Origin of the sequence: Streptomyces sp. ISL-87 (assembly GCF_018614095.1) — a bacterium.
Taxonomy (GTDB): Bacteria; Actinomycetota; Actinomycetes; order Streptomycetales; family Streptomycetaceae; genus Streptomyces.
The window spans coordinates 1-57,671 of sequence record NZ_JAGGOY010000083.1; the positions used below are offsets into that span (position 1 = coordinate 1).

A 57,671-nucleotide genomic window follows, 5' to 3' on the forward strand; every position below is an offset into this window, starting at 1 on the left:
GCCCCCGTGCCGGCCCCGGGCGCCCGTGCCGGCCCCGGTGCCCGGTGCGGCGCCGTGGCCGGGGCCCGGGGCCCGGGACCCCGCGCCTCGAACGCCGGCGAGGCCGGAACTTCCAGGTGCGGTGAGGTCCTGCCCGGGGGCCACGGGGAACGGGGTTGGGCAACCCTCGCTACCATGGTTTATCCGGACCTGACCGGGGCACCGGATCCGCTTGAGGAGCGCTCTTGCCAGACGAGGTCCAGCCACTCTCCGCCGCGCAGCCCGACCCGCAGGCCGAGCAGGCCACGGCGGCCGCCGCCACGCCCCCGCCGGCGCCGCCGGTCAAGCCCGTGCCGCCGGTCAAGCCCGCGCCGCTGAAGTCGGCCGGGTCCTCCAATCGGGTGCGCGCCCGTCTCGCCCGTCTCGGGGTCCAGCGTTCCAACCCGTACAACCCGGTACTGGAGCCCCTGCTCCGCATAGTCCGCAGCAATGACCCGAAGATCGAGACGGCCACGCTGCGCCAGATCGAGCAGGCGTACCAGGTCGCGGAGCGCTGGCACCGCGGCCAGAAGCGCAAGAGCGGCGACCCGTACATCACCCACCCGCTCGCCGTGACGACCATCCTCGCCGAGCTGGGTATGGACCCCGCGACGCTGATGGCGGGCCTGCTGCACGACACCGTCGAGGACACCGAGTACGGGCTTGAGCAGCTGAGACGTGATTTCGGCGACGCCGTGGCGCTGCTCGTCGACGGCGTCACCAAGCTCGACCGGGTCAAGTTCGGCGAGGCCGCGCAGGCCGAGACCGTCCGCAAGATGGTCGTCGCCATGGCCAAGGATCCCCGGGTCCTCGTCATCAAGCTCGCCGACCGCCTGCACAACATGCGCACCATGCGCTACCTCAAGCGGGAGAAGCAGGAGAAGAAGGCCCGCGAGACCCTTGAGATCTACGCCCCGCTGGCGCACCGGCTGGGCATGAACACGATCAAGTGGGAGCTTGAGGATCTCTCCTTCGCGATCCTCTACCCGAAGATGTACGACGAGATCGTCCGGCTCGTCGCCGAGCGGGCGCCGAAGCGGGACGAGTACCTCGCCGTCGTCACGGACGAGGTGCAGGCCGACCTCAGGGCGGCCCGGATCAAGGCCACCGTCACCGGCCGGCCCAAGCACTACTACAGCGTGTACCAGAAGATGATCGTGCGAGGGCGCGACTTCGCGGAGATCTACGACCTGGTGGGCATCCGGGTCCTCGTCGACACCGTCCGGGACTGCTACGCGGCCCTCGGTACGGTGCACGCGCGGTGGAATCCGGTCCCCGGCCGGTTCAAGGACTACATCGCGATGCCCAAGTTCAACATGTACCAGTCGCTGCACACGACGGTCATCGGGCCCAGCGGCAAGCCGGTCGAGCTCCAGATCCGCACCTTCGACATGCACCGTCGCGCGGAATACGGCATCGCCGCGCACTGGAAGTACAAGCAGCAGACCGTCGCGGGCACCTCGAAGGTCCGTACCGACGTCCCGCAGGCCGCCAAGGGCAGCGCGGGCCAGGACACGGTCAACGACATGGCCTGGCTGCGGCAGTTGCTGGACTGGCAGAAGGAGACCGAGGACCCGGGCGAGTTCCTCGACTCGCTGCGCTTCGACCTGTCGCGCAACGAGGTCTTCGTCTTCACGCCGAAGGGCGACGTCATAGCGCTGCCCGCCGGCGCCACCTCGGTGGACTTCGCGTACGCCGTCCACACCGAGGTCGGCCACCGCACCATAGGGGCGCGGGTCAACGGGCGGCTCGTACCGCTCGAATCGACCCTCGACAACGGCGACCTGGTCGAGGTCTTCACCTCCAAGGCCGAGGGCGCCGGCCCGTCCCGCGACTGGCTCGGGTTCGTCAAGTCCCCGCGGGCCCGCAACAAGATCCGCGCCTGGTTCTCGAAGGAGCGCCGCGACGAGGCCATCGAGCACGGCAAGGACGCCATCGCGCGGGCCATGCGCAAGCAGAACCTGCCGATCCAGCGCATCCTGACCGGCGACTCGCTCGTCACCCTCGCGCACGAGATGCGCTACCCCGACATCTCCTCCCTGTACGCGGCGATCGGCGAGGGCCACGTGGCCGCGCAGGGCGTCGTACAGAAGCTGGTGCAGGCCCTCGGCGGCGAGGAAGCGGCCAACGAGGACATCGAGGAGAGCGTCTCGCCGTCGCGCGGCCGCAACAAGCGGCGCAGCAACGCCGACCCGGGTGTGGTCGTCAAGGGCGTCGACGACGTCTGGGTCAAGCTGGCCCGCTGCTGCACCCCGGTGCCGGGCGACCCGATCATCGGGTTCGTCACGCGCGGCAGTGGCGTATCGGTTCACCGCGCGGACTGCGTCAACGTGGACTCGCTCTCCCAGCAGCCCGAGCGGATGCTGGAGGTCGAGTGGGCGCCCACCCAGTCCTCCGTCTTCCTGGTCGCCATCCAGGTCGAGGCGCTGGACCGGTCCCGGCTGCTGTCGGATGTCACCCGGGTCCTCTCGGACCAGCACGTGAACATCCTCTCGGCGGCCGTGCAGACCTCCCGCGACCGGGTGGCCACCTCCCGGTTCACCTTCGAGATGGGCGACCCGAAGCACCTGGGGCACGTCCTGAAGGCCGTACGGGGCGTCGAGGGCGTGTACGACGTCTACCGCGTGACCTCGGCCCGCAGGCCGTAGGGCCGGCTCGATGTGACGGCGGGCGTGACCCCTCGGGGGTCGCGCCCACCGTCACATCCGGGGCCGGTCAGGGGCAGCCCCACCAGACGAAGTTGAGGTTGCCCCCGAACAGGGACGACAGGGCGGTGGCGGAGCCGACGATCCACAGCACCGTGCTCCGGCGGGCCCGGGCGAGGGCCAGGGCGAACGGGAAGAGCAGCGGGAACGCCGGGAGGATGAAGCGCATCTTGGAGAAGTAGAAGCCCGCGCCGCCCAGCGCGATGAGCATGATCACCGCGGTGAAGATCCACACGACGGCCGGGGGCCGCCGCCTGCGCGTCATGATCACGAAGAGGACCGCCGCCGTGACGACCGTGACCGAGACCGTCACGTGGTTCAAGGTGGTGTGCACCTCGGTGAAGGTCCTCCACAGGTTGGCCACGGTGTCGAAGCCGCCGTCGAAGACCGAACCCCACCGGCGCTGGAGCTCGAAGTAGCCGTCCCAGCGCCCGAAGTGGTATCCGACGAACCCCACGTACCCCAGCCAGCCCAGCGGGGCGATGGCGGCGGCCGCCACCATCCGGCCCACGCGCGGGCGTTTGGCGCGGCGCCCGCGGCGCCACTGGAGGAACTCCCAGAGCGCGGACAGCGCCACGGCGGCGACGATGGACAGGCCCGACGGACGGGTGGCGCCGGCGACCAGCGCCAGTACGCCGGCGGTGAGCCACGCCCTCGACATCACCGCGTACATCGCCCAGACCGACAGCGCGAGGAACAAGGGCTCGGTGTACGCCATCGACTGCACCAGCGCGGCGGGCACGATCGCGAACAGGGCGCAGGTGAAGAAGGCGACCCGGCGGCCGTAGATCTTGTCGGTGACCGCGAAGATCCCCCATGCCGCCACGACCGAGGCGACGAGCCCGAGCCCCACCGCCGCCCAGACCACGGGTAAGCCGGTGAGGTACGAGAGGTACCGGACCGCCATCGGGAAGACGGGGAAGAACGCCAGCTGGCAGCCCGGGCCCGCCTGAGCGCACGGCGACGGCGATGCCATCGCCGTGGTGAGGCCGCTCTCCGCGATGTGCACGTAATACACCGCGTCCCAGCGCCCGCCGAGGATCTCGAGCGGCCGTACACCCTTGGCATGGGCCCAGACCGCCATCACCGCGAGCCCGACGGCGCGCAGGGCGACGTGGATCAGGAGTGCCTTGCGGGCCCGCTTCAGATGGGCGAGAACGCCACGCCCTACGTCCCGAAGACCGGAGCCCCTCGTGGTGGAGACCGGCGGGCGGCCGGCGAGAAGGGTGTCTGGAGCATCGGCTCGTATGTGGGTATGCGTCACATTCAATCCTGGTCGTCGCCCGGCAGAAGGCCGCCAGCCGTACCCGCGGCACCGAACCACGGTACACAGACGCCAGTTGCTCCCCACGTGCACCATGTGTGCAAACCACGTAACAAAAAAGACGGGCACCACCGGAGACCCCGGTGATGCCCGCCCTACGGTGTACGGGGCGTCAGCCGCCGAACTCCTCAAGCCCCTTGAGCGCCTGGTCCAGCAGAGCCTGACGGCCCTCCAGCTCCCGGGCCAGCTTGTCGGCCTTCGCGTTGTTGCCCGATGCGCGGGCCGCGTCGATCTGACCGCGCAGCTTGTCGACCGCCGCCTGGAGCTGACCGGTCAGACCGGCCGCACGGGCCCGCGCCTCCGGGTTCGTACGGCGCCACTCGCCTTCCTCGGCCTCCTGGATGGCCCGCTCCACGGTCTGCATCCGGCCCTCGACCTTGGGCCGGGCGTCGCGCGGCACGTGGCCGATGGCCTCCCAGCGCTCGTTGAGGGACCGGAACGCGGCACGGGCCGCCTTCAGGTCCGTCACCGGGACGAGCTTCTCGGCCTCGTCGGCCAGCTCCTCCTTCAGCTTCAGGTTCTCCACCTGCTCGGCGTCGCGCTCCGCGAAGACCTCGCTGCGCGCCGCGAAGAACACGTCCTGGGCGCCGCGGAAACGGTTCCACAGGTCGTCCTCGGACTCGCGCTGCGCCCGGCCCGCCGCCTTCCAGTCCGCCATCAGCTCGCGGTAGCGGGCGGCCGTCGGACCCCAGTCCGTCGACTTCGACAGCGACTCGGCCTCCGCGACCAGCTTCTCCTTGGCCTTGCGGGCGTCCTCGCGCTGGGCGTCCAGCGAGGCGAAGTGCGCCTTGCGGCGCTTGGAGAAAGCGGAACGGGCATGCGAGAAGCGGTGCCACAGCTCGTCGTCCGACTTGCGGTCCAGACGCGGCAGACCCTTCCAGATGTCCACCAGGGCGCGCAGCCGCTCGCCGGCGCTGCGCCACTGGTCGCTCTGGGCCAGGCCCTCGGCCTCGACGACCAGCGCGTCCTTGGCCGCGCGGGCCTCGTCCGTCTGCTTGGCCTTCTGGATCTTGCGCTCCTCGCGCCGCGAGTCCACCGTCGCGACCAGCTTGTCCAGCCGGACGCGCAGCGCCGCGAGGTCGCCCACGGCGTGGTGCTCGTCCACCTGCGTCCGCAGGTGGTCGATCGCGGTCTGGGCGTCCTTGGCGGACAGATCGGTGGTCCGCACCCGCCGCTCAAGGAGGCCGATCTCGACTACCAGGCCCTCGTACTTGCGCTCGAAGTAGGCCAGAGCCTCCTCAGGGGTGCCCGCCTGCCACGAGCCGACGACCTGTTCGCCCTCGGCAGTACGCACGTACACGGTGCCCGTCTCGTCGACACGGCCCCACGGGTCGCTGCTCACAGCGCCTCCTCCACCTGATGCCTGTGAGGGGTTCACCCCCGGGCATCGTCCACAGTTTCCTGGGGCGGGCAGCGCCCGCCCTGCACAACGCCAACATAGGCGACCGCCGGGCCGGCTGTCCGCATCCCGCACGACGGAATATCGACGTACGGGCCGGAGGCCGGCCGGGCCCAGGGCCGCCGAAACCCGTCAGTTCTTGGTGACGACGCCCTTCTCGATGATCACGGCCTTCTTCGGGGCCCCGTCCTGGGCCCCGTCGGCCGTGCCCGTCTTCGCGATCTCCTCCAGGGCCTTCAGGCCCGCCGCGTCGATCTTGCCGAAGGGGGTGTACGTGGGGGCCAGCGGGCTGTCCTTGTAGACGAGGAAGAACTGGCTGCCGCCGGAGCCGGGCTGGCCGGTATTGGCCATCGCCACCGTGCCCGCCGGGTAGATCACCTGGCCCTGCTCGTTGGCCTTGCCCAGGGCGTCGAGGTTCTCGTCCGGGATGGTGTAGCCGGGGCCGCCCGAGCCGGTGCCCTGGGGGTCGCCGCACTGGAGCACGAAGATCCCGCTGGTCGTCAGGCGGTGGCACTTGGTCTTGTCGAAGAAGCCCTTGTCGGCGAGGGACTTGAACGAGTTGACCGTCTGCGGCGTCTTCGCCGCGTCCATCTCGAACTTGATCTCGCCCGCGCTCGTCTTCAGGTCGAAGGTGTACTTCGCCTTCTCGTCGATCGCCATCGCCGGCGGGGACTGCTTGGGCGTGGGCGTGGCCGACGGGGTCGCCGCGCTGTCCTTGGTGTCCTTGTCCTTGTCCTTGTCCGTGTCGAACACGCCGCCCACGACGAGGCCGACCAGTGTCGCGACCACCACGGCCACCGCCGCGCCGATCACCGCGGTGCGCTGCCGCGCCTTCTGCCGGGCCTCGGCCCGGCGCTTCTGCTGGCGCTCGTACTTCTCCCTGGCGAGCTGTCGCCGCCGCTGATCGCTTGTGACCACCGGGTCGTCTCCTTGTACGTGTCTGGTACCGCTGTCCGGGCTGGGTTAGGCCGTACCGTATATGGGTTCGCTGTGTAATGAGCGGCGCCGGTAGGCTCTGATCAGCGGCATTCCGATACGGGGCCGCTGCTGAAGCTCCCGCCGGACGACGATTGAGGACGAACGTGCTGATTGCCGGGTTCCCCGCCGGGGCCTGGGGGACCAACTGCTACATGGTCGCCCCCGCCGCCGGTGAGGAGTGCGTCATCATCGACCCGGGCCACCAGGCCACCCGGGGTGTCGAGGAGACGCTGAAGAAGCATCGGCTCAAGCCCGTCGCGGTCATCCTCACCCATGGCCACATCGATCATGTGGCCTCCGTGGTCCCGGTGTGCGGAGCACACGACGTACCGGCCTGGATCCACCCCGAGGACCGCTACATGATGAGCGACCCGGAGAAGGCCCTCGGCCGGTCCTTCGGGATGCCGCTCATGGGCGAGCTGACCGTGGGCGAGCCGGACGACGTCCGCGAGCTGACGGACGGCGCCCGGCTGAAGCTGGCCGGTCTGGACTTCACGGTCGCGCACGCGCCCGGCCATACCAAGGGGTCGGTGACCTTCCAGATGCCCGAGCTGGCCGACGTCCCGTCGGTCTTCTTCTCGGGCGACCTGCTCTTCGCCGGCTCCATCGGACGCACCGACCTGCCGGGCGGCTCCCACGCCGACATGCTTCAGTCGCTGGCCCGCGTGTGCCTGCCGCTGGACGACTCGACCGTGGTGCTGTCCGGCCACGGTGAACAGACCACCATCGGCCGCGAGCGCGCGACCAACCCGTATCTGCGGGAGGTCGCCGCCGGCCTGGAAGCGGGCGGGACCGCCGCTCCACGACGAGGAATGTGACGAGACTTTCCGTGAGTACCTTCAAGGCCCCCAAGGGCACGTACGACCTGATCCCGCCGTACTCGGCGAAGTACCTGGCCGTCCGGGACGCCATCTCCGGCCCCCTGCGGCTGTCCGGCTACGGGTACGTCGAGACGCCCGGCTTCGAGGACGTCGACCTGTTCTCCCGCGGTGTCGGCGAGTCCACCGACATCGTGTCCAAGGAGATGTACACCCTCACGACGAAGGGCGGGGCCAACCTCGCACTGCGTCCCGAGGGCACCGCTTCCGTGCTGCGCGCGGCGCTGGAGGCCAACCTGCACAAGGCCGGCGGCCTGCCGGTCAAGCTCTGGTACTCGGGCTCGTACTACCGCTACGAGCGTCCGCAGAAGGGCCGCTACAGGCACTTCTCGCAGGTCGGCGCCGAGGCTATCGGTGCCGAGGACCCGGCTCTCGACGCCGAACTGATCATCCTGGCCGACCAGGCGTACCGCGCGCTCGGGCTGCGCAACTTCCGGATCCTGCTGAACTCGCTGGGCGACAAGGAGTGCCGTCCGGTGTACCGGGAGGCGCTGCAGTCGTTCCTGCGCGGGCTGGACCTGGACGAGGAGACCGTCCGCCGGGCCGAGATCAACCCGCTGCGCGTCCTCGACGACAAGCGGGCCGAGGTGCAGAAGCAGCTGGCCGGCGCGCCGATGCTGCGGGATTACCTGTGCGACGCGTGCAAGGCGTACCACGAGGAGGTGCGGGCCCTGGTGACGGCGGCCGGGGTCGCCTTCGAGGACGACGAGAAGCTGGTGCGCGGGCTGGACTACTACACCCGGACCACGTTCGAGTTCGTGCACGACGGTCTGGGCTCGCAGTCGGCGGTGGGCGGCGGCGGCCGCTACGACGGCCTGTCCGAGATGATCGGCGGACCGGCGCTGCCGTCGGTGGGCTGGGCGCTGGGCGTGGACCGTACGGTGCTGGCGCTGGAGGCGGAGGGCGTCGAGCTGGACATTCCGCCGGCGACGTCGGTGTTCGCGGTGGCGCTGGGTGAGGCGAAGCCGGTGCTGTTCGGGCTGGTCACGGAGCTGCGGCGGGCCGGTGTCGCGGCGGACATCTCGTACGGGGGCAAGGGCCTCAAGGGTGCGATGAAGGACGCCAACCGCAGCGGTGCCCGTTTCGCGGTGGTCGCGGGGGACCGTGACCTGGCGGAGGGTGTCGTCCAGCTGAAGGACATGGAGACCGGGGAGCAGTCCCCGGTGGCCCTGGCCGAGGTGGTCGAGGTGCTGCGGGCCAAGCTGGCCTGACCGTAGCCGCCTGCGCTGTGGGGCGGGGCCGGGGTTGTTCCGCTGCGCGGAGCATTCCCCGCCCCGCCCTTTCTCCGTTTCTCCCCCAGACTCCGTCCGGGGGGACCCCCCAGGGACTCCGCCGGGGCGGAGCTCCAGGGTGCTCTTGACCGCTGGTCGCGCTTGCGCTCGAGACCGACCAGAGGAATCGCCTCGGACGGGTCGCGCGGCGCCGCATCTCCACCTCCGTGCGTACGTACTTATGTCCATCGAACGGTGGACGCACAGCTCGGTACGGCACAATGGCCGGTGCTTGATGACCTTGCAGATGTGGAGCGGGCGGTATGACGACGACGAGTGCTGGCGCAGACACCGCCCCGCGGACGGTCGGGGGCAGCCGGGCCCTGGCGCTGCTGCTGGTGATCACGGGGGCGGCGGGTCTGCTGGCCGCCTGGGTGATCACGATCGACAAGTTCAAGCTGCTGGAGGACCCGAACTTCACGCCGGGGTGCAGCCTCAACCCGATCGTCTCCTGCGGCAACATCATGAAGAGCGACCAGGCCTCCGCCTTCGGCTTCCCGAACCCGATGCTGGGGCTGGTCGCCTACGGGATCGTGATCTGCGTCGGGATGAGCATGCTGGCCGGTGCCCGGTTCCGCGGCTGGTACTGGCTGACGCTGAACGCGGGCACGCTCTTCGGCGTCGTCTTCTGCGCCTGGCTGATGTACCAGTCGCTGTACAACATCAACTCGCTGTGCCTGTGGTGCAGCCTGGCGTGGGTCGCCACGATCTTCATGTTCTGGTACGTCACCTCGCACAACGTGCGGGAGGGGCTGCTGCCGGCCCCGGGCTGGCTGCGGGGCTTCCTCGACGAGTTCACCTGGGTCCTGCCCGTGCTGCACGTCGGGATCATCGGGATGCTGATCCTGACCCGCTGGTGGGACTTCTGGACCTCCTGAGCCCGGGCGGTCCGGGCGGGCCGTGCGGTCCGGGCGGGCCGTGCGGTTCGGGTGGCCCGGGCCGGCCTGGGTGATCCAGCCCGTCCTGTCAGTGGCCTCGCTTAGGCTTCCGGTGTGGAACCAGATCTCTTCACCGCCGCTGCCGAGGACCGCCAGGAGAAGGACCCCTCGAGTTCTCCGCTCGCCGTCCGGATGCGCCCGCGCACCCTGGACGAGGTCGTCGGCCAGCAGCATCTGCTGAAGCCCGGCTCACCGCTGCGGCGGCTGGTCGGGGACGGGGCGGGCGGTCCGGCCGGTGCCTCGTCGGTCATCCTGTGGGGTCCGCCCGGCACCGGGAAGACCACGCTGGCGTATGTGGTGAGCCAGGCGACGCAGAAGCGGTTCGTGGAGCTGTCCGCCATCACGGCGGGCGTGAAAGAGGTACGGGCCGTCATCGAGGGCGCCCGGCGGGCGGCCGGCGGGTACGGCAAGGAGACCGTCCTCTTCCTGGACGAGATCCACCGCTTCAGCAAGGCCCAGCAGGACTCGCTGCTGCCGGCCGTGGAGAACCGCTGGGTGACGCTGATCGCGGCGACGACGGAGAACCCGTACTTCTCGATCATCTCCCCGCTGCTCTCGCGCTCCCTGCTGCTGACGCTGGAACCGCTGACGGACGAGGACCTGAGCGCGCTGATGCGGCGGGCGCTGACCGAGGAGCGGGGGCTGGGCGGGGCGGTGTCCCTGCCGGCCGACGCGGAGGCGCACCTGCTGCGGATCGCGGGAGGCGATGCCCGCCGGGCGCTGACCGCTCTGGAGGCGGGCGCCGGCTCGGCGATCGCCAAGGGGGAGCCGGAGATCACCCTCCAGACGGTGGAGGAGGCGGTCGACCGTGCGGCCGTCAAGTACGACCGGGACGGCGACCAGCACTACGACGTGGCGAGCGCGCTGATCAAGTCGATCCGGGGCTCGGACGTGGACGCGGCGCTGCACTATCTGGCGCGGATGATCGAGGCGGGGGAGGACCCGCGGTTCATCGCCCGCCGCCTGATGATCTCGGCGAGCGAGGACATCGGGCTGGCGGACCCGACGGCCCTGCCGATCGCCGTGGCGGCGGCGCAGGCGGTGGCGATGATCGGCTTCCCGGAGGCGGCGCTGACGCTGTCGCACGCGACGATCGCGCTTGCGCTGGCGCCGAAGTCCAACACCGCGACGACCGCGATCGGCGCTGCGCTGGCGGATGTCCGGGCGGGGCTGGCCGGGTCCGTACCGGCGCATCTGCGGGACGGCCATTACAAGGGCGCGGCGAAGCTGGGGCACGCGGTGGGGTACGTGTACCCGCACGACGTACCGGGGGGCATCGCCGCCCAGCAGTACGCGCCGGATGCGGTGCACGGCAAGCGGTACTACGAACCCACGCGGTACGGGGCGGAGGCGCGGTACGCGGACGTGGTGGAAAAGGTCCGCAAACGCCTCCGCGGCGACGCCGCCCCTGGCCGAGCCTGACGTTTCCTTCCCCGCCCCGACCTTTCACCGCTTCCGGGATTCCGCCCCGGCCCCGTCCGGGGGTACCCCGGGCTCTGCCCCAGCCCCCGTGCCGGTGCGGCGCCGTTGCCGGGGGCCAGCAGCCCCCGGATCCCCGCGCCTCAAACGCCGGCGAGGCTGGATGGCCCCTGCGCGGCAACCAGCCGGCGTGCGGGGACGACACCGGGCTGCTGATGTCCTTGGTCGCGCGCCGGCGCACCCTTTCCCGACTTCTTGACCCCGCCGCCCACGAGCTTCGCGCCCACCTTCGAGGAACAGCTGGCCGTCGTCCGGCAGGCGTCCCCGGCACGGGTCCGCCATGACCTGCGGACCGCGCACGCACCGGACCCGCTGCCCGCGGCCCTGCACGACGCCCATGCCGCCGACGACGCACCTGTGGTCAGGCTTCGCGACGCCGTCTGCGACCTTCTGCGGCAGTACTGGGAGGTGGCCATCGAGCCGACGTGGCCCCGGATGCGCCTGCTGCTGGAAGCAGACATGACCTACCGAGCGCGGCAACTGGCCGTGGGAGGTGCCCGCCTCCTCTTCGCCGACATGCACGCGAACCTGCGCTGGCACAACGGCGTACTGCACATCGACAAGATGATCAGCAGGCACCGCGTCGCCGCGTCGGGCCGAGGTCTGCTGCTCCTGCCGTCCGTGTTCGCGCACAAACCGGCGCCTCCCGTCGGTCCGCAGGAGCCGCCCCGGCTCGTCTATCCGAGCCGGGGAGTGGCCACGCTGTGGGCCACACCTCCGGCCGCCGACACGACGGCCCTCGCGTCGCTGCTCGGCGCACCACGGGCACGGCTGCTCACCCTCCTCGAAGAACCGCTCGCCACGGTCGAGATCGCCCGTCGCCTCAGGGTGACTCCGAGTGCCGTGTCCCAGCACCTGCGCGTGCTCCACTCGACAGGACTCGTCACCCGCGCACGCGACGGCCGCCGGGTGCTGTATCGACGTAGCGGACTCGGTGACCAACTGGCCGAACGCCAGCAGTCCCCCTCCTAGGGGTGGCCTGCCGCCTGGAACAGAGTGTGCATCGCGCGGCGCAGGCCGCAGATGTCCGCGACAGGCTCCGGGAAGTCGAAGCGGGCGTCGAAGGACGGGCCGGGGCCGGTGAAGCGGACCCGCAGGCCCAGGCGGTCCAGGGCGAGGGGGACCGCGGTCACGCCCTCCGCCTCGCGCGGGCCCAGCAGGCCGCTCAGGTCGCCGATCCGGTCACCGTGCGAGGAAGCCAGGTGCTGGAGGATCTCCGTCTCGTGGGCGGTCACCGGGTCCGGCTCCGCCGCGGCCAGGTCGTCCGGGTCCACCCGCTCGGCGCCCCACAGGTCGTCCACCGAGATCTCGCCGACCTCCAGGCGCAGCAGCGTCCACGCCGGGCGGCCGGCGTACGGGGCGTCGAGGGACTCCGAGATGCCGAGGAGTTCCCCCACCGGGTGGCGTTCCGCGAGCAGCGCCGCGCACACCGCGCGGTCGTCCCCGCGCACCGGCGTCAGCCACCCGGCCAGCCATGCGCGGCCTCGGATACGATGAGGCACGGACACCGGCGCCACATCCGTGATCTCGATCACGGCCGTGAGGTCGTCGTCCTGGGCGTGAGCGGCTGCCCTGGCAGCCGCGGATTCCCCGGAAACAAGGAGAATCACGTCCCCGTCCGGGGTGACGGTCCGAGCGGCCGGCACCCCTGTCCCGAGTTCTTCCTGGTCGAAAGCACCTGGCAGCGTGAGGGATACTGAGGCGTTGGACTCTACGAGGGTTCGTACGCGTTCGGCTCCGGTGAGCTGCCGAACGCCTTCCCTGGGACGCGGCTGACCTTGCCTATCGTCGTCGAAAGCAGATCCTGTTCCGTTTGGATCTGAACTTCGATGCGCACTGGGCAGGGGGATCCCATGTGGTCGAGACATTACGTCCTCCTCGCTAAGGTAAGCCTCACCTAACTTACATGGAGGTAGGTTCCACGTGAACCAGAAGCGACCCAAGGTCAAGAAGTCGCGTGCCCTCGGCATTGCGCTGACCCCGAAGGCCGTCAAGTACTTCGAGGCCCGCCCCTACCCGCCGGGCGAGCACGGCCGTGGCCGCAAGCAGAACTCGGACTACAAGGTTCGTCTGCTGGAGAAGCAGCGTCTGCGCGCTCAGTACGACATCTCTGAGCGTCAGATGGCCCGCGCGTACGACCGCGCCAAGAAGGCCGAAGGCAAGACGGGCGAGGCGCTGGTCGTCGAGCTCGAGCGTCGTCTCGACGCCCTGGTTCTGCGTTCGGGCATCGCCCGCACCATCTACCAGGCCCGCCAGATGGTCGTTCACGGCCACATCGAGGTCAACGGCGCCAAGGTCGACAAGCCGTCGTTCCGTGTTCGCCCGGACGACGTCATCACCGTTCGCGAGCGCAGCCGCGAGAAGGTTCCGTTCCAGGTTGCCCGTGAGGGTGGCTACGCAGGCGAGGGCGAGACCCCGCGCTACCTGCAGGTCAACCTGAAGGCCCTGGCCTTCCGCCTGGACCGCGACCCGAACCGCAAGGAAATCCCGGTCATCTGCGACGAGCAGCTCGTCGTCGAGTACTACGCCCGCTGATCACCCAGCGGACGTAGCCTCACAGGCTGGTCAGCCCGCCGGTTCCCCCTCGGGGGAGCCGGCGGGTTTCCTGTTTCCGGGGCGGCGCGGGGACTCGTCCCATGGGCCTCTGTCGCATCGGACACGGAGAGTACTGGTCCGGATGTGTTGCGTACAAAGCGGGCCCGGCGGACCCGGAATTCCGGTACGGCGGTGGATCTCGGGCGCGATAGGGTCGGAGAACGACTTTTCTACGTACTGATCAACATGCAGAGAGCGGTGCAACGTGTCCGGTGGAGAGGTGGCCGGGATCCTCGTGGCCGTCTTCTGGGCCATCCTGGTCTCCTTCCTTGCCGTGGTGCTGGTGAGGCTGGCCCAGGTGCTCAAGGCGACCACCAAGCTGGTGGCCGACGTGACCGACCAGGCCGTCCCGCTGCTGGCGGACGCCTCCACGGCCGTCCGCTCCGCGCGCACCCAGCTCGACCGGGTCGACGCCATCGCGAGCGACGTCCAGGAAGTCACCTCGAACGCCTCCGCGCTGTCCTCCACCGTGGCCTCCACCTTCGGCGGGCCGCTGGTCAAGGTCGCGGCCTTCGGCTACGGAGTCCGCAAGGCGCTGGGCAGGACAGCGGCGGACGAGCCGCCGAAAACGTCCCGACGTACCGTGATCGTCGGCCGTACGGTGCCGGCGGCCCGGCGCCGGAAGCAGAAGGGCTGAGACCGCAGATGTTCCGCCGAGCCTTCTGGTTCACCGCAGGCGCCGCCGCCGGCGTGTGGGCCACCACCAAGGTCAACCGCCAGCTCAAGAAACTGACGCCGGAGAGCCTCGCGGCGCAGGCCGCCGACAAGGCCGTGGAGGCGGGTCACCGCCTCAAGGACTTCGCCCTCGACGTCAAGGCGGGAATGTCGCAGCGCGAGGACGAGCTGAACGACGCACTGGGATTGCACCAGGATGCCGACAACCCGGCCCTGACCGACAACGTCACCGCCCTCCCCGGGCCGCGGCGGCTGCGGGCCATCCCGAACGACAAGACCACCCACCGCTCGAACCACTCGAGGGTTACGCCCAACCGGAATGAGGACCACTGATGGAGTCGGCTGAAATCCGCCGCCGCTGGCTGAGCTTCTTCGAGGAGCGCGGTCACACCGTTGTCCCTTCGGCGTCGCTCATCGCGGACGACCCGACTCTGCTGCTGGTCAACGCGGGCATGGTCCCGTTCAAGCCGTACTTCCTCGGCGAGACCAAGCCCCCGGCCCCCCGGGCCACCAGCGTGCAGAAGTGCGTGCGTACGCCGGACATCGAAGAGGTCGGCAAGACCACCCGCCACGGCACGTTCTTCCAGATGTGCGGCAACTTCTCCTTCGGCGACTACTTCAAGGAAGGCGCCATCAAGTACGCCTGGGAGCTGCTGACCAGCTCCGTGGCGGACGGCGGCTACGGCCTTGACCCCGAGAAGCTCTGGATCACCGTTTACCTCGACGACGACGAGGCCGAGCAGATCTGGCGCGAGAAGATCGGCGTCCCCGCCGAGCGCATCCAGCGCCTGGGCAAGAAGGACAACTTCTGGTCCATGGGCGTCCCGGGCCCCTGCGGTCCGTGCTCCGAGATCAATTACGACCGCGGCCCCGAGTTCGGCGTCGAGGGCGGCCCGGCCGTCAACGACGAGCGCTACGTGGAGATCTGGAACCTGGTCTTCATGCAGTACGAGCGCGGCGCCGGCGACGGGAAGGAAGACTTCCCGATCCTCGGCGACCTGCCGTCGAAGAACATCGACACCGGTCTGGGTCTCGAACGCCTCGCGATGATCCTCCAGGGCGTACAGAACATGTACGAGACCGACACCCTGCGCGTGGTCATGGACAAGGCCACCGAGCTGACCGGCGTACGGTACGGCGCCACGAAGGACACCGACGTCTCGATGCGTGTGGTCGCCGACCACATCCGCACCTCCGTGATGCTCATCGGCGACGGCGTGACCCCCGGCAACGAGGGCCGCGGTTACGTGCTGCGCCGCATCATGCGCCGCGCCATCCGCAACATGCGCCTCATGGGCGCCACGGGCCCGGTCGTCCAGGACCTCGTCGACGTCGTGATCAACACGATGGGGCAGCAGTACCCGGAGCTGGTCACCGACCGCAAGCGCATCGAGACCGTCGCGCTCGCCGAAGAGGCCGCCTTCCTCAAGGCCGTCAAGGGCGGCACCAACATCCTCGACACCGCCGTGACCGAGACCAAGGCCGCCGGCGGCACGATCCTCCCCGGCGACAAGGCGTTCCTGCTCCACGACACCTGGGGCTTCCCGATCGACCTCACCCTGGAGATGGCCGCCGAGCAGGGCCTCTCCGTGGACGAGCCCGGCTTCCGCCGCCTGATGCAGGAGCAGCGGGACCGCGCCAAGGCCGACGCCAAGGCCAAGAAGACCGGCCACGCCGACGTCTCCGCGTACCGCCTGATCGCCGACAACGCCGGCGCCACCGAGTTCACCGGCTACGCCACCACCCAGGGCGAGTCCACCGTCGTCGGCCTGCTGGTCAACGGCATGCCCTCGCCCGCCGCCACCGAAGGCGACGAGGTCGAGGTCGTCCTCGACCGCACCCCCTTCTACGCCGAGGGCGGCGGCCAGCTCGCCGACCAGGGCCGGATCAGGCTCGACTCGGGTGCCGTCATCGAGGTCCGCGACGTCCAGCAGCCGGTCCCGGGTGTCTCCGTGCACAAGGGCTCCGTCCAGGTCGGCGAGGTGACGGTGGGCGCCTCCGCGTACGCCGCCATCGACATCAACCGCCGCCGGGCCATCGCCCGCGCCCACTCGGCCACGCACCTGACCCACCAGGCGCTGCGCGACGCCCTCGGCCCGACGGCCGCCCAGGCCGGTTCCGAGAACTCACCCGGCCGCTTCCGCTTCGACTTCGGCTCGCCGAACGCCGTCCCCGGCACGGTCCTCACCGACGTCGAGCAGAAGATCAACGACGTGCTCGCGCGTGAGCTCGACGTCACCGCCGAGATCATGAGCATCGACGAGGCGAAGAAGCAGGGCGCCATCGCCGAGTTCGGCGAGAAGTACGGCGAGCGCGTGCGCGTCGTCACCATCGGCGACTTCTCCAAGGAGCTGTGCGGCGGCACGCACGTCGGCAACACCGCCCAGCTGGGTCTGGTGAAGCTGCTCGGCGAGTCCTCCATCGGCTCCGGCGTGCGCCGCGTCGAGGCCCTGGTGGGCGTGGACGCGTACAACTTCCTCGCCAAGGAGCACACGGTCGTCGCCCAGCTCCAGGAGCTGGTCAAGGGCCGTCCGGAGGAGCTGCCGGAGAAGATCGCCTCCATGCTCGGCAAGCTGAAGGACGCCGAGAAGGAGATCGAGAAGTTCCGCGCGGAGAAGGTCCTCCAGGCCGCCGCCGGGCTCGCCGAGAACGCCCAGGACATCCGCGGCGTCGCCCTCGTCGTGGGCACGGTGCCGGACGGCACCGGCGCCGACGACCTGCGCAAGCTGGTCCTCGACGTCCGCGGCCGCATCCAGGGTGACCGCCCGGCAGTCGTGGCCCTGTTCACCACGGCGGGCGGCCGCCCGCTGACCGTCATCGCCACCAACGAGGCCGCCCGCGAGCGCGGCCTCAAGGCCGGCGACCTGGTCCGTACGGCCGCCAAGACCCTCGGTGGCGGCGGTGGCGGCAAGCCGGACGTCGCCCAGGGCGGCGGCCAGAACCCGGCCGCCATCCCCGAGGCCATCGCCGCGGTCGAGCGCCTCGTCGTCGAGACGGTCTGACGATGACTCTGCGCCGCGGCCGCCGGCTCGCCATCGATGTCGGGGACGCCCGGATCGGGGTCGCCTCGTGCGACCCCGACGGGGTGCTGGCCACACCGGTGGAAACCGTTCCGGGCCGGGACATCCCCTTCGCCCACCGGCGGCTGCGGCAGCTCGTCGAGGAGTACGAGCCCCTCGAAGTCGTGGTCGGCCTGCCCCGCTCGCTCAGCGGGCGGGAGGGGCCGGCCGCGGCGAAGGTCCGCGCCTTCGCGGGCGAACTCGCCAAGGGCATCAAGCCGGTGACGGTCCGTCTCGTCGACGAGCGGATGACCACGGTCACCGCCGCCCAGGGTCTGCGGGCCTCCGGGAAGAACGCCAAGAAGGGCCGGTCGGTCATCGACCAGGCGGCCGCCGTGGTGATCCTGCAGAACGCTCTTGAGACCGAACGGGTATCAGGTAATCCGCCCGGCGAGTGCGTCGAAGTGGTTGTCTGATCGCGATACGGTAACGTTCCGCGCGATGAGACGGCATTCGAACAGCCGTCGCCCACCACCAAAGAGGCGGAACCGGGTGTCGCGGTAGACGGAGCCGTGGCCTTCGTCTCGCGGCGCTAGGGGATCGATGACTGAGTATGGCCGGGGCCGTGCCCCCGAACCGTGGCACCCTGAGGATCCCCTTTACGGGGACCAGGGGTGGAGCGGGCACGAGGCCCAGCAGGGTCAGATGCCCTACGGGGGTGGCCCGCAGCAGCAGTACCCGCAGGGGCCTCCGTACCAGAACCAGCAGGACCCACACGCCCAGCGCGCCCAGTACGTCCAGTACCCCCAGCAGGGCCAGCACCCGCAGCAGGGCCAGCACTCGCAGTACCCCGGGCAGCAGCAGGACTATCTCCCGCAGCAGGCCCAGCAGGCCCAGCAGAGCCAGCAGGCCCAGCAGCAGCAGTACCAGCAGCAGTACCCCCAGCAGCAGGCGTACACCGACCAGAGCTGGGATACCGGCCAGCACCCGCAGGTCGCCCCGCCCTACGGGCAGGCCGCGCCGGCCGATCCGTACGCGGGCGTGGACCCGTACACCCAGCAGGCCGTCGGCACCTACGCCGGCGAGGCCCCCGACCTGTACGCCACCCCCGAGGCCTATCCGCCGCCGCAGCCCCCGGGCCGGCGCCAGCAGGCCGCCGAGGAGGCGGCCGAGGAGGCGGCCGAGGAGTGGCAGGACTCCGACGTACAGACCGAGGAGCCGGACTCCTCGTTCTTCGCGGGCGGCGGCCGCGACGGTGACGACGGCGACGAGCCGTCCGGCGGAGGCCGCCGCTCCGGGCGCCCGGAGAAGAAGCGCCGCAGCGGCGCCGCCTGCCTGATCGCCACCCTCGTGATCCTGGGTGTCGTCGGCGGTGGCGGCTACTACGGCTACACCTACCTCAAGGCGAGGTTCGGCGCGGCCGAGGACTACGCGGGCTCCGGCCTCGACGAGTCCGTCGACGTCGAGATCCCCAAGGGCGCGGGCCTGCTCCAGATGGGCCAGATCCTCAAGGAGCACGGGGTGGTCGCCAGCGCCAAGGCGTTCGCCGACGCCGCCGGCGCGCACCCCAAGGGCAAGGGCATCCAGCCGGGCGTCTACACCCTGAAGAAGAAGATGTCGGCCGCGGCAGCCGTCGAACTGATGGCCGACCCCACCAAGCTGAACGTCATCACGGTCGCCGAAGGCATGCGCAACGCCACCGTCTACGCGGCGATCGACAAGAAGCTGGGCCAGCCCGAAGGCACCACCGAGGAGACGGCGAAGCGCGAGGTGAAGAACCTCGGCCTGCCGGCCTGGGCCGACACCAACCCGAAGATCATGGACCCCCTCGAAGGGTTCCTGTACCCGGCGCGCTACGACCTCAAGAAGGACAGCACGCCCGAGTCCCTGCTCAAGCAGATGGTCAAGAACGCGAACGACAAGTACACGGCGCTCGGCCTGGAGGGCAAGGCCAAGGCGCTCGGCCTGGAGAACCCGCTCCAGCTGGTCACCGTCGCGAGCCTCGTCCAGGCCGAGGGCATGAACCACGACGACTTCCGGAAGATGTCCGAGGTCGTCTACAACCGCCTGAAGAAGTCGAACGACGTCACCAACCAGAAGCTCGAATTCGACTCGACGATCAACTACCTCAAGGGCACGAGCAACATCAACGTCTCCCGATCCGAGACGAGATCGCTCGACCACCCCTACAACACCTACTTCTACAGGGGCCTCACCCCCGGTCCGATCGACAACCCCGGCGACGACGCCCTGAACGCCACGCTCGACCCCGACAAGGGCGGCTGGATGTTCTTCGTGTCCGTCGACGGAAAGAAGACCACCTTCACCAAGACCTTCGCCGAACACGAGAAACTGGTCGCGGAATTCAACAAGCGACAGAGCGGCGGGTAGGTCAAGACATGTCACGCGTACGGGCTGCGGTGCTGGGTTCGCCCATCGAGCACTCCCTTTCACCGGTGCTGCACCGCGCCGCCTACCGGGAGCTCGGCCTCGACGAGTGGTCGTACGACCGCTTCGAGATCGACGAGGCCGCGCTCCCGGAGTTCATCGCCGGCCTCGGACCCGAGTGGGCCGGGCTGTCCCTGACCATGCCGCTCAAGCGGGCGGTCATCCCGCTGCTCGACGGCATCAGCGACACGGCCGCCTCGGTCGAGGCGGTCAACACGGTCGTCTTCACCGAGGACGGCCGGCGTCTCGGGGACAACACGGACATCCCGGGGATCATCGCCGCGCTCCACGAGCGCGGTGTCGAGAAGGTTCCGTCCGCCGCCATCCTCGGTTCGGGCGCCACCGCCTCCTCGGCGCTGGCCGCGCTCTCGCGGATCTGCACCGGCGAGGTCACGGTGTACGTCCGCTCGCGGGCCCGTGCCGATGAGATGCGGCAGTGGGGCGAGCGGCTCGGCGTCCCCGTCCGCGCGGCCGACTGGGCGGACGCCGCCGAGGCACTGACCGCCCCGCTGGTGATCGCGACCACTCCGGCCGGCGCGACGGACGCGCTGGCGTCGGCCGTCCCGGCCGCGGCGGGGACCCTGTTCGACGTCCTGTACGACCCCTGGCCGACCGCGCTGGCGGCGGCCTGGTCGGAGCGGGGCGGCAAGCTCATCGGCGGCCTGGACCTCCTCGTCCACCAGGCGGTGCTCCAGTTCGAGCAGATGACCGGCCGGATCCCCGGCCCGCTGGCGGCCATGAGGGCCGCCGGAGAGCGGGCGCTCGCCGTCCGATAGCTGGACCGGGCACGGTGCAGCGGGCCGAACGTGGGAGGATCAACTACGGCGGGTCCGGGCCGCGCACCCGATCGCGCCGTCGCAGTGCCAGGCGCGAGCATGAGGAGCATCGTTGAGCAGGTTGCGTTGGCTGACCGCCGGAGAGTCGCACGGACCGGCGCTGGTGGCGACGCTGGAGGGCCTTCCCGCCGGCGTCCCCGTCACGACCGAGCTGGTGGCCGACCACCTGGCCCGCCGCCGCCTCGGCTATGGCCGCGGTGCCCGGATGAAGTTCGAGCAGGACGAGATCACCTTCCTCGGTGGTGTCCGGCACGGGCTGTCGCTGGGCTCCCCGGTCGCGGTGATGATCGGCAACACCGAGTGGCCCAAGTGGGAGAAGGTCATGTCGGCCGACCCCGTGGACCCCTCGGAGCTCAAGGAGACCGGCCGTAACGCGCCGCTGACGCGCCCCCGCCCCGGTCACGCCGACCTCGCCGGGATGCAGAAGTACGGCTTCGACGAGGCCCGGCCGATCCTGGAGCGCGCCAGCGCCCGCGAGACCGCGGCCCGCGTCGCCCTCGGTGCCATCGCCCGGTCCTTCATCAAGGAGGCCGCCGGCATCGAGATCGTCTCGCACGTCGTCGAACTGGCCGCCGCCAAGTCCCCGTACGGCGTCTACCCGACCCCCGCCGACGTGGACAAGCTCGACGCCGACCCGGTGCGCTGCCTCGACGCCGACGCGTCGAAGGCGATGGTCGCCGAGATCGACCAGGCCCACAAGGACGGCGACACCCTCGGCGGTGTCGTCGAGGTGCTCGCCTACGGAGTCCCCGTCGGCCTCGGCTCGCACGTCCACTGGGACCGCCGCCTCGACGCACGCCTCGCAGGCGCTCTCATGGGCATCCAGGCCATCAAGGGCGTGGAGGTCGGCGACGGCTTCGAGCTCGCCCGCGTGCCCGGCTCCCAGGCCCACGACGAGATCGTCTCCACCCCCGAGGGCCTCAAGCGGACCTCCGGCCGCTCCGGCGGCACCGAGGGCGGGCTCACCACCGGCGAACTGCTGCGCGTACGGGCCGCGATGAAGCCCATCGCGACGGTGCCGCGCGCACTCGCCACCGTCGACGTGGTGACCGGTGAGGCGACCGTGGCGCACCACCAGCGCTCCGACGTCTGTGCCGTCCCGGCCGCCGGCATCGTCGCCGAGGCGATGGTCGCGCTGGTGCTCGCCGACGCGGTCGTCGAGAAGTTCGGCGGCGACTCGGTTCCCGAGACCCGCCGCAACGTCCGGTCCTACCTCGACAACCTGCAGATCCGGTGACCGGCGGACCACTGGTCGTCCTCGTCGGCCCCATGGGCTCCGGCAAGTCCACCGTGGGCGGCCTGCTCGCCGAACGGCTGGGCGTCCCCTACCGGGACACCGACGCCGACATCGTCGCGGCCCAGGGCCGGGAGATCTCCGACCTCTTCATCGACGAGGGCGAGCCGTACTTCCGCGAGCTGGAGCGGCAGGCGGTCGCCACCGCCGTCGCCGAGCACACCGGAGTCCTCGCCCTCGGCGGGGGCGCCGTTCTTGACGAGAGCACCCGCAGGCTGCTCACCGGCCTGCCCGTCGCCTACCTGTCGATGGACGTCGAGGAAGCCGTGCGGCGCGTCGGCCTGGGCGCCGCGCGCCCGCTGCTCGCCGTCAACCCGCGCCGCCAGTGGCGCGAGCTGATGGACGCCCGCCGCCCCCTGTACACCGAAGTCGCGCGCGTCGTGGTGGCCACCGACGACCGAACCCCCGAAGAGGTCGCCCAGGCGGTCCTCGACGCTCTGGAGTTGAAGGACGTATGACAGACCAGGTGACGCGGATCAACGTCGGCGCGAGCGCCGGCCACGACGCGTACGACGTGCTGGTCGGCCGGCAACTGCTCGGCGAGCTGGGCAGCCTGATCGGTACCAAGGCCCAGCGGGTCGCCGTGATCCACCCCGAGGCGCTGGCCTCGACCGGTGAGGCGCTGCGCGACGACCTGGCCGAGCAGGGCTACCAGGCCGTGGCCATCCAGGTGCCGAACGCCGAGGAGGCCAAGACGGCCGAGGTGGCGGCGTACTGCTGGAAGGCCCTCGGGCAGTCCGGCTTCACCCGTACCGATGCGATCGTCGGTGTGGGCGGCGGAGCCACCACCGACCTCGCGGGCTTCGTCGCGGCCACCTGGCTGCGCGGGGTGCGCTGGGTCGCCGTCCCGACGACCGTCCTCGCGATGGTGGACGCGGCCGTCGGCGGCAAGACGGGCATCAACACCGCCGAGGGCAAGAACCTCGTCGGCGCCTTCCACCCGCCCGCCGGGGTGCTGTGCGACCTGGCGGCGCTGGAATCGCTGCCGGTCCACGACTACGTCAGCGGCCTGGCCGAGGTCATCAAGGCCGGCTTCATCGCGGACCCGGTGATCCTCGACCTGATCGAGGAGGACCCCGACGCGGCCCGCACGCCCGCCGGCCCGCACACCGCGGAGCTGATCGTGCGCGCGATCCGGGTCAAGGCCGGCGTGGTCTCCAGCGACCTCAAGGAGGCCGGGGTCCGGGAGATCCTCAACTACGGCCACACCCTCGCGCACGCGATCGAGAAGAACGAGCGCTACAAGTGGCGGCACGGCGCCGCCGTGTCCATCGGCATGGTCTTCGCGGCCGAGCTCGGGCGGCTCGCGGGCCGGCTGGACGATGCCACGGCCGACCGCCACAAGACGGTCCTGGCCTCCGTCGGACTGCCGCTGGCCTACCGCGCCGACCAGTGGCCCAAGCTGCTGGAGACCATGAAGCTCGACAAGAAGTCCCGCGGCGACCTGCTGCGCTTCATCGTCCTGGACGGGCTGGCCAAGCCGACCGTCCTGGAAGGCCCCGACCCGGCCGTGCTGATGGCCGCGTTCGGCGAGGTGGCCGCGTGAGCCGGCGGGTGCTCGTCCTCAACGGCCCGAACCTGGGCCGGCTCGGGTCGCGCGAGCCCGATGTGTACGGGGCCACCTCGTACAAGGGGCTGGTGGACAGCTGCCGCACGCTGGGCGAGCAGCTCGGCTTCGACGTCGAGGTCCGCGAGACCAACGACGAGGGCGAGCTGGTGCGCTGGCTGCACGAGGCGGCGGACGGCAAGATCCCGGTCGTGATCAACCCCGGTGCCTTCACGCACTACTCGTACGCCATCCGGGACGCGGCGGCGCAGCGAACCGCGCCGCTGATCGAGGTGCACATCTCGAACCCGTACGCCCGCGAGGAGTTCCGGCACACCTCGGTCATCGCCTCCGTGGCGACCGGGACCGTGGCGGGGTTCGGCATCGGTTCGTACCGGCTGGCACTGCGCGCTCTGGCTGACGAAGTCACCAGCTGACGGTGGCGGGGGACGGCCCGGCCTCCGCGGTCATATAACGTTCTCGCATCAGTCGCCGGAACGAGACGGAGTGGCAGCGGATGCAGCAAGGAGCCGGGGCCGGGGGATCGGGCTGGGGGCAGCCGGGACAGCCCCCGGCGGCGCCCCCGCAGCCGCCGATACCTCCGGCGCAGGGCTGGCCGGTGACCGGGCAGCCGTCCTTGCGGCACCCGCTGCCGCCCGCGCCGGGGACGACAGGGCACATTCCGCTGCCGCCCGCGGCGCCCGGCACCGGCGGCGCCACCCTGGCCGTGCTGCTCATCGGCCCGGCGGGCGCCGGCAAGACCACCGTGGCCCGGCACTGGGCGAGCACCCGCCCGGTGCCGACCGCACACGTGAGCCTGGATGACGTCCGGGAGTGGGTGTGTTCGGGCTTCGCGGACCCGCAGGCGGGCTGGAACGACCACTCCGAGGCGCAGTACCGCCTCGCCCGCCGCACCTGCGGCTTCGCCGCCCGCAACTTCCTGGCGAACGGGATCTCCTGCATCCTCGACGACGCCGTTTTCCCGGACCGGCCCGTGGTGGGGCTGGGCGGCTGGAGACGGCACGTGGGGCCCGCGCTGCTGCCGGTGGTGCTGCTGCCGGGCCTGGAGATCGTCCTGGAGCGGAACGCCGCCCGCTCCGGCAACCGCCGGCTCTCCGACGAGGAGGTCGCGCGCATCCACGGGCGGATGGCCGGCTGGTACGGCTCCGGCCTGCCGATCATCGACAACTCGCACCTGGACGTCGAGGGGACGGCCCGGGCACTGGACGAGAGCCTGGCCCGGGCGATCGCCGCTCCCGCCGCCTGGTAGCCGCCGTAGCGCCCGCCGCGGCTCCCGTGCCCCGCGGGGCCGGGAAGGGCCCGTCCGGACGCGCTCGTCAGGCCGGATGCGCAGGGCACTCGTAGGCTCGGAAACATGTCAGACGTGTACGCGGCCCGCCGGGGCCTGCTTCGCGACCGCTGCGCCGCCGCGGGCAACGCCGCCGCGCTGATCACGCGTCCGGCGAACGTCCGCTACCTCTCCGGGGCGTCCCCGCTGGGCGCCGTACTGCTCGTCGGGTCCTCCGAGGACGTGCTGCTCTGCGGCAGCCCACCCACCGGGGACGTGGACGAGGGTCGGCTCGACGAGCGGCTGAGGGTCTCCGTGCTGGCGCACTCCGGCGGCGATCCGGCCGTGGCGGCCGCCGACCTGGCCGCCGCCGCTCGGGCCGATTCCCTCGCCGTCGAGGAGCACCACCTCACCGTCGGCCGCCACCGCGCCCTGCGCTCGGTCGCGCCGAAGCTGCGCCTCACCGACCTGGGCACCGCCGTGGAGCAGCAGCGCCTCGTCAAGGACGAGGAGGAGATCGCCTGCCTGCGCATCGCCGCCGAGATCGCCGACCAGGCCCTCGGCGAACTGCTGGAGTCCATCCTGGTCGGCCGTACGGAGCGGCACCTCGCCCTGGAGCTGGAGCGCCGGCTCGTCGACCACGGCGCGGACGGCCCGGCCTTCCCCACCTCCGTCGGCACCGGCCCGAACTCCGGCCGCTCCCGCCACCGGCCCTCCGACCGCCGCGTGGAGGAGGGCGACTTCCTCTCCGTCTGCCTCGGTGCGACCTACCGCGGATACCGCTGCGAGATCGGTCGCACCTTCGTCATCGGCACCAGCCCCGCCGACTGGCAGATCGAGCTGTACGACCTCGTCTTCGCCGCCCAGCGGGCCGGCCGGGAGACGCTCGTACCGGGCGCCGCGTACCGGGACGTGGACCATGCCGCGCGCTCCGTACTGGACTCCGCGGGCCATGGGGAAGCCCTCGCTGCGTGGACCGGACACGGCGTCGGCCTCGAAATCGACGAGGACCCGCAGCTTGCACCTACGGCAATGGGTAAACTGGACGCTTGCGTGCCGGTCACCGTCGAACCGGGGGTTCACCTCCCGGGCCGGGGCGGAGTCCGGATCGATGACACGCTCGTCGTACGCCCCGAGGCGGACGGCGGTCCAGAGCTACTCACCATTACGACCAAGGAGCTGCTCGCGCTCTAGCTCGCCCCGGCGAGCCGTGCGCGCATCCGTGGTCTTCCAGTGCAGGAGATTCCGCAACCGTGGCTTCCACGAACGACCTCAAGAACGGCATGGTGCTCAAGCTCGACGGTGACCAGCTCTGGTCCGTCGTCGAGTTCCAGCACGTCAAGCCCGGCAAGGGCCCGGCCTTCGTGCGCACCAAGCTCAAGCACGTGCTCTCCGGCAAGGTCGTCGACAAGACCTTCAACGCCGGCACGAAGGTCGAGACCGCCACTATCGACCGCCGTGACATGCAGTTCTCGTACATGGACGGCGAGTACTTCGTCTTCATGGACATGAGCACCTACGACCAGCTGATGGTCGACAAGAAGGCCGTCGGCGACGCCGCGAACTTCCTGATCGAGGGCTTCACCGCCTCCGTCGCCCAGCACGAGGGCGAGGTGCTCTACGTCGAGCTCCCGGCCGCCGTCGAGCTCGTCATCGAGCACACCGACCCGGGCGTCCAGGGCGACCGCTCCACCGGTGGCACCAAGCCGGCGACGCTGGAGACGGGCCACGAGATCCAGGTCCCGCTCTTCGTCACCACCGGCGAGAAGATCAAGGTCGACACCCGCACCAGCGCTTACCTCGGCCGGGTGAACAGCTAACCGTGGCTGCCCGGAGCAACGCGCGCAAGCGCGCTTTCCAGATCCTCTTCGAGGCCGACCAGCGCGGTGTGCCCGTGCGCGAGGTTCTCGCGGACTGGATCCGCCACGCGCGGTCGGACGACCGGCAGCCGCCGGTCAGCGCCTTCACGATGGATCTTGTCGAGGGATACGCCGACAAGGTGAACCGCATCGACGACCTGATCGTCACCTACGCCGTGGACTGGGACCTCGACCGCATGCCGGTCGTGGACCGGAACATCGTGCGGCTCGGTGCGTACGAGCTGATCTGGGTGGACGACACCCCGGACGCCGTGGCCATCGACGAGGCCGTCCAGCTGGCCAAGGAGTTCTCGACGGACGAGTCGCCCTCGTTCGTGAACGGTCTGCTGGGCCGCTTCAAGGACCTGAAGCCGAGCCTGCGCCGCGAGTAGCCTCCGGCGGTTCGGCACAACGGGGGTCCGCAGCGCCAAGGCGCTGCGGACCCCCGTTTTTTGCACGCGTTTTGCACGCGCCTGAACGAAAACCGGCGTGGGCCGGGAGCCCTTTCAGGCTCCCGGCCCACGCCGGTAACGTTTCTGCTGGTCCTGGGCCGACTGGCTCAGATGTCCTCGTGCGCCACCGAGCGACGGGCGTCCGCGTCCAGCACGCCCCAGCTGATCAGCTGCTCGGTCAGCACCGAGGGGGACTGGTCGTAGATGACGGCCAGGGTGCGCAGGTCGTCCTGGCGGATCGACAGGACCTTGCCGTTGTAGTCGCCGCGCTGGCTCTGGATCGTCGCCGCGTAGCGCTGGAGCGGGCCGGCCTTCTCGGCGGGCACGCCCGCCAGGCGCTCCAGGTCGAGACGGAGCTTCGGCGGCGGCTCGGCCGCTCCGCCGGGAGTCGTGCCCGGCAGCAGTTCCTGCACCGGAACCCCGTAGAAGTCCGCCAGTTCGGCCAGGCGCTGGACGGTCACGGCGCGGTCTCCGCGCTCGTAGGAACCGACCACCACGGCCTTCCACCGGCCCTGGGACTTCTCCTCGACACCGTGGAGGGAGAGGCCCTGCTGGGTGCGGATGGCACGGAGCTTGGCCCCGAGCTGTTTGGCGTATTCGCTGGACATAACGCTCCCGGACGCTGTGACGCTGTGACGACATGGACGCCGTGACGACATGGACCACGTGCGGCTCCGCCGCGCGGCTGGTAACTCACTGTGAGGTTACGCAGCGTTACTTGGATGCGTCAAGCCGAATGGTCTCCCTCGCCCACGTACGAGGGGTCCCGGGCGGCCCCGATGCGGGCCCGCCGCCGTCCCCCTGCTACCGTGGAACGCGTACATCAGACGTCCTTTAAGGTCCGTCCCGTGAGGCGGAGAAGGAGGTCCTTTCATGGACACCCAGCAGCACACCGATTCCATGCGCCCGGTGCTCGAAGCGCAGGACATCGTGCGGGTCCTGACCCGCATCGCCCACGAGATCGTCGAACGCGCCAAGGGCGCCGACGACGTGGTGCTCCTCGGCATTCCCACCCGCGGTGTCTACCTCGCCCGCCGGCTGGCCGCCAAGCTCGAAGAGATCACCGGGACGAAGATCCCGGTCGGCTCCCTCGACATCACCATGTACCGCGACGATCTGCGGATGAAGCCCGCCCGCGCGATCGGCCGCACCGAGATCCCCGGCGACGACATCGACGGCCGCCTCGTGGTCCTCGTCGACGACGTGCTGTTCTCCGGCCGCACCATCCGCGCGGCCCTCGACGCCCTCGGCGACCTCGGCCGCCCCCGCGCCGTGCAGCTCGCGGTCCTCGTCGACCGCGGCCACCGCGAACTGCCGATCCGCGCCGACTACGTGGGCAAGAACCTCCCGACCTCGCTGCGGGAGACCGTCAAGGTCCAGCTCCAGGAGGAGGACGGCCGCGACGCCGTACTGCTCGGCCAGCGGACCGCCCAGGCAGCAGGGCAGTAGCCCGTACGCGTGCGGGTCCCCCTGCGGGGTCCGCGCCGAAGTCTGCCCTGCCCGCACCCGGGCAACCCTGCCTGCCTGTCCTCACCGACTTACGGAGCACCCAGATGAAGCGCCACCTCATCTCGGCCGCCGATCTCACGCGCGACGACGCCGTCCTGATCCTCGACACCGCCGAGGAGATGGCCCGCGTCGCGGACCGGCCGATCAAGAAGCTGCCCACCCTGCGCGGGCTCACGGTCGTCAACCTCTTCTTCGAGGACTCGACCCGTACCCGGATCTCCTTCGAGGCGGCCGCCAAGCGGCTGTCCGCCGACGTCATCAACTTCTCCGCCAAGGGCTCCTCGGTTTCCAAGGGCGAATCCCTGAAGGACACCGCGCTGACCCTGGAGGCCATGGGCGCGGACGCGGTCGTCATCCGCCACCACGCCTCCGGCGCCCCCTACCGGCTCGCGACCTCCGGCTGGATCGACTCCGCCGTGGTCAACGCGGGCGACGGCACCCACGAGCACCCCACCCAGGCCCTGCTGGACGCCTTCACCATGCGCCGCCGCCTGGTCGGCCGCGACGCCGGGCTCGGCAAGGACCTGAACGGCCGCCGGATCACCATCGTGGGCGACGTCCTGCACAGCCGGGTGGCCCGCTCCAACGTCCAGCTGCTGCACACCCTGGGCGCCCAGGTCACCGTGGTGGCCCCGCCCACGCTGGTCCCGATCGGCGTCGAGAGCTGGCCGTGCGAGGTCTCGTACAACCTCGACGAGGTGCTGCCGAAGTCGGATGCGGTGATGATGCTGCGTGTGCAGCGCGAACGCATGAACGCCGCCTTCTTCCCGACCGAGCGCGAGTACTCCCGCCGGTACGGGCTCGACGGCGACCGCATGGCGAAGATGCCCGAGCACGCCATCGTGATGCACCCCGGCCCGATGAACCGCGGCATGGAGATCACCGCCGAGGTCGCCGACTCCGACCGCTGCACGGCCGTCGAGCAGGTCGCCAACGGCGTCTCCACCCGGATGGCGGTCCTGTACCTGCTGCTCGGAGGCTCCGAGCCCGCCGTCACCACCACCAGCACGCCCCGCACCGAGGAGAGCAAGTAAAGATGAGCAAGATCCTTATCCGTGGCGCGAAGGTACTCGGTGGCGAGGCGCAGGACGTCCTGATCGACGGCGAGACCATCGCGGAGGTCGGCACCGGACTGTCCGCGGAGGGCGCCACCGTCATCGAGGCCGAAGGCCAGGTCCTCCTCCCCGGCCTCGTCGACCTGCACACCCACCTGCGCGAGCCCGGCCGCGAGGACTCCGAGACCGTCCTGACCGGCACCCGCGCCGCGGCCTCCGGCGGCTACACGGCCGTCTTCGCCATGGCGAACACCTTCCCGGTCGCCGACACCGCCGGCGTCGTCGAGCAGGTCTGGCGCCTGGGCAAGGAGTCCGGCTACTGCGACGTGCAGCCCATCGGCGCCGTCACCGTCGGCCTGGAGGGCAAGCAGCTCGCCGAGCTCGGCGCCATGCACGACTCCGCCGCCCGCGTCACCGTCTTCTCCGACGACGGCAAGTGCGTGGACGACGCCGTGATCATGCGCCGCGCCCTGGAGTACGTGAAGGCCTTCGGCGGCGTCGTCGCCCAGCACGCCCAGGAGCCCCGCCTGACCGAAGGCGCCCAGATGAACGAGGGCGTCGTCTCCGCCGAGCTGGGCCTCGGCGGCTGGCCGGCCGTCGCCGAGGAGTCGATCATCGCCCGCGATGTCCTCCTCGCCGAGCACGTCGGCTCCCGCGTGCACATCTGCCACCTCTCCACCGCCGGCTCCGTCGAGATCATCCGCTGGGCCAAGTCCCGCGGCATCGACGTCACCGCCGAGGTCACCCCGCACCACCTGCTCCTCACCGACGAGCTCGTCCGCTCGTACAACGCGGTCTACAAGGTCAACCCGCCGCTGCGCACCGAGCGCGACGTGATGGCCCTGCGCGAGGCGCTCGCCGACGGCACGATCGACATCGTCGCCACCGACCACGCCCCGCACCCGCACGAGGACAAGGACTGCGAGTGGGCCGCCGCCGCCATGGGCATGGTGGGCCTGGAGACCGCGCTGTCCGTCGTCCAGCAGACGATGGTCGAGACGGGACTGCTCGACTGGGCGGGCGTCGCCCAGCGGATGTCCTTCGCCCCGGCGCGCATCGGCGGCCTGGAGAACCACGGCCGGCCCGTCTCGGCAGGTGAACCCGCGAACCTGACCTTGGTCGATACCTCGTACCGTGGTGTCGTGGACCCCGCACACTTCGCCTCCCGCAGCCGCAACACGCCTTACGAGGGCCGTGAGCTGCCGGGTCGCGTCACTCACACCTTCCTGCGGGGCCGGGCAACGGTCGTGGACGGGACGCTGGCGTGACACCTGCAGTAATCCAACTGGCCGCCGAGGCCGCCGAACGACAGTCGGCGGAGGTGACGGAATTCGGGGCCCGCATAGCGTGGGTCGCCGGTCTGCTCGTCTTCATCGCGTTCGTGTACTGGCTGATGCGGCAAGGCTGGAAATGGCGCGGCGCCCTGCAGAGCGATCTGCCGGAGCTGCCCGCCGCCCCCGGCGGTCTCCCCGAGCACCGGCTGGCCCTGACCGGCCGGTACCACGGGTCCACCACCGCCGGGCAGTGGCTCGACCGGATCGTCGCCCACGGTCTGGGCGTCCGCAGCCGGGTCGAGCTCACCCTCACCGACGTGGGCCTGGACGTGGTCCGTCCGGGTGCCACCGACTTCTTCGTACCGGCCGCGCAGCTGCGCGGCGCCCGCCTCGACAAGGGAATCGCGGGCAAGGTACTCACCGAGGGCGGTCTGCTCGTCGTCACCTGGGCGCACGGCGACAAGCTGATCGACTCCGGATTCCGCTCCGACCGTGCGGCCGAACACGCCGCATGGGTCGAAGCCCTCAATCTCATGAACCAATCCATCACGACGGAAGGCGCCGAACGATGACGACCTCCACCAGGGGAGCAGCCAAAGCTCCCGCCGTACTCGTCCTGGAGGACGGTCGGATCTTCCGCGGCCGCGCCTACGGCGCTGTGGGGGAGACCTTCGGCGAGGCCGTGTTCTCCACCGGCATGACCGGCTACCAGGAGACCCTCACCGACCCGTCGTACCACCGGCAGGTCGTCGTGATGACCGCCCCGCACGTGGGCAACACGGGCGTCAACGACGAGGACCCCGAATCCTCCCGCATCTGGGTGTCCGGGTACGTCGTACGCGACCCCGCCCGCGTCCCCTCCAACTGGCGCTCCCAGCGCTCGCTGGACGAGGAGCTGGTCAAGCAGGGCGTCGTCGGGATCTCCGGCGTCGACACCCGCGCCCTGACCCGCCACCTGCGCGAGCGCGGCGCCATGCGCGTCGGCATCTTCTCGGGCGCCTCGATCGCCGACGACGCGACGCTGCTGGCCCGCGTCCTGGAAGCCCCGCAGATGAAGGGCGCGAACCTCTCCGCCGAGGTTGCCACCAAGGAGACGTACGTCGTCCCCGCGATCGGTGAGAAGAAGTTCACGGTCGCGGCCGTGGACCTCGGCATCAAGGGCATGACCCCGCACCGGATGGCCCAGCGCGGCATCGAAGTGCACGTGCTGCCCGCCACCGCCACCGTCGAGGACGTGTACGCGGTCAACCCGGACGGCGTGTTCTTCTCCAACGGCCCGGGCGACCCGGCCACCGCCGACGGCCCCGTCGCCGTCATGCAGGGCGTGCTGGAGCGCAAGACCCCGCTCTTCGGCATCTGCTTCGGCAACCAGATCCTGGGCCGCGCACTCGGCTTCGGCACCTACAAGCTGAAGTACGGCCACCGCGGCATCAACCAGCCGGTGCAGGACCGCACCACAGGCAAGGTCGAGATCACCGCGCACAACCACGGCTTCGCCGTCGACGCGCCCCTCGACAAGGTCTCCGAGACCGCCTACGGCCGCGCCGAGGTCTCGCACGTCTGCCTGAACGACCAGGTCGTCGAAGGCCTCCAGCTGCTCGACCAGCCGGCCTTCTCCGTCCAGTACCACCCCGAGGCGGCTGCCGGCCCGCACGACGCCGCGTACCTCTTCGACCGCTTCGTATCCCTGATGGAGGCCGAGCGTGCCTAAGCGCACCGATATCCAGTCCGTCCTGGTCATCGGCTCCGGCCCGATCGTCATCGGCCAGGCCGCCGAGTTCGACTACTCCGGCACCCAGGCCTGCCGCATCCTCAAGGCCGAGGGCCTGCGGGTCATCCTGGTGAACTCCAACCCCGCGACGATCATGACCGACCCGGAGATCGCCGACGCCACGTACGTCGAGCCGATCACCCCCGAGTTCGTCGAGAAGATCATCGCGAAGGAGCGCCCCGACGCGCTGCTCCCGACCCTCGGCGGCCAGACCGCGCTGAACACCGCCATCTCCATGCACGAGCAGGGTGTGCTGGAGAAGTACGGTGTCGAGCTCATCGGCGCCAACGTCGAGGCGATCAACAAGGGCGAGGACCGCGACCTCTTCAAGGGCGTTGTCGAAGCCGTCAAGGCCAAGATCGGCTACGGCGAGTCCGCCCGCTCGGTCATCTGCCACTCGATGGACGACGTCATCAAGGGCGTCGACACCCTCGGCGGCTACCCCGTCGTCGTGCGCCCCTCCTTCACCATGGGCGGCGCCGGCTCCGGCTTCGCCCACGACGAGGAAGAGCTGCGCCGCATCGCCGGCCAGGGCCTCACGCTCTCCCCGACCACCGAGGTGCTCCTTGAGGAGTCCATCCTCGGCTGGAAGGAGTACGAGCTGGAGCTGATGCGCGACACCAAGGACAACGTGGTCGTCGTCTGCTCCATCGAGAACTTCGACCCGATGGGCGTCCACACCGGTGACTCGATCACCGTCGCCCCGGCGATGACGCTCACCGACCGCGAGTACCAGCGGCTGCGCGACATCGGCATCGCGATCATCCGCGAGGTCGGCGTCGACACCGGCGGCTGCAACATCCAGTTCGCGATCGACCCGGTCGACGGCCGCGTCATCGTCATCGAGATGAACCCGCGCGTGTCCCGTTCGTCCGCGCTCGCGTCGAAGGCCACCGGCTTCCCGATCGCCAAGATCGCCGCCAAGCTGGCCATCGGCTACACGCTCGACGAGGTCCCCAACGACATCACCGAGAAGACCCCGGCCTCCTTCGAGCCGTCTCTCGACTACGTCGTCGTCAAGGCCCCGCGCTTCGCCTTCGAGAAGTTCCCGCTCGCCGACGCCACCCTCACCACCACCATGAAGTCGGTGGGCGAGGCGATGGCCATCGGCCGCAACTTCACCGAGGCCCTCCAGAAGGCCCTGCGCTCCCTGGAGAAGAAGGGCTCGCAGTTCACCTTCGTCGGCCCCGTCGGCGACAAGGACGAGCTCCTCGCCACCGCGGTCCGCCCGACCGACGGCCGCATCAACACCGTCATGCAGGCCATCCGCGCCGGCGCCACCCAGGAAGAGGTCTTCGAGTCCACGAAGATCGACCCCTGGTTCGTCGACCAGCTCTTCCTCATCAAGGAGATCGCGGACGACCTGGCCGCCGCCGAGAAGCTCCACCCCGAGCTGCTCGCCGAGGCCAAGCGCCACGGCTTCTCCGACACCCAGATCGCCGAGATCCGCGGTCTGCGCGAGGACGTCGTCCGCGAGGTCCGGCACGCCCTCGGTGTCCGCCCGGTCTACAAGACGGTCGACACCTGCGCCGCCGAGTTCGCCGCGAACACTCCGTACTTCTACTCGTCCTACGACGAGGAGTCCGAGGTCGCGCCCCGCACCAAGCCCGCGGTGATCATCCTGGGCTCCGGCCCGAACCGCATCGGCCAGGGCATCGAGTTCGACTACTCCTGCGTCCACGCCTCCTTCGCCCTCAGCGACGCCGGCTACGAGACCGTGATGGTCAACTGCAACCCGGAGACCGTCTCCACGGACTACGACACCTCCGACCGCCTGTACTTCGAGCCGCTGACGCTCGAAGACGTGCTGGAGATCGTCCACGCCGAGTCGCTGGCCGGCCCCATCGCCGGTGTCGTAGTCCAGCTCGGCGGCCAGACCCCCCTGGGTCTCGCCCAGGCGCTCAAGGACAACGGCGTCCCGGTCGTCGGCACCTCGCCCGAGGCCATCCACGCCGCCGAGGACCGCGGCGCCTTCGGCCAGGTCCTCGCCGACGCCGGCCTGCCCGCCCCCAAGCACGGCACCGCCACCACCTTCGCGGGTGCGAAGGCGATCGCCGACGAGATCGGCTACCCGGTCCTCGTCCGCCCGTCCTACGTGCTCGGCGGCCGTGGCATGGAGATCGTCTACGACGAGACCCGGCTGGAGTCGTACATCGCCGAGTCCACCGAGATCTCGCCGACCCGCCCCGTCCTGGTCGACCGCTTCCTCGACGACGCGATCGAGATCGACGTCGACGCGCTCTACGACGGCACCGAGCTCTACCTCGGCGGCGTCATGGAGCACATCGAGGAAGCCGGCATCCACTCCGGCGACTCGGCCTGCGCCCTGCCCCCGATCACCCTCGGCGGCTACGACATCAAGCGCCTGCGCGCCTCCACCGAGGCCATCGCCAAGGGCGTCGGCGTCCGCGGCCTGATCAACATCCAGTTCGCGATGGCGGGTGACATCCTCTACGTCCTGGAGGCCAACCCGCGCGCCTCCCGGACCGTCCCCTTCACCTCGAAGGCGACCGCCGTCCCGCTCGCGAAGGCCGCCGCCCGCATCTCGCTCGGCACCACCATCGCCGAGCTGCGCGCCGAGGGCATGCTGCCGAAGAACGGCGACGGCGGCACCCTGCCGCTCGACGCGCCGATCTCGGTCAAGGAGGCCGTGATGCCCTGGTCGCGCTTCCGCGACATCCAGGGCCGCGGCGTGGACACCGTCCTCGGCCCGGAGATGCGCTCCACCGGCGAGGTCATGGGCATCGACTCGGTCTTCGGCACGGCCTACGCCAAGTCGCAGGCCGGCGCCTACGGCCCGCTGCCGACCAAGGGCCGGGCGTTCATCTCCGTCGCGAACCGCGACAAGCGCTCGATGATCTTCCCGGCGCGCGAGCTCGTCGCCCACGGCTTCGAACTGCTCGCCACCTCCGGCACCGCCGAGGTGCTGCGCCGCAACGGCATCAACGCCACCGTGGTGCGCAAGCTCAGCGAGGGCGAGGGCCCGAACGGCGAGAAGACCATCGTCCAGCTGATCCACGACGGCCACGTCGACCTGATCGTCAACACCCCGTACGGCACGGGTGGCCGCCTCGACGGCTACGAGATCCGCACGGCGGCCGTGGCGCGCAGCGTCCCGTGCCTGACCACGGTCCAGGCGCTCGCCGCGGCCGTCCAGGGCATCGAGGCGCTCAGCCGCGGCGACGTGGGCGTCCGCTCGCTCCAGGAGCACGCGGAGCACCTCACCGCAGCCCGCGACTAGCAGCCCGTAGAGGAGAGGGGGACACCGGATTCGCGTACGCGACGGGTGTCCCCCTCTTCATGAGCGCAGAAGGATCTTCAAGGCGATGTACAAACTCTTCTTCAACCTCGTCTTCAAGCGGATGGACCCGGAGCAGGCCCACTACATGGCCTTCCGGTGGATCCGCCTCGCGGCCCGTACGCCGGTGCTGCGCACCTTCGTCGCGGCCTACCTGGCGCCCCGCCACAAGGAACTGCGCACGGAGGCCCTCGGCCTGCGGATGCACGGCCCCTTCGGGCTCGCGGCGGGCTTCGACAAGAACGCCGTCGCCATCGACGGGATGTCGATGCTCGGCTTCGACCACGTCGAGATCGGCACGGTCACGGCCCAGGCCCAGCCGGGCAACCCGAAGAAGCGCCTGTTCCGGCTCGTCCCCGACCGCGCGCTGATCAACCGGATGGGCTTCAACAACGAGGGCTCCGAGGCCGTCGCCGACCGCCTCGCGGCCCGCAGGCCCGTCTTCAACACGGTCGTGGGCGTCAACATCGGCAAGACCAAGGTCGTGCCCGAGGAGGAAGCGGTGGGGGACTACGTCGCCTCCACCGAGCGCCTCGCCCGCCACGCCGACTACATGGTCGTCAACGTCTCCTCCCCGAACACCCCCGGCCTGCGCAACCTCCAGGCCACCGAATCCCTGCGCCCGCTGCTGACGGCCGTACGGGAGGCCGCGGACCGCGCCGTGACCGGCCGGCGCGTCCCGCTCCTGGTCAAGATCGCGCCCGACCTCGCCGACGAGGACGTGGACGCGGTCGCCGACCTGGCCCTGGAGCTCGGCCTGGACGGCATCATCGCGACGAACACCACGATCGCCCGCGACGACCTGGGCCTGAAGTCCGCCCCCGACCTGGTGAAGGAGACCGGCGGGCTGTCCGGAGCACCGGTCAAGGAGCGCTCCCTGGAGGTCCTGCGCCGCCTCTACGCCCGGGTGGGCGACCGCCTGGTGCTCGTGGGCGTCGGAGGCATCGAGAACGCCGAGGACGCCTGGCAGCGGATCCTGGCCGGCGCCACGCTGATCCAGGGCTACAGCGCCTTCATCTACGAGGGCCCCTGCTACGCCCGCGCCATCCACAAGGGCCTCGCCGCGCGCCTGGCCGCCAGCCCGTACGAGACGCTCGCCGACGCGGTGGGCGCCGAGACCCGGAAGGCCTCGCTGTGACCTCTGCGACCTCTGTGACCCCGTTCGGTACCCGCCTGCGCGCCGCGATGGACTCCCGTGGCCCGCTGTGCGTCGGGATCGATCCGCACGCCGCCCTGCTGGCCTCCTGGGGCCTGGACGACGACATCGCCGGGCTGGAGAAGTTCTCCCGCACCGTCGTCGAGGCGCTGGCGGAGGAGGTCGCGGTGTTCAAGCCGCAGGCCGCCTTCTTCGAGCGGTTCGGGTCCAAGGGCATCGCGGTCCTGGAGCGGACGGTGGCCGACGCGCGGGCCGCGGGCACGCTCGTCGTGATGGACGCCAAGCGGGGGGACATCGGCTCGACGATGGCCGCGTACGCCCAGACGTTCCTCTCGCCGTCCTCGCCGCTGTTCTCGGACGCGCTGACGGTCTCCCCGTATCTGGGCTACGGCTCGCTGGCGCCGGCGGTGGAGCTGGCCCGGGAGTCGGGCGCCGGCCTGTTCGTGCTGGCCCTCACCTCGAACCCGGAGGGCGCGGAGGTCCAGCGGGCGGTACGGGAGGACGGCCGCACGATCGCCGCGACGATGCTGGCGCATCTCGCGGCCGAGAACGAGGGCGCGTCCCCCATGGGCTCGTTCGGCGCCGTGGTCGGTGCCACCCTGGGCGATCTGTCCTCCTTCGACCTGGACATCAACGGGCCGCTGCTGGCCCCCGGCATCGGCGCGCAGGGCGCGACGGCGGCGGACCTCCCGGCCGTCTTCGGCGCGGCCGTGGGCAACGTGGTGCCGAACGTGTCGCGGGGCGTTCTCAAGCACGGCCCCGACGCGGCCGCGCTCCGTGCGTCGGCGGCCGGGTTCGCGGCCGAGATCCGCGCGGCCGTCTCCGCGTAGCCGGGTGCGGCTCGGGGTCCGGGAGCGGGCCCCCGGACCCCGAGCCGCAAACGCCGGCGAGGCCGAATCGGGTCGCCGACGGGTGGACCGTCGCACTGCTTGACGAAATTCGAACGTCATTCACCGGACAAAACCGGGGTGATATGTCCGTGATGTACGGTTCAGTGGAGGCTGACCAGGACTTTTCGTCCGTTCTCGCTGACTGGAGCGGCCTTGGCCGCTAGTCTCCGACCAGAGTGAACGAGCAGCGAACGAGTTCCATCGCTGTTCGGGCGCTCGCCTGGTGTGGTGCCTTCGGGCATCCCACTGGTCCGTATCCGACAGTTCGACATCCGAGGTGACGTAGGCGTGGCTCTTCCGCCCCTTACCCCTGAACAGCGCGCAGCCGCGCTCGAAAAGGCCGCCGCGGCTCGCCGGGAGCGGGCCGAGGTGAAGAATCGACTCAAGCATTCCGGCGCCTCGCTCCAAGAGGTCATCAAGACGGGCCAGGAGAACGACGTCATCGGCAAGATGAAGGTCTCCGCCCTGCTGGAGTCCCTGCCTGGCGTGGGCAAGGTGCGCGCCAAGCAGATCATGGAGCGCCTCGGCATCTCCGAGTCCCGGCGTGTCCGAGGTCTCGGTTCCAACCAGATCGCTTCTCTGGAGCGTGAGTTCGGCACCCCCGCCGGCTGACGCGTCGCCTGAAGCTGTCCCGGCGTTCTCAGGCAGTCCCGAGAACCTGGATAATCGCTCTATGGCAGCAGAGGTTCGTCCGCGGCTGACCGTGCTCTCCGGCCCTTCAGGGGTCGGTAAGAGCACGGTCGTCGCGCATATGCGCAAAGTCCACCCCGAGGTATGGCTCTCGGTGTCGGCCACCACCCGCAAGCCGCGGCCCGGTGAGCGACACGGAGTCCACTACTTCTTCGTCAACGACGACGAGTTCGACAAGCTGATCGCCAATGGCGAGCTGCTGGAGTGGGCCGAGTTCGCGGGCAACCGCTACGGCACACCGCGCGGCGCGGTACTGGAACGCCTGGACAAGGGCGAGCCCGTACTGCTGGAGATCGACCTCCAGGGCGCCCGGCTCGTCCGCGAGTCGATGCCCGAGGCCCTGCTGGTCTTCCTGGCCCCGCCGAGCTGGGACGAGCTGGTCCGCCGGCTCACCGGCCGGGGCACCGAATCGGCGGAGGTCATCGAGCGCAGGCTCGTGACCGCCAAGGTCGAACTCGCTGCCGAGTCCGAGTTCGACACCACCCTGGTCAACACCTCCGTCGAGGACGTGGCGCGTGAGCTGCTAGCCTTGATGAAAGTTGTTTGATCGTTGATCGATGTTCAGTCGATCGGTGTTCGTCAACGTTTCGATCTTTCAACCCATCTTCGGAAGGTAGAGCGTGTCCTCTTCCATCACTGCGCCCGAGGGCATCATCAACCCGCCGATCGACGAGCTGCTCGAGGCCACGGACTCGAAGTACAGCCTCGTGATCTACGCGGCCAAGCGTGCGCGTCAGATCAACGCGTACTACTCGCAGCTCGGTGAGGGCCTGCTCGAGTACGTCGGCCCGCTGGTGGACACCCACGTCCACGAGAAGCCGCTTTCGATCGCGCTGCGCGAGATCAACGCGGGTCTGCTGACCTCCGAGGCCATCGAGGCCCCGGCCCAGTAAGGCACCGAGAAGTCCTTTCGCCACAGGCCCGGCAGAACATCTGCCGGGCCTGTGGTGTGTCATAGACAGGTACGACGATCAGCCGAAAGGGCGTGTGTGGTGGGTAAGCCGAAAGTCGTGCTCGGAGTCAGCGGCGGGATCGCCGCCTACAAGGCGTGCGAGCTGCTGCGCCGGCTGACCGAGTCCGGGCACGAGGTACGGGTCGTCCCGACGGCGTCGTCCCTGAACTTCGTGGGCGAGGCCACCTGGGCCGCGCTGTCCGGGAACCCCGCCTCCACCGAGGTCTGGGAGACCGTCCACGAGGTGCCGCACGTGCGCATCGGGCAGGAGGCGGACCTCGTCGTCGTCGCGCCCGCGACCGCCGACCTGCTGGCCAAGGCCGCCCACGGCCTGGCCGACGACCTGCTGACCAATACGCTGCTCACCGCCCGCTGTCCGGTGGTCTTCGCCCCCGCCATGCACACCGAGATGTGGGAGCACCCCGCCACCCAGGAGAACGTGGCCACGCTGCGCCGGCGCGGAGCCGTCGTCATCGAGCCCGCCGTGGGACGGCTGACCGGCAAGGACACCGGCAAGGGCCGGCTGCCTGACCCCGACGAGATCTTCGAGGTCTGCCGCCTGGTGATCGCGCGCGGGGTGGCCGAGCCCGACCTGGCCGGGCGCCACGTGGTGGTCAGCGCGGGCGGCACGCGCGAGCCGCTCGACCCGGTCCGCTTCCTCGGCAACCGCTCCTCCGGCAAGCAGGGCTACGCGCTGGCCCGCACCGCCGCCGCCCGCGGGGCCCGGGTCACCCTCATCGCGGCCAACACCGCACTGGCCGACCCGGCCGGGGTGGACGTCGTACGCGTCGGCACCGCGCTCCAGCTGCGGGAAGCCGTGCTCAAGGCGGCCCCGGACGCCGACGCCGTGGTGATGGCCGCGGCCGTGGCCGATTTCCGGCCGGCCGTGTACGCCGACGGCAAGATCAAGAAGAAGGACGGGGAGGAGCCCGCCCCGGTGAACCTCGTGCGAAATCCTGACGTCCTGGCGGAGATCTCATCCGAACGGGCTCGAGGCGGACAGATCATCGTCGGATTCGCGGCGGAGACGGACGACGTTCTCGCCAACGGGCGGAGCAAGCTCCTCCGTAAGGGTTGCGACCTCCTGGTGGTCAATGAGGTCGGTGAGACCAAAACCTTCGGATCCGAGGAGAACGAGGCGGTCATCCTTGCCTCCGATGGGGCGGAGATTGCCATTCCCCGTGGTCCGAAGGAAGCGCTCGCGGACGCCATATGGGATCAGGTCGCTCCGCGACTCGCTTCCGGAACCGCCTGAGTGGCGCCCTTCTCCGCGGCAAATCCGTGAGTCAGAATGGAGTGCCGCAGGTCACACGACTCCCACAAGGCGAGACGGGTGGTCCGGTAAACGGTGGCGACCGATAAACTGCACCTGGAACGTGATCGGGCGCAGCCCCCGATGTGGTTCCGCCAAATGATCAGCCAGCAGCCGCTGCAACCCCAGGGAGCGATGTGTCCCGCCGCCTGTTCACCTCGGAGTCCGTGACCGAGGGCCACCCCGACAAGATCGCTGACCAGATCAGCGACACGATCCTCGACGCGCTCCTCACCGAGGACCCGACCTCACGTGTGGCCGTGGAGACCCTCATCACCACCGGCCTCGTGCACATCGCGGGAGAGGTGACGACGAAGGCCTACGCCCCGATCGCGCAGCTCGTCCGCGACAAGATCCTCGAGATCGGCTACGACTCCTCCAAGAAGGGCTTCGACGGCGCCTCGTGCGGCGTGTCGGTGTCCATCGGCGCGCAGTCCCCGGACATCGCGCAGGGTGTCGACACCGCGTACGAGAAGCGTGTCGAGGGTGACGAGGACGAGCTCGACAAGCAGGGCGCCGGCGACCAGGGCCTGATGTTCGGGTACGCCTGCGACGAGACCCCCGAGCTCATGCCGCTCCCGATCCACATCGCGCACCGGCTCTCCCGCCGGCTGTCCGAGGTCCGCAAGAACGGGACCATCCCGTACCTGCGTCCCGACGGCAAGACCCAGGTCACCATCGAGTACGACGGTGACAAGGCCGTGCGCCTGGACACCGTCGTCGTGTCCTCGCAGCACGCCGCGGACATCGACCTGGACTCGCTGCTCGCTCCCGACATCCGCGAGTTCGTCGTCGAGCACGTGCTGGCGCAGCTCGTCGAGGACGGCATCAAGCTGGACACCGAGGGCTACCGCCTGCTGGTGAACCCGACCGGCCGCTTCGAGATCGGCGGCCCGATGGGCGACGCCGGCCTCACCGGCCGCAAGATCATCATCGACACCTACGGCGGCATGGCCCGCCACGGTGGCGGCGCCTTCTCGGGCAAGGACCCGTCCAAGGTGGACCGCAGCGCCGCGTACGCGATGCGCTGGGTCGCGAAGAACGTGGTCGCCGCCGGCCTCGCCTCGCGCTGCGAGGTCCAGGTCGCGTACGCGATCGGCAAGGCCGAGCCCGTCGGTCTGTTCGTCGAGACCTTCGGCACCGCCAAGGTCGAGGTCCAGAAGATCGAGGACGCGATCGGCCAGGTCTTCGACCTGCGTCCGGCCGCGATCATCCGCGACCTCGACCTGCTGCGCCCGATCTACGCCCAGACCGCCGCGTACGGCCACTTCGGCCGTGAGCTGCCGGACTTCACCTGGGAGCGCACGGACCGCGTGGACGCGCTGCGCGCGGCCGCCGGCCTGTAGGACGGCCCGTACCACGAACGCCGCCTGACGGAAGGGCCCGGACCGGTGACGGTCCGGGCCCTTCCGTCGTCCGCGTTGTCAGTGGGATTTGGTAAGAATGCGGGTGTGAGCAGCGCGAACGAGTCCGGGCAGCGGAGCGGGGACGAGGGTCCCGGCGGTCCGCCGGAGCAGCTTGCGCTGATGCGGGAGATGGTGGCGGAGGCGAAGGCCAAGGCGCCCAAGGCCAAACCGCGCACCTGGCGCGGCGCCGCCCTCGCCGAGGACCTGCCGGTCGCCCGGATCCTCGTCAACAAGGGCGTGCTCCACCTGGACCAGCTCTGGGACTACGCCGTCCCCGCGGAACTCTCCGAGGCCGCCCAGCCGGGCGTCCGCGTCCGGGTCCGCTTCGGGGCCGGCTCCCACCAGGTGCACGGCGGCCGCCGCGAGGGTGGCGGGCTCATCGACGGGTTCATCGTCGAGCGCCGCGCCGAATCCGACTACAACGGCGCCCTCGCCGCGCTCGCCCACGTCGTCTCGCCCGAGGTTGTGCTCAGCCCCCGCATGCTGGCCCTCGCGCGGGCCGTCGCCGACCGGTACGCGGGCAGCCTGGCCGACGTACTCCAGCTCGCGCTGCCCCCGCGCAACGCCCGCGCCGAGTCCAAGCCCTCGCCCGAGCCGCTGCCCCCGCCAGCCGCGCCCGAGCCGGCCGGCTGGGAGCGGTACGGGGCCGGCCCCGGCTTCCTGCGGGCCCTGGCCACCGGCGGGACCCCGCGTGCCGTGTGGACGGCCCTGCCGGGCCCAGGCTGGGCCGATGAGCTGGCCCGCGCCATGGCGGCCACCCTCGCCTCCGGCCGGGGCGCCCTCGCCGTCCTGCCCGACGGGCGGACCGCCGCCCGGGTCGACGCCGCGCTCACCGCCCTGCTCGGCGAGGGGAGGCACGCGCTGCTGACCGCCGAGTCGGGCCCCGAGAAGCGCTACCGCCAGTGGCTGGCCGTGCACCGCGGCTCGGTGCGGGCCGTCATCGGCACCCGGGCCGCGATGTTCGCCCCGGTCCGTGACCTCGGGCTGGTCGCCATCTGGGACGACGGCGACTCCAGCCACAGTGACGACCACGCCCCCTTCCCCCATGTCCGGGAGGTGCTGGAGCTGCGCGCGGTCACCGACGGCTGCGGCTTCCTGGCCGGGAGTACGAGCTGCACCGTGGAGGCCGCCCAGCTGGTGGAGTCCGGCTGGGCGCGGCCGCTGGTCGCCGACCGCGAGACGATACGGGCCTGCGCGCCCCGGATCCGGACCGTAGGCGACGAGCTGCTGGCCCGGGACGAGGCGGCCAAGGCGGCGCGGCTGCCGAGCCTGGCGTGGGAGACCGTACGGGAGGGGCTGAAGTCCGGGCCCGTCCTGGTGCAGGTGCCGCGGCGGGGCTATGTGCCCCGGCTGGCGTGCGAGCGGTGCCGGACCCCGGCCCGGTGCAAGGTGTGCGCCGGGCCGCTGGAGGCACCCGACGAGCGGGATCTGCAGTGCGGGTGGTGCGGGCGGGCCGAGCCGTCCTGGCACTGCGAGGAGTGCGGGTCGTTCCGGCTGCGGGCCCAGGTGGTGGGCGCGCGGCGGACGGCCGAGGAGCTGGGGCGGGCCTTCCCCGCCGTGCCCGTACGGACCTCGGGGCGCGACCACGTACTGGACGAGGTGCCGGACCGGCCCGCGCTGGTGGTGTGCACCCCCGGGGCCGAGCCGGTCGCGGCGGGCGCCGGCTATGCGGCGGCCCTGCTGCTGGACGGCTGGGCCATGCTGTCGCGGCCCGACCTGCGCGCGGGCGAGGACGCGCTGCGGCGCTGGATCGCGGCCGCCTCGCTGGTACGGGGGGACGGGCAGGTCGTCGTGGTGGCCGAGCCGACGCTCCGGCCGGTCCAGGCCCTGGTGCGGTGGGACCCGGTGGGGCATGCCGTCCGGGAGCTCGCGGAGCGGGCCCAGCTGGGCTTCCCGCCGGTGTCCCGGATGGCCGCGGTCGCCGGGCGGGGCGAGGCGGTGGAGGCCTTCCTGGCCGCCGCCGAACTGCCGGCGGACGCGGAGATCCTGGGCCCGGTGCCGCTGCCGGGGCGACGCGGGGAGCCGTCACCGGGAGAGCGGGCGCTGGTCCGGGTCCGCCCGGGCAGCGGCGCCGCGCTGGCCGCCGCCCTCAAGTCGGCGCAGGCGGCCCGACTGGCGCGGGGAGTTCCGGCGGCGGACGCGGTCCGGGTCAGGATCGACCCGCCGGAGATCGGCTAGCCGTCGGCTAGCCGGTGCCCCGGCCGGGCGTCGGGAGGGATCGCGAGCCCGGATGCGATGCGAGTGGCGTCGTACCCGGCAGGCGCCGGTTTCGGGCGGCTCGGCCGTCCGGCCGGCCCCGTGTATGGGAACCAGTGGCCTGCCGGGTGTCCGGCTCGATCCGCCGGGAAGGGCCGTGGGAGTGGACGGCGACGATCGCGCGGCTCCGGCCGGAGCGTCTCCCACGCCGAACGCCCCCGGCGGGGGCGGCCCGGGGTCCGCCCGGGCGGGGTCCGGGGGAGGGGCGCCCCCGCCGGGGGCGGGTTGGGGCAGGGCCGTCGGGGGTCGGCGTCCCGGCGGCGGGCGGTGCGGCAGGCAGGGTATCCGCGCGGGGCGTCAGCCGTTGCGGGGGCCGGGGAAGGCCGGGGAACGGGCCGCCCCCGCGGTCTGGGACTCCTCGCGCAGCGGCTGCGGCGGAACCGAGCGGGCCGCCGGGACGGTGGGGAGCGGTCCCAGAGTCCGGGTGGCCGTACCCTCGGCGACCGGCTCGGCGGACTCGGCGGCCTGCGCGCGGCGGGCTCCGTAGCGGCGGTGCACGGCCTGCTTGGTCACGCCGAGGGCCGAGCCGACCGCGTCCCACGAGAAGCCGAGCGAGCGGTCGAAGTCCACCGCGGCGGTCACCAGGGTCTCGACGCTGTCCCGCAGTTCCTGCGCGAGGCGGACGGTGGGAGCGGGCGCCCTGCCGTAGACGACGAAGCCCGTGGAGGGACCGGAGCGGCGCGGGCGGTACACGTTGCCCAGCTGGGCGGTGAGCGTACGCAGAGCATCCACCTGCCGGCGAACCCGCTCGATGTCCCGCACCAGGAGGTGCAGGCTGGCCCGTGCTTGGGCGTCGTGGGTGGCGTGGTCGGCCATGAAGAAGCCTCTCGAACCGGTGCTGAAGAGCGGATAGGGCCGCAGACACCGTTCTGTTTCGCGGCCCGTTTCGGTCAATCTCTCTTGACCAACGCGCCACCCGGCGCCCAGGTCACGCTGTGGGGGCGTGTCGGCATATGCGAGAGGCGCGCGGATGTGTGTACGCCCCCTCGTACATGCGGTGGGCCGCCCGGCGGGCACCCCATAGACTGGTTCGCTGCTGACAGCCGAGATAGCGAGGTAGGACCCAAGTGAAGCTCGTCTTCGCAGGCACCCCCGAGGTCGCCGTGCCCGCCCTGGACGCCTTGATCGCCTCCGGGCGGCACGAGGTCGCGGCCGTCATCACCCGGCCCGACGCCCCGGCCGGCCGCGGCCGCCGGCTCGTCGCCAGCCCGGTCGCCGAGCGCGCCGAGGAGGCCGGGATCGAGGTCCTCAAGCCCGCCAGGCCCCGCGACCCCGACTTCCAGGCCCGGCTGCGCGAGATCGACCCGGACTGCTGCCCGGTCGTCGCGTACGGCGCGCTGATCCCCAAGAGCGCCATCGAGATCCCCCGTCACGGGTGGGTCAACCTGCACTTCTCGCTGCTGCCCGCGTGGCGCGGGGCCGCGCCAGTGCAGCACTCGATCATGGCGGGCGACCAGGTGACCGGAGCGTCCACCTTCCGGATCGAGGAAGGGCTGGACTCCGGGCCGGTCTACGGGATCCTGACCGAGGAGATCCGGCCCACCGACACCAGCGGCGACCTGCTGACCCGCCTCGCGTTCGCGGGCTCCGGGCTGCTGGCCGCCACCATGGACGGCATCGAGGACGGCACCCTGCGCGCCGTCGAGCAGCCGGCCGACGGGATCTCGCTCGCCCCGAAGATCACCGTCGAGGACGCCAGGATCGACTGGAACGCCCCCGCGATGCGCGCCGACCGCGTGGTGCGCGGCTGCACGCCCGCGCCGGGCGCGTGGACCGTCTTCCGCGGGGAGCGGCTCAAGGTGATCTCGGTCGGCCTGGTGACCGACCGCACGGACCTGGCGCCCGGGGTACTGGCCCCGGCCAAGAACAACGTCTACGCGGGCACCGGTTCGCACGCCGTGGAGCTGCTCTGGGTGCAGCCCCAGGGCAAGAAGCCGATGAAGGGCGCCGACTGGGCCCGCGGGGTGCGGATCGCGCCCGGTGAGCGCCTCGGCGGGGCCGACGTAGGCTGATCCCAGGCGGTGCCCCCGCCGCCGGTGGCCGTATCGGCACACCTTTTGTCACCAGTAGCACCTCTTGTCACCCGTAGCACCTCGTATCCCCGGAGCACCTTTCACGTGAGCGAACAGCCTCGTCGTCGACCCGCCACCGGCGGCCAGCCGCCCAAGGGCAAGCAGGCCAAGCCGTACCGCCGGCCCCAGAAGGACCCCGTCCGGATGCTGGCCTTCGAGGCGCTGCGGGCGGTGGGCGAGCGCGACGCCTACGCCAACCTCGTGCTGCCGCCGCTGCTGCGCAAGGCCCGCCAGGACGAGAACTTCCAGGCGCGGGACGCGGCGCTGGCAACCGAGCTGGTGTACGGGACGCTGCGCCGCCAGGGGACGTACGACGCGGTCATCAAGGCGTGCATCGACCGGCCGCTGCGCGAGGTGGACCCGCCGGTGCTGGACGTGCTCTCGCTCGGCGCGCACCAGCTGCTGGGGACCCGGATCCCGACGCACGCGGCCGTCTCGGCGAGCGTGGAGCTGGCCCGGGTGGTGCTCGGGGACGGGCGCGCGAAGTTCGTGAACGCCGTGCTGCGCAAGATCTCCGCGCACGACCTGGAGGGGTGGCTGGAGAAGGTCGCCCCGCCGTACGAGGACGATGCCGAGGAGCACCTCGCGATCTACCACTCGCACCCGCGCTGGGTCGTGAGCGCGCTCTGGGACTCGCTGGGCGGCGGTCGCGCCGGGATCGAGGACCTGCTGGAGGCCGACAACGAGCGGCCCGAGGTCACGCTCGTCGCGCGGCCGGGGCGGTCCACGACCGAGGAACTGCTGGAGGCGGTCGGCGAGGACTCGGCGCTGCCGGGGCGCTGGTCCCCGTACGCCGTCCGGATGGCCGAGGGCGGCGAGCCGGGCGCGCTGGAGGCGGTGCGCGAGGGGCGGGCCGGAGTCCAGGACGAGGGCAGCCAGCTCGTGGCGATGGCCCTGGCGGCGGCGCCGGTCGAGGGGCGCGACGAGCGCTGGCTCGACGGCTGCGCCGGACCGGGCGGCAAGGCGGCCCTGCTGGCGGCGCTGGCCGCGCAGCGCGGGGCCTTCCTGCTGGCCTCCGAGAAGCAGCCGCACCGGGCCCGGCTGGTCGAGCGGGCGCTGGCGGGCAACCCGGGCCCGTACCAGGTCATCGCGGCGGACGGCACCCGGCCGCCGTGGCTGCCGGGCTCCTTCGACCGGGTCCTGATGGATGTCCCCTGCTCCGGCCTGGGCGCGCTGCGCCGCCGCCCGGAGGCACGGTGGCGACGCCGTCCGGAGGACCTGGAGGGCCTCGCGCCGCTTCAGCGCGGGCTGCTGCGGGAGGCGCTGTCGGCGGTACGGGTCGGCGGCATCGTCGGCTACGCGACCTGCTCACCGCACCTGGCGGAGACCCGGGTGGTCGTGGACGACGTCCTCAAGGGGCGGGGCGCCGGAGCGGTACCGGTGTCGGCCGAACTGATCGACGCCCGGCCGTACATGGCGGGTGTCCCGGCGCTGGGCGACGGCCCGGACGTCCAGCTGTGGCCGCACCTGCACGGCACCGACGCGATGTACCTGGCCCTGCTGAGGCGCACGGCCTGAGGCGGGCACGGCTCAGGTAGTTGTGGATCGGAGTCACCGTCGTGTCGAACGGCGGGGCTCCGATTTCCTGTGTGGCGCCGGGCAGTGCCTCTTCAACGAAGGCCTCCCGCCTCTTCACGCTGCGCCGGACCCGTCCCCGTCCGCTTCCGTAGCGGCGACAGGGCCAGGGGGGCCCAGGAGGAGGCCAGGATCGCCGCGCCCACCCACAGGGTGGTGTGGAGGGTGGTCAGTTCCGTGAGGAGGCCCGAGGCGGCGGAGCCCAGGGCGATGGCTCCGGTCAGCATGAAACGGAAGGTGGCGTTCATGCGGCCCAGGAGGGGATCCGGGGTCAGGTGCTGGCGCAGGCTCACGCCCAGGACGTTGTTCGAGCCGACCTTCATCATGGCCACCATCCACCCGCCGCCGGCCAGCCAGAGCCACGGACCGTGGTCGAGCAGCGGGACCAGCAGGGCGGCCGGGGTCAGGTTCAGCACCACCGCGCGGCCGTAGCCGATGCGCGCCGCCAAGGGCTCGGCCAGCCGGGCGCCGAGCAGCAGGCCCACCCCGCCCGCCGCCCAGAACAGGCCGAGCGAGGCAGGGGACAGCCCGAGCTCCCGTACGAAGAGCACCGGCAGCATGGTGTTGATGACCGAGCCGCCCAGGTTGGTCAGCGTGGAGGCCAGCGCGAGGGCCCGCAGTTCGGCGTGGCCCAGTACGTGGTGCAGCCCCTCCTTGATCTGCGTCAGCAGCCTCGTGCGCTCGGCGGCGGCGGGTGGGGCCGGGGTGGGCTGGATCCGCGTCAGGCGCAGCGCGGAGGCGAGGTAGGCGACCGAGGCGCAGGCCAGCGCGAACGGGGCGGTCAGCGCGGCGACCAGGAAGCCGCCGGCGCCGCGGCCGGCGATGTTGGCGGCGGCCATGAGCGTGACGACGGCGGCGTTCGCCCGGACCAGCCGGTCCCTGCCGATCAGCTGGGGCAGGACGCTCTGGGAGCCGACGTCGGAGAAGACGGTGGCGCAGCCGGTGACGAGGACGACGGCGTACAGCTGCGCGAGCGTGAGCGCGTCGAGTAACCGGGCGAGCGGGAGCGAGGCGAAGAGGGCCGCGCGGGCGAGGTCGGCGGTGATCAGGACGCGGCGGGTGCGCAGGCGGTCGACCCAGGCGCCGGCGGGCAGGCCGATGAGGAGGAACGCGAGGGTGGAGAGCGCCGCGAGCGTGCCGACCTGGGCGGGGGTGGCGTCGAGCGTGGTGAGCGCGAGGAGGGGGACGGCGATGTAGCCGGTGTTGGTGGCGAGCTGGTTGAGGGTGGCGGCGGCGAAGAGGGTGCGGAAGTCCGGGGCGGCCCAGGGGGACGGGGTGGTGGTGTCGGCGGGCGTGGGGATCGGGGCGACTGCCATGCCGGTGATGGCTCCTCGGGCGTGTGGGGCGGGTGTCACGACGAAACCGTGCCGCAGCGGATAGCGAAGGACAAGTGAAAGGTACTCCCATGATCACTTAAGCGTCGCTACGCTCGCGGTGAGAGGCAGGGTCGTGGCCGAGAGTCGCGGTGGGCATGGCAGGCTTGGGGCATGGCCGTTCAGATCAATCCCAGCATCCTGTCCGCCGACTTCGCCCGACTCGCCGACGAGGTGAAGGCCGTCGAGGGGGCCGACTGGCTGCATGTCGACGTCATGGACAACCATTTCGTCCCGAATCTCACCCTCGGCATGCCGATCGTGGAGTCGCTCAGCAGGGCCACGGCCATTCCGCTGGACCTGCACCTGATGATCGAGGACCCGGACCGGTGGGCGCCGCAGTACGTGGAGGCGGGGGCCGGTTCGGTCACCTTCCACGCCGAGGCCGCCGCAGCGCCCGTACGGCTGGCGCGGGAGATCCGGGCCAAGGGGGCCCGGGCGGCGATGGCGCTCAAGCCGGCGACGCCGATCGAGCAGTACGAGGACCTGCTGCCGGAACTCGACATGGTGCTGATCATGACGGTCGAGCCGGGCTTCGGCGGGCAGTCCTTCCTCGACATCATGCTGCCCAAGATCCGCCGTACCCGGGAACTGATCGCCAAGCACGGCCTGGACCTGTGGCTCCAGGTCGACGGCGGGGTCTCGGCTTCGACCATCGAGCGCATCGCGGAAGCCGGCGCCGATGTGTTCGTCGCCGGGAGCGCGGTCTACGGGGCCGTCGATCCGGCCTCCGCGGTGCGGACTCTGCGTGAGCAGGCGGGTGCGGCGATCGCCGCAGCCCCCTGGGCTTGCGACCACTGAGCCAAGGGTTCGTGAACAGCTTGGTGAACGGGAGCTGTCCGGGCTGATCAGCGGCCGTTGGATCTGACAGGATGAACGGCGAGTCGAGAGTGTGAACACGAGAGTGTGAACAGCAGTGAGGAGAACGCGGTGTCTGCAATGTCGGCGGGACGGTCAGCCCTGCGGATGGGACCCGCGGAGCTGGTGCAGGCGGCGGCCATGGCGCGCCGCTTCTACCTGGAGGGGAAGTCCAAGATCCAGATCGCCGAGGAGTTCGGCGTGAGCCGCTTCAAGGTGGCCCGGGTTCTGGAGACAGCTCTCGAACGTGACCTCGTACGCATCGAGATCCGGGTGCCCGCGGAGCTGGACGCGGAGCGGTCGGACGCGCTCCGGGCCCGGTACGGGCTCCGGCACGCTGTCGTGGTGGAGTCCCCGGCCGATGCGACCGAGGACGCGCCCGACCCGGAGAACCTGGGCGCGGTGGCGGCCGATCTGCTCGGCGAGCTGGTCAACGAGGGCGATGTGCTGGGCCTCGCGTGGGGGCGGTCGACCATTCACATGGCCGCCTCCCTGCACCGGCTGCCGCCGTGCACCGTGGTCCAGCTGACCGGCGTGTACGACGCGGGGACCGCCGAGCGGGGTTCCGTCGAGGCCGTACGGCGGGCCGCGCAGGTTTCGGGCGGTGACGCGCACCCGATCTACGCGCCGATGCTGCTGCCCGATCCGGCCACCGCGGCCGCGCTGCGGAGCCAGACGGGGATCGCGCGGGCGTTCGAGTACTTCGACAAGGTGACGGTCGCGGCCGTCTCCATCGGGTCGTGGGAGCCGGGGATCTCGACCGTCCACGACATGCTGAGCGATGAGGAGCGGGCGCACTACGCCTCGCTGGGCGTCGCGGCCGAAATGTCCGCCCACCTGTTCGACGCCGAGGGGCGCCGGGTCGGGCGGGATCTCGGCGAGCGCTGCATCACCGTCGAGGCGGACCGGCTGCGGCGGATCCCCGAGGTCGTGGCGATCGCGGGCGGGCTGCGGAAGGCGTCGGCGATCGGGGCCGTGCTGCGGTCGGGGCTCGTGACCAGCCTGGTTACGGACACGGCGGTCGCGGACTATCTGCTGACCGAGTCCGAGCCCGGGCTGCGGCCGGCGCTGGACCGGGCCGACCCGGACGACTGACGGGCGGCCGCGGAAGGGCCGATCGGGGGGCGGGGAGGCGCCGCCGACGGCCGGTGGTGCGGATGGTGCCGTAATTGAGATCCGAACGGCGGACCGTTGGGCGGCCTGCGGGGCGCATACTGGTTCCAATGACAAAGTCAGCAGTACCTCGCCGCCATTTGCCGTCCAGCCCGTTCAAGGCCCCCGTGGAACCGCCGCTTCGGCAGTTCAGCGTGGGCGACCGGGTCAGTCACGACGAACACGGTCTCGGCCGTGTCGTCGGTATCGAGGAGGGGATCGCTGTCCTCGTCGACTTCGGATCCGTCCAGAAACGAATCCTGAGTCCTTACACCAAGATGTCCGCGCTCTGACAGTGCGCTGAGAGCGCTCTGGCGATTCGCGAGCGAATCGGATATTTGGCACGATCGGCGCATGATCTTCAGGAACGTGCCCCGATCGCTGTTGCGTGTGCTGGGGGCCCTGTTCCTCTGTGCCGCGCTGGTCGGTGCGGTGGGCTGCGGTGGGAAGAAACCCGCGCCCTCGCCTGCCGGCGTCAGCGCCAGTGCGGGTTCGGGGGCTGGTGTCGTCACGCCCGGGTGGGCGACGGGGATGGCGACCGTACGGGTCGACGCGCTGCCGCAGCAGGCGCGTGATGTGCTCGCGCTGATCGACAGGGGCGGGCCGTATCCGTACCGGCAGGACGGGACCGTCTTCGGGAACTTCGAGAAGGCGCTGCCGCAGAAGAAGCGCGGATATTACCACGAGTTCACCGTGAAGACGCCGGGGGAGCGGGACCGCGGGGCCCGGCGGATCGTGACGGGCGAGGGTGGGGAGTTCTTCTACACGGACGACCACTACGCGACCTTCAAGGCGGTTCTCCGATGACCCTGGATCCGCAGCCGCTCGCGCCTGCGCTCGCCGCGGCGGAGGAGGCGGGCTGGACGACCGTACGGCTGGACCTGGCCGGTGTACGGACCAAGGCCGAGCTGATGCGGCGGTGCGGGGTGGCGCTGCGGGTGCCGGAGTGGTTCGGGGGGAACTGGGACGCGCTGGCGGACTCGCTGATCGACCTGTCCTGGTTGCCGCAGGCGCCGGGGCGGCTGGTGGCCGTCACCTCGTGGCGTGCCTATGCCGGGGCGCGGCCCGCTGACTGGGAGACCTTGCTCGAGGTCTTGGAGTCGGCCGTCGATTTCTGGCGGCGGGAGCCCGGGGAGGGGGCCTTGAGCGTGCTGGTCGCCGATGCGGACGGCTGGCCGGAGGCGGGGCCGACGGCGGGCCTGGGGGGCCGACCGGGCTGACCTGGGGCTCCGCCCCCGACCCCGCTGGGGCCCCGCCCCAGACCCCGCGCCTCAAACGCCGGCGAGGCTGGGGGTGGCCGGCGAGCTGGGGTGGCCGGCGAGCTGGGGTGGCCGGTGAGGCTGGATGTGCGGGTGGGGGCAGGGTGATCCTGCCCCCACTGGTGTGTCAGGCGGGGTGATCCCGCCCCCTCCGGTGGGTCAGGACTTCGGGATCCATGGAGGGGTTTGGCCCCAGGACCAGACGGGGATTTTGGCCGCGTCGACCGGGGGTGGGTTGGAGCCCGAGTAGATCAGGGCCATGCGGGTGCCCCACTCGATGTAGTAGATGAACACCGCCCGGAACTCCGGGTCCGTCGGGAGGCCGACCTCGTCGGCCGTGTCCAGGAGCAGGTCGACCCAGCGGCGGCGCTGCTTCTCGGTGATGGCGCGGCCCAGGTGCTTGGTGGCCATGTGCTGGTGGCCGCCGTGGTGGGCCGTGTAGTCCGCCGGGCCGCCGAAGACCTCCGACAGCCAGACCGCGACGTGCTGGGGGTGCTCGGCGTCCATGCCCTCGAAGACCGGGGCCAGGATCTCGTCTTGCAGGGCGTGGGTGTAGAAGACGTCGGTGAGGCGTCGCATCGCCTCCGCTCCGCCCATCCATTCGTAGATCGTCGGCGTGGTGCTCATGACTCGGCGGCGGCCTTTCCCGTACCGGCCACCGGGGTCACGAGGTAGTGCTGCATCTCCTCGATGCCCGTCACGTAGGGGCGGATCGCGCTGAAGAACGCCGGGAAGTGCTCGCCCTTGCGGAAGCCGTTGAGGTGGGCGTCGATCGAGGTCCAGCGGATGCGGAGGATGTAGCGCTCGGCTTCCTCCGAGCAGCGGGCCAGCTCGTAGTCGATGCACTCGGGCGAGGCGGCCAGGGCCTCGGCGGCCTTGCCGTACGCGTTCTCGAAGGCCTGCTGGTCGTCCAATGCGATCCGGTAGCGGATGTATTCGACGGTCGTGGTCATGGTGTGCGTGCCTCTCCCTGGGATCAGGTGGTCCCGGCTACCCTCTCCGGATCATGGGTGCCCGGCGACGGTTTTCCCTATTCGTCCGCCGACTTCATGGAGTCGGCGTCGGGTGCGTTGACGTCCGGGCCCTGGGACCGGACCTGCTGGACCTTGTCGAGGGAGTCGCGCAGGTCGGACAGCCACTCGTCGGTGTTGCGCCCGACGAGGCGCACGCACCAGGCGAGGGCGTCGGCCCGGCTGCGCGCCACGCCGCCGGCGACCAGGGTGTCGAGGACCTGGCGTTCGGACTGGCGCAGCCGGGTCATGACCGGGACCGCGAGGTGGGTGAAGAGGACGCGTTCCTCGCCCGACTGGACTCCCCAGGCGACCTTGCGGCGGTAGAGCTCCTCCGCCTCCTGGGCCACCGCGATGCGCTGTTCGCGGGTGCGTTCGCGGAACTCCTTGACGGACTCGGTCGCCGGGATGGCGCCGATGACCGTGATCTCCTCCCGGTCCACGGTGACCGAGAGGAGGGACTCGTAGACGTCCACCGGCAGGCGCTCGGCGAACCACGCGCGGAGCTTTTCGCTCTGTTCGGCTGTAATCATGTAATCAACGTTGCATCCGGCAGTGCCTTGATCGCAACACCCTCGGTGTTCGCTCTCAGCCCATCGAGCGGTAGCGGTGGATCAGCGAGACCGCCATCGCGCCCTCGCCCACGCCCGAGGCGACCCGTTTGACCGAGTGGGCCCGGACGTCGCCCGCCGCGAAGACGCCCGGAACGCTGGTCTCCAGGGGGTAGGGGGCCCGTTCCAGGCTCCACTCGGCCGGGAGCTCGCCGCCGTTGGAGATCAGGTCGGAGCCGGTGAGGACGAAGCCGTACTCGTCGCGCTCCACGACGCCCGACAGCCAGTCGGTGTGCGGGCGGGCGCCGATGAAGGTGAACATGAAGCGGGCCGGGATCTCCGTGTCCTCGCCCGTCTCCGAGTTGTGCAGGGTCAGCCTTTCGAGGTGCTCCCCGCCGTCCAGCCGGACCACCGTCGTACGGACCTTGACCTCGATGTTCGGGGTGCGGTCGATCTCGTCGATGAGGTAGCGGGACATGCTCGCGTCCAGGGACTGCGCGCGGACCAGGATCGTCACGCGGGCCGCGTACTTGGCGAAGTGGACCGCCGCCTGGCCGGCCGAGTTGGCGCCGCCGACGATGAACACGTGCTGCGAGATGCAGGCCGAGCTCTCGGTGGTGGCCGCGCCGTAGTAGAGGCCGGCGCCCTCGAAGCGGTCGGCTCCGGGGGCTTCCAGGCGGTTGTACGAGACGCCCGTGGCCAGCAGGACTGTCTCGGCGCTGATCTCCGTACCGTCCGCCAGGGTGAGGACCTTCGCCGGGTCGTCCCGGGTCAGGGAAACCACCTCGACCGGGTGCAGGATCTCGGCGCCGAACCGGGAGGCCTGGATGGTGGCCCGGCGGGTCAGGTCGCCGCCCGAGAGGCCGGACGGGAAGCCGAGGTAGTTCTCGATCAGGCTGGAGGTGCCGGCCTGGCCGCCCGGGGCGCGGGAGTCCAGCATCAGGGTCGACAGGCCCTCCGACGCCGAATACACCCCGGCCGCCAGACCCGCGGGGCCGGCGCCGACGATGACGCACTCGTAGTGCGGGCGGGAGGCGGTGGTGGCCAGGCCCAGGCGCTGGGCGAGCTCGGTGTCGCTCGGCGCGGACAGCACCGCTCCGTCCGGGAAGCGGACGAGCGGGAGCGCCGCGTCGGGCTGGCCTGCGATCAGGGTCAGCGCCTCGGGGTCGCGCTCGACGTTGAGGAAGCGGAACGGCTGGCCGTTGCGGGTGAAGAAGTCCCGGACCGCGTGGGTGCCGGGGGAGACCAGGTGGCCGGCGACGATGATCCCGTCGTAGGCCGGGCGGTAGGTGGCCAGCCAGTCGGAGAGCAGGTCGTCGAGGACCGGGAAGAGCCGCTCGTGCGGGGGATCCCACGGCTTGAGCAGGTAGTAGTCCAGCCGGACCTGGTTGATGGCGGTGATGGCCGCGTCCGTCTCCGCGTAGGCGGTCAGGAGCACGCGGCGGGCATCCGGGAAACGGCTGACGGCTTCGAGCAGGAACTCGACGCCGGTGACGTCCGGCATCCGCTGGTCCACGAGGAACAGGGCCGGGTCGTGGCCGCGTTCGTCGAGGGAGTCCAGGATCTTCAGGGCGTCGGCGGCCGAGGAGGCGCCGAGCACCCGGTAGCGGTCTCCGTAGGCGCTGCGCAGGTCCCGGCGGACGGCGCGCAGCACCTGCGGGTCGTCGTCGACGGCGAGGATGACGGGCTTGCGGCTCTCGGCGCGTTCGGCGGCGGCCGAGCCGTTCCCGGCGGCCGGGGAGGCGCCTGCGGTGGAGGCGGCGCCTGAGACGGGGGAGGCGCCTGCGGTGGAGGCGGCGCCTGAGACGGGGAAGGCGCCTGTGGTGGAGGCGGCGGCCACGGTGACGGGCGCGCTCCCCGGGGCCGCGCTCACGCCGGGTCCAGCATCAGCTTGTCGGCGTAGCACCAGGACCAGTCCTCGCCCGGCTCGTGCGAGGCCGCTATGGGGTGGTCGGTGGTGCGGTAATGCCGGGTGGCATGGCGGTTCTTCGAGGAGTCGCAGCATCCGACGTGCCCGCAGCTCAGGCACAGGCGCAGGTGCACCCAGCCGTCGCCGAGAGCCAGGCACTCCTCACAGCCCTCGGTCCCGGGCTTCACCGGACGTATCTGGTCGATGTGTGTGCACAACAGGTCCATCGTCATCGTCCCCGTCCCTCTCCTCACGCACTCGTGCCCCTCGCGTCCGTGATTCACGACGCGTCCAGACCATAAGACGGCACCCCTGGAATGGTTCATCGATTCGGCCGAAGTCAGGAAGTCCGGAAGCTACTTCATGACGTCTGCGGGTGACTAGGTGAGGTGCTGTCGCGACCTGTGCTTCTACCTCACCTAGTCACCCGCAGACGCTTTGACGCAGGCCCTGGGCGCAAGCAGTGTGGGGGACGCCAACGACAACAGGCGGCGCCTGGAGGAATCTGTGAGCAGAAAGATTCTGGTCATTGTCTCCGAACACGGTTACTGGGCCGAAGAACTGATAGGGCCCGTATCGAAGTTCGATGAGCGGGGCTACGAGATCGTATTCGCCACGCCGACCGGAAAGCGCGCACACGCACTTCCGCCGAGCCTCGACGCGAACTACATCGACCCCCCGCTGGGACGCTCGGTCACCACCGACGAGAACGCCCGGCTGGGCCGCGAGTTCGAGCAGTCGAGCCGGCTGGACTCGCCGCTCGACATCGAGGCATGGGTGCCCGAGCGCCCGTACACGAGCGACGAGGGCTATCTGCGCAAGCTGGAGCAGTACCACCGCGACCTGGACAAGCTCGACGCCGACATCGCGGACTACGACGCGATCCTCATCGTCGGCGGCAGCGGCCCGATCGCCGACCTCGCCAACAACGAGCGGGTGCACGCCCTGATCCTGGCCTTCAAGAAGGCCGGCAAGGTGGTGGCGGCCGAGTGCTACGGGGTCGCGTGCCTGGCCTTCGCCCGGGACTGGAGTGATCGCAAGAGCATCATCTGGGGCAAGCACGTGACCGGTCACTGCAAGGAGTACGACTACAAGGACGGCACCGGATTCCTCGGTACCGATTTCAACATGGGCCCGCCGCCGTATCCGCTGGAGTACATCCTGCGCGACGCGACCGGTCCGCGCGGCGCGTATCACGGAAACTTCGGGAAGCCCGTCTCCGTGATTGTGGACTTCCCGTTCGTGACCGGGCGGTCGACCCCCGATTCGTATCTCACGGGGCAGAAGATCGTGGAAGTCCTGGAGGGCGGTCTCACCCGTTACGGATGGTAGGCCGGTAGCTCCGTCAAGCCGCGGACAAA

The 57,671-nt window shown here is 70.9% G+C and carries 54 protein-coding genes and 1 pseudogene; 43 read left to right on the forward strand and 12 right to left on the reverse strand.

Annotation, left to right across the window (positions count from 1 at the left end; all coding sequences use genetic code 11):
- Positions 1-224: 224 nt before the first annotated feature.
- Entirely contained in the window at positions 225-2,666 is a 2,442-nt protein-coding gene (locus tag J7I97_RS28445; protein ID WP_214940321.1) for a bifunctional (p)ppGpp synthetase/guanosine-3',5'-bis(diphosphate) 3'-pyrophosphohydrolase, read from the forward strand.
- 67 nt (positions 2,667-2,733) lie between these two features.
- On the opposite strand, the gene J7I97_RS28450 is transcribed toward J7I97_RS28445, so the two are convergent.
- The 3 genes from J7I97_RS28450 to J7I97_RS28460 form a co-directional block, all read right to left on the reverse strand.
- A complete protein-coding gene (locus J7I97_RS28450) occupies positions 2,734-3,987 on the reverse strand; it encodes a hypothetical protein (protein ID WP_308363878.1) in 1,254 nt (417 codons plus the stop codon).
- 172 nt (positions 3,988-4,159) lie between these two features.
- Positions 4,160-5,389 (reverse strand): DUF349 domain-containing protein, encoded by a 1,230-nt coding sequence (locus tag J7I97_RS28455; RefSeq protein ID WP_214940325.1) that lies wholly within the window; start codon positions 5,387-5,389, stop codon positions 4,160-4,162.
- A 189-nt stretch (positions 5,390-5,578) separates the two neighbouring features.
- Positions 5,579-6,364, reverse strand: a complete 786-nt coding sequence (locus J7I97_RS28460; protein WP_214940329.1) for a peptidylprolyl isomerase — start codon at positions 6,362-6,364, stop codon at positions 5,579-5,581.
- Positions 6,365-6,528: 164 nt separating this feature from the next.
- Here J7I97_RS28460 and J7I97_RS28465 point away from each other — a divergent pair, with 164 nt between their 5' ends.
- The 5 genes and pseudogenes from J7I97_RS28465 to J7I97_RS28485 all read left to right on the forward strand — a co-directional run.
- Positions 6,529-7,242, forward strand: a complete 714-nt coding sequence (locus tag J7I97_RS28465) for an MBL fold metallo-hydrolase (protein WP_214940332.1) — start codon at positions 6,529-6,531, stop codon at positions 7,240-7,242.
- 11 nt (positions 7,243-7,253) lie between these two features.
- On the forward strand, positions 7,254-8,513 hold the full coding sequence (hisS, locus tag J7I97_RS28470) for a histidine--tRNA ligase (RefSeq protein WP_214940335.1): 1,260 nt from the start codon (positions 7,254-7,256) through the stop codon (positions 8,511-8,513).
- A gap of 323 nt (positions 8,514-8,836) precedes the next feature.
- Positions 8,837-9,451, forward strand: a complete 615-nt coding sequence (locus J7I97_RS28475; protein WP_214940338.1) for a vitamin K epoxide reductase family protein — start codon at positions 8,837-8,839, stop codon at positions 9,449-9,451.
- Positions 9,452-9,565: 114 nt separating this feature from the next.
- Positions 9,566-10,933 carry a replication-associated recombination protein A gene (locus tag J7I97_RS28480; RefSeq protein WP_214940341.1) on the forward strand — a complete coding sequence of 456 codons (1,368 nt, stop codon included), beginning with the start codon at positions 9,566-9,568 and terminating at the stop codon, positions 10,931-10,933.
- Positions 10,934-11,130: 197 nt separating this feature from the next.
- Positions 11,131-11,962, forward strand: a pseudogene (locus J7I97_RS28485) (ArsR/SmtB family transcription factor); the annotation flags it as partial.
- Here J7I97_RS28485 and J7I97_RS28490 read toward each other — a convergent pair.
- The gene (locus J7I97_RS28490; protein ID WP_251049862.1) at positions 11,959-12,858 is read right to left on the reverse strand and encodes a DUF2470 domain-containing protein; all 900 of its coding nucleotides are present in this window, start codon (positions 12,856-12,858) and stop codon (positions 11,959-11,961) included. The pseudogene J7I97_RS28485 and the gene J7I97_RS28490 overlap by 4 nt on opposite strands.
- A gap of 55 nt (positions 12,859-12,913) precedes the next feature.
- Between J7I97_RS28490 and rpsD the strand changes: the two genes are divergently transcribed.
- From rpsD to nusB, 15 genes are all read left to right on the forward strand, one after another.
- Positions 12,914-13,525: a 30S ribosomal protein S4 gene (rpsD, locus tag J7I97_RS28495; RefSeq protein ID WP_030026606.1), complete on the forward strand. Its 612-nt coding sequence runs from the start codon at positions 12,914-12,916 to the stop codon at positions 13,523-13,525.
- Positions 13,526-13,790: 265 nt separating this feature from the next.
- Positions 13,791-14,222 (forward strand): DUF948 domain-containing protein, encoded by a 432-nt coding sequence (locus J7I97_RS28500; RefSeq protein WP_214940346.1) that lies wholly within the window; start codon positions 13,791-13,793, stop codon positions 14,220-14,222.
- Positions 14,223-14,230: 8 nt separating this feature from the next.
- A complete protein-coding gene (locus J7I97_RS28505) occupies positions 14,231-14,593 on the forward strand; it encodes a DUF6167 family protein (RefSeq protein WP_214940349.1) in 363 nt (120 codons plus the stop codon).
- Positions 14,593-17,262: an alanine--tRNA ligase gene (alaS, locus tag J7I97_RS28510; protein ID WP_214940352.1), complete on the forward strand. Its 2,670-nt coding sequence runs from the start codon at positions 14,593-14,595 to the stop codon at positions 17,260-17,262. Before J7I97_RS28505 ends, alaS begins: the two co-directional genes overlap by 1 nt.
- Before the next feature lie 2 nt (positions 17,263-17,264).
- The gene (ruvX, locus tag J7I97_RS28515) at positions 17,265-17,735 is read left to right on the forward strand and encodes a Holliday junction resolvase RuvX (protein ID WP_214940355.1); all 471 of its coding nucleotides are present in this window, start codon (positions 17,265-17,267) and stop codon (positions 17,733-17,735) included.
- Between the two features lie 127 nt (positions 17,736-17,862).
- A complete protein-coding gene (gene mltG, locus J7I97_RS28520) occupies positions 17,863-19,650 on the forward strand; it encodes an endolytic transglycosylase MltG (protein WP_214940358.1) in 1,788 nt (595 codons plus the stop codon).
- Positions 19,651-19,658: 8 nt separating this feature from the next.
- Positions 19,659-20,483: a shikimate dehydrogenase gene (locus J7I97_RS28525; protein WP_214940360.1), complete on the forward strand. Its 825-nt coding sequence runs from the start codon at positions 19,659-19,661 to the stop codon at positions 20,481-20,483.
- Positions 20,484-20,595: 112 nt separating this feature from the next.
- Positions 20,596-21,780 carry a chorismate synthase gene (gene aroC, locus J7I97_RS28530; RefSeq protein WP_214940362.1) on the forward strand — a complete coding sequence of 395 codons (1,185 nt, stop codon included), beginning with the start codon at positions 20,596-20,598 and terminating at the stop codon, positions 21,778-21,780.
- Positions 21,777-22,295, forward strand: coding sequence for a shikimate kinase (locus J7I97_RS28535; RefSeq protein WP_214940365.1), 519 nt, complete (start codon positions 21,777-21,779; stop codon positions 22,293-22,295). The genes aroC and J7I97_RS28535 overlap by 4 nt, the downstream gene beginning before the upstream one ends.
- Positions 22,292-23,383, forward strand: a complete 1,092-nt coding sequence (gene aroB / locus J7I97_RS28540; RefSeq protein WP_214940367.1) for a 3-dehydroquinate synthase — start codon at positions 22,292-22,294, stop codon at positions 23,381-23,383. The genes J7I97_RS28535 and aroB overlap by 4 nt, the downstream gene beginning before the upstream one ends.
- Positions 23,380-23,820, forward strand: a complete 441-nt coding sequence (aroQ, locus tag J7I97_RS28545; protein ID WP_214940369.1) for a type II 3-dehydroquinate dehydratase — start codon at positions 23,380-23,382, stop codon at positions 23,818-23,820. Before aroB ends, aroQ begins: the two co-directional genes overlap by 4 nt.
- An 80-nt stretch (positions 23,821-23,900) precedes the next feature.
- The gene (locus J7I97_RS28550; protein WP_214940371.1) at positions 23,901-24,653 is read left to right on the forward strand and encodes an AAA family ATPase; all 753 of its coding nucleotides are present in this window, start codon (positions 23,901-23,903) and stop codon (positions 24,651-24,653) included.
- Between the two features lie 105 nt (positions 24,654-24,758).
- Complete coding sequence (locus J7I97_RS28555; protein ID WP_214940373.1) at positions 24,759-25,865, forward strand: aminopeptidase P family protein; 1,107 nt, start codon at positions 24,759-24,761, stop codon at positions 25,863-25,865.
- Positions 25,866-25,924: 59 nt separating this feature from the next.
- Complete coding sequence (gene efp / locus J7I97_RS28560; protein WP_214940375.1) at positions 25,925-26,491, forward strand: elongation factor P; 567 nt, start codon at positions 25,925-25,927, stop codon at positions 26,489-26,491.
- A gap of 2 nt (positions 26,492-26,493) precedes the next feature.
- The gene (gene nusB, locus J7I97_RS28565; protein ID WP_214940377.1) at positions 26,494-26,922 is read left to right on the forward strand and encodes a transcription antitermination factor NusB; all 429 of its coding nucleotides are present in this window, start codon (positions 26,494-26,496) and stop codon (positions 26,920-26,922) included.
- A 167-nt stretch (positions 26,923-27,089) separates the two neighbouring features.
- Here nusB and bldD read toward each other — a convergent pair whose 3' ends face one another.
- The gene (bldD, locus tag J7I97_RS28570; protein WP_214940380.1) at positions 27,090-27,590 is read right to left on the reverse strand and encodes a transcriptional regulator; all 501 of its coding nucleotides are present in this window, start codon (positions 27,588-27,590) and stop codon (positions 27,090-27,092) included.
- A 265-nt stretch (positions 27,591-27,855) separates the two neighbouring features.
- On the opposite strand from bldD, the gene pyrR reads away from it, so the two are divergent.
- The 14 genes from pyrR (at position 27,856) to J7I97_RS28640 (ending at position 44,473) form a co-directional block, all read left to right on the forward strand.
- On the forward strand, positions 27,856-28,431 hold the full coding sequence (gene pyrR, locus J7I97_RS28575) for a bifunctional pyr operon transcriptional regulator/uracil phosphoribosyltransferase PyrR (RefSeq protein ID WP_214940383.1): 576 nt from the start codon (positions 27,856-27,858) through the stop codon (positions 28,429-28,431).
- A 104-nt stretch (positions 28,432-28,535) separates the two neighbouring features.
- A complete protein-coding gene (locus J7I97_RS28580; RefSeq protein WP_214940386.1) occupies positions 28,536-29,525 on the forward strand; it encodes an aspartate carbamoyltransferase catalytic subunit in 990 nt (329 codons plus the stop codon).
- Between the two features lie 2 nt (positions 29,526-29,527).
- Positions 29,528-30,814 (forward strand): dihydroorotase, encoded by a 1,287-nt coding sequence (locus tag J7I97_RS28585; RefSeq protein WP_214940389.1) that lies wholly within the window; start codon positions 29,528-29,530, stop codon positions 30,812-30,814.
- A complete protein-coding gene (locus tag J7I97_RS28590; protein ID WP_214940393.1) occupies positions 30,811-31,392 on the forward strand; it encodes a hypothetical protein in 582 nt (193 codons plus the stop codon). Before J7I97_RS28585 ends, J7I97_RS28590 begins: the two co-directional genes overlap by 4 nt.
- On the forward strand, positions 31,389-32,531 hold the full coding sequence (gene carA / locus J7I97_RS28595) for a glutamine-hydrolyzing carbamoyl-phosphate synthase small subunit (protein WP_214940395.1): 1,143 nt from the start codon (positions 31,389-31,391) through the stop codon (positions 32,529-32,531). Before J7I97_RS28590 ends, carA begins: the two co-directional genes overlap by 4 nt.
- Positions 32,524-35,832, forward strand: coding sequence for a carbamoyl-phosphate synthase large subunit (gene carB / locus J7I97_RS28600; protein ID WP_214940397.1), 3,309 nt, complete (start codon positions 32,524-32,526; stop codon positions 35,830-35,832). The genes carA and carB overlap by 8 nt, the downstream gene beginning before the upstream one ends.
- Positions 35,833-35,917: 85 nt before the next feature.
- Positions 35,918-37,027: a quinone-dependent dihydroorotate dehydrogenase gene (locus J7I97_RS28605; protein WP_214940399.1), complete on the forward strand. Its 1,110-nt coding sequence runs from the start codon at positions 35,918-35,920 to the stop codon at positions 37,025-37,027.
- On the forward strand, positions 37,024-37,875 hold the full coding sequence (gene pyrF, locus J7I97_RS28610) for an orotidine-5'-phosphate decarboxylase (protein ID WP_308363869.1): 852 nt from the start codon (positions 37,024-37,026) through the stop codon (positions 37,873-37,875). The genes J7I97_RS28605 and pyrF overlap by 4 nt, the downstream gene beginning before the upstream one ends.
- Positions 37,876-38,223: 348 nt before the next feature.
- A complete protein-coding gene (locus tag J7I97_RS28615) occupies positions 38,224-38,547 on the forward strand; it encodes an integration host factor (RefSeq protein WP_008740406.1) in 324 nt (107 codons plus the stop codon).
- A 61-nt stretch (positions 38,548-38,608) separates the two neighbouring features.
- On the forward strand, positions 38,609-39,172 hold the full coding sequence (gene gmk, locus J7I97_RS28620; protein ID WP_214940401.1) for a guanylate kinase: 564 nt from the start codon (positions 38,609-38,611) through the stop codon (positions 39,170-39,172).
- A 73-nt stretch (positions 39,173-39,245) separates the two neighbouring features.
- Entirely contained in the window at positions 39,246-39,518 is a 273-nt protein-coding gene (gene rpoZ, locus J7I97_RS28625) for a DNA-directed RNA polymerase subunit omega (RefSeq protein WP_004948662.1), read from the forward strand.
- A gap of 99 nt (positions 39,519-39,617) precedes the next feature.
- Positions 39,618-40,832 (forward strand): bifunctional phosphopantothenoylcysteine decarboxylase/phosphopantothenate--cysteine ligase CoaBC, encoded by a 1,215-nt coding sequence (coaBC, locus tag J7I97_RS28630; protein WP_214940404.1) that lies wholly within the window; start codon positions 39,618-39,620, stop codon positions 40,830-40,832.
- Between the two features lie 194 nt (positions 40,833-41,026).
- Positions 41,027-42,235, forward strand: a complete 1,209-nt coding sequence (gene metK / locus J7I97_RS28635; protein WP_214940407.1) for a methionine adenosyltransferase — start codon at positions 41,027-41,029, stop codon at positions 42,233-42,235.
- A 105-nt stretch (positions 42,236-42,340) separates the two neighbouring features.
- Entirely contained in the window at positions 42,341-44,473 is a 2,133-nt protein-coding gene (locus J7I97_RS28640) for a primosomal protein N' (RefSeq protein ID WP_214940410.1), read from the forward strand.
- Positions 44,474-44,848: 375 nt separating this feature from the next.
- On the opposite strand, the gene J7I97_RS28645 is transcribed toward J7I97_RS28640, so the two are convergent.
- On the reverse strand, positions 44,849-45,367 hold the full coding sequence (locus J7I97_RS28645; RefSeq protein WP_214940413.1) for a hypothetical protein: 519 nt from the start codon (positions 45,365-45,367) through the stop codon (positions 44,849-44,851).
- Between the two features lie 251 nt (positions 45,368-45,618).
- Between J7I97_RS28645 and fmt the strand changes: the two genes are divergently transcribed.
- Positions 45,619-46,563 carry a methionyl-tRNA formyltransferase gene (gene fmt, locus J7I97_RS28650; protein ID WP_214940416.1) on the forward strand — a complete coding sequence of 315 codons (945 nt, stop codon included), beginning with the start codon at positions 45,619-45,621 and terminating at the stop codon, positions 46,561-46,563.
- A 105-nt stretch (positions 46,564-46,668) separates the two neighbouring features.
- A complete protein-coding gene (locus J7I97_RS28655; protein WP_214940418.1) occupies positions 46,669-48,141 on the forward strand; it encodes an RsmB/NOP family class I SAM-dependent RNA methyltransferase in 1,473 nt (490 codons plus the stop codon).
- Between the two features lie 92 nt (positions 48,142-48,233).
- On the opposite strand, the gene J7I97_RS28660 is transcribed toward J7I97_RS28655, so the two are convergent.
- The gene (locus tag J7I97_RS28660; protein ID WP_214940421.1) at positions 48,234-49,514 is read right to left on the reverse strand and encodes an MFS transporter; all 1,281 of its coding nucleotides are present in this window, start codon (positions 49,512-49,514) and stop codon (positions 48,234-48,236) included.
- Positions 49,515-49,685: 171 nt separating this feature from the next.
- On the opposite strand from J7I97_RS28660, the gene rpe reads away from it, so the two are divergent.
- The 5 genes from rpe to J7I97_RS28685 all read left to right on the forward strand — a co-directional run bounded on the left by rpe (position 49,686) and on the right by J7I97_RS28685 (position 52,801).
- On the forward strand, positions 49,686-50,372 hold the full coding sequence (gene rpe, locus J7I97_RS28665) for a ribulose-phosphate 3-epimerase (protein ID WP_214940424.1): 687 nt from the start codon (positions 49,686-49,688) through the stop codon (positions 50,370-50,372).
- Between the two features lie 138 nt (positions 50,373-50,510).
- On the forward strand, positions 50,511-51,524 hold the full coding sequence (locus tag J7I97_RS28670) for a sugar-binding transcriptional regulator (protein WP_251049874.1): 1,014 nt from the start codon (positions 50,511-50,513) through the stop codon (positions 51,522-51,524).
- A gap of 128 nt (positions 51,525-51,652) precedes the next feature.
- Positions 51,653-51,874 carry a CarD family transcriptional regulator gene (locus tag J7I97_RS28675; RefSeq protein ID WP_030157491.1) on the forward strand — a complete coding sequence of 74 codons (222 nt, stop codon included), beginning with the start codon at positions 51,653-51,655 and terminating at the stop codon, positions 51,872-51,874.
- Between the two features lie 61 nt (positions 51,875-51,935).
- Positions 51,936-52,388, forward strand: a complete 453-nt coding sequence (locus J7I97_RS28680) for a ribonuclease domain-containing protein (RefSeq protein WP_214940429.1) — start codon at positions 51,936-51,938, stop codon at positions 52,386-52,388.
- Positions 52,385-52,801 (forward strand): barstar family protein, encoded by a 417-nt coding sequence (locus tag J7I97_RS28685; RefSeq protein ID WP_214940430.1) that lies wholly within the window; start codon positions 52,385-52,387, stop codon positions 52,799-52,801. The genes J7I97_RS28680 and J7I97_RS28685 overlap by 4 nt, the downstream gene beginning before the upstream one ends.
- Before the next feature lie 198 nt (positions 52,802-52,999).
- Here the strand turns inward: J7I97_RS28685 and J7I97_RS40045 are convergent, their stop codons facing one another.
- The 5 genes from J7I97_RS40045 to J7I97_RS28710 all read right to left on the reverse strand — a co-directional run bounded on the left by J7I97_RS40045 (position 53,000) and on the right by J7I97_RS28710 (position 56,543).
- Positions 53,000-53,467 (reverse strand): group II truncated hemoglobin, encoded by a 468-nt coding sequence (locus J7I97_RS40045; RefSeq protein ID WP_214940432.1) that lies wholly within the window; start codon positions 53,465-53,467, stop codon positions 53,000-53,002.
- On the reverse strand, positions 53,464-53,793 hold the full coding sequence (locus J7I97_RS40050; RefSeq protein ID WP_214940434.1) for an antibiotic biosynthesis monooxygenase family protein: 330 nt from the start codon (positions 53,791-53,793) through the stop codon (positions 53,464-53,466). Before J7I97_RS40050 ends, J7I97_RS40045 begins: the two co-directional genes overlap by 4 nt.
- A gap of 77 nt (positions 53,794-53,870) precedes the next feature.
- Entirely contained in the window at positions 53,871-54,383 is a 513-nt protein-coding gene (locus J7I97_RS28700; protein ID WP_214940436.1) for a hypothetical protein, read from the reverse strand.
- A 55-nt stretch (positions 54,384-54,438) separates the two neighbouring features.
- Positions 54,439-56,082: an FAD-dependent oxidoreductase gene (locus J7I97_RS28705; protein ID WP_214940498.1), complete on the reverse strand. Its 1,644-nt coding sequence runs from the start codon at positions 56,080-56,082 to the stop codon at positions 54,439-54,441.
- A 188-nt stretch (positions 56,083-56,270) separates the two neighbouring features.
- Positions 56,271-56,543 (reverse strand): UBP-type zinc finger domain-containing protein, encoded by a 273-nt coding sequence (locus J7I97_RS28710; RefSeq protein ID WP_214940439.1) that lies wholly within the window; start codon positions 56,541-56,543, stop codon positions 56,271-56,273.
- Positions 56,544-56,817: 274 nt separating this feature from the next.
- Between J7I97_RS28710 and J7I97_RS28715 the strand changes: the two genes are divergently transcribed.
- Positions 56,818-57,642, forward strand: coding sequence for a type 1 glutamine amidotransferase domain-containing protein (locus tag J7I97_RS28715; RefSeq protein ID WP_214940441.1), 825 nt, complete (start codon positions 56,818-56,820; stop codon positions 57,640-57,642).
- Positions 57,643-57,671: the final 29 nt, after the last annotated feature.

Coding starts and splice junctions, on each gene's coding strand:
- J7I97_RS28700 (WP_214940436.1), bottom strand. CDS start 54,383: ATGATTACAGCCGAACAGAGCGAAAAGCTCCGCGCGTGGTTCGCCGAG.
- J7I97_RS28505 (WP_214940349.1), top strand. CDS start 14,231: ATGTTCCGCCGAGCCTTCTGGTTCACCGCAGGCGCCGCCGCCGGCGTG.
- pyrR (WP_214940383.1), top strand. CDS start 27,856: ATGGACACCCAGCAGCACACCGATTCCATGCGCCCGGTGCTCGAAGCG.
- aroB (WP_214940367.1), top strand. CDS start 22,292: ATGACAGACCAGGTGACGCGGATCAACGTCGGCGCGAGCGCCGGCCAC.
- J7I97_RS28550 (WP_214940371.1), top strand. CDS start 23,901: ATGCAGCAAGGAGCCGGGGCCGGGGGATCGGGCTGGGGGCAGCCGGGA.
- J7I97_RS28580 (WP_214940386.1), top strand. CDS start 28,536: ATGAAGCGCCACCTCATCTCGGCCGCCGATCTCACGCGCGACGACGCC.
- mltG (WP_214940358.1), top strand. CDS start 17,863: ATGACTGAGTATGGCCGGGGCCGTGCCCCCGAACCGTGGCACCCTGAG.
- carA (WP_214940395.1), top strand. CDS start 31,389: ATGACGACCTCCACCAGGGGAGCAGCCAAAGCTCCCGCCGTACTCGTC.
- J7I97_RS28675 (WP_030157491.1), top strand. CDS start 51,653: ATGACAAAGTCAGCAGTACCTCGCCGCCATTTGCCGTCCAGCCCGTTC.
- rpe (WP_214940424.1), top strand. CDS start 49,686: ATGGCCGTTCAGATCAATCCCAGCATCCTGTCCGCCGACTTCGCCCGA.
- J7I97_RS28605 (WP_214940399.1), top strand. CDS start 35,918: ATGTACAAACTCTTCTTCAACCTCGTCTTCAAGCGGATGGACCCGGAG.
- J7I97_RS28680 (WP_214940429.1), top strand. CDS start 51,936: ATGATCTTCAGGAACGTGCCCCGATCGCTGTTGCGTGTGCTGGGGGCC.
- J7I97_RS40045 (WP_214940432.1), bottom strand. CDS start 53,467: ATGAGCACCACGCCGACGATCTACGAATGGATGGGCGGAGCGGAGGCG.
- J7I97_RS28555 (WP_214940373.1), top strand. CDS start 24,759: ATGTCAGACGTGTACGCGGCCCGCCGGGGCCTGCTTCGCGACCGCTGC.
- bldD (WP_214940380.1), bottom strand. CDS start 27,590: ATGTCCAGCGAATACGCCAAACAGCTCGGGGCCAAGCTCCGTGCCATC.
- gmk (WP_214940401.1), top strand. CDS start 38,609: ATGGCAGCAGAGGTTCGTCCGCGGCTGACCGTGCTCTCCGGCCCTTCA.
- J7I97_RS28660 (WP_214940421.1), bottom strand. CDS start 49,514: ATGGCAGTCGCCCCGATCCCCACGCCCGCCGACACCACCACCCCGTCC.
- J7I97_RS28645 (WP_214940413.1), bottom strand. CDS start 45,367: ATGGCCGACCACGCCACCCACGACGCCCAAGCACGGGCCAGCCTGCAC.
- J7I97_RS28585 (WP_214940389.1), top strand. CDS start 29,528: ATGAGCAAGATCCTTATCCGTGGCGCGAAGGTACTCGGTGGCGAGGCG.
- J7I97_RS28670 (WP_251049874.1), top strand. CDS start 50,511: ATGTCGGCGGGACGGTCAGCCCTGCGGATGGGACCCGCGGAGCTGGTG.
- J7I97_RS40050 (WP_214940434.1), bottom strand. CDS start 53,793: ATGACCACGACCGTCGAATACATCCGCTACCGGATCGCATTGGACGAC.
- J7I97_RS28490 (WP_251049862.1), bottom strand. CDS start 12,858: ATGTCTCGACCACATGGGATCCCCCTGCCCAGTGCGCATCGAAGTTCA.
- J7I97_RS28685 (WP_214940430.1), top strand. CDS start 52,385: ATGACCCTGGATCCGCAGCCGCTCGCGCCTGCGCTCGCCGCGGCGGAG.
- J7I97_RS28475 (WP_214940338.1), top strand. CDS start 8,837: ATGACGACGACGAGTGCTGGCGCAGACACCGCCCCGCGGACGGTCGGG.
- alaS (WP_214940352.1), top strand. CDS start 14,593: ATGGAGTCGGCTGAAATCCGCCGCCGCTGGCTGAGCTTCTTCGAGGAG.
- J7I97_RS28710 (WP_214940439.1), bottom strand. CDS start 56,543: ATGACGATGGACCTGTTGTGCACACACATCGACCAGATACGTCCGGTG.
- J7I97_RS28525 (WP_214940360.1), top strand. CDS start 19,659: ATGTCACGCGTACGGGCTGCGGTGCTGGGTTCGCCCATCGAGCACTCC.
- ruvX (WP_214940355.1), top strand. CDS start 17,265: ATGACTCTGCGCCGCGGCCGCCGGCTCGCCATCGATGTCGGGGACGCC.